The organism is Streptomyces acidiscabies (assembly GCF_020010905.1).
Lineage (GTDB): Bacteria > Actinomycetota > Actinomycetes > Streptomycetales > Streptomycetaceae > Streptomyces > Streptomyces acidiscabies.
This window is the reverse complement of sequence record NZ_JAGJBY010000001.1, coordinates 1,171,809-1,229,150: the sequence shown is the minus strand read 5'-3', so window position 1 is coordinate 1,229,150 and position 57,342 is coordinate 1,171,809. Positions and strand designations below refer to the sequence as shown.

General features: G+C 71.4%; 47 protein-coding genes and 2 pseudogenes (2 of these 49 running past the window's edge). 12 read left to right on the top strand and 37 right to left on the bottom strand.

The genetic code is table 11. From position 1 onward, the window contains the following. Positions 1–296, bottom strand: a pseudogene (locus J8M50_RS05985) (alpha/beta fold hydrolase); its annotated part reaches 478 nt to the left of the window's first position; the annotation flags it as partial. Positions 297–2,066: 1,770 nt separating this feature from the next. After that, positions 2,067–2,759, bottom strand: a complete 693-nt coding sequence (locus tag J8M50_RS05980; RefSeq protein WP_010357798.1) for an iron-dependent transcriptional repressor DtxR — start codon at positions 2,757–2,759, stop codon at positions 2,067–2,069. 269 nt (positions 2,760–3,028) lie between these two features. On the opposite strand from J8M50_RS05980, the gene J8M50_RS05975 reads away from it, so the two are divergent. Continuing rightward, positions 3,029–3,784 (top strand): SIS domain-containing protein, encoded by a 756-nt coding sequence (locus J8M50_RS05975; RefSeq protein ID WP_010357797.1) that lies wholly within the window; start codon positions 3,029–3,031, stop codon positions 3,782–3,784. Positions 3,785–3,792: 8 nt separating this feature from the next. Here J8M50_RS05975 and J8M50_RS05970 read toward each other — a convergent pair whose 3' ends face one another. Both J8M50_RS05970 and J8M50_RS05965 read right to left on the bottom strand, forming a co-directional pair. Further along, a complete protein-coding gene (locus J8M50_RS05970) occupies positions 3,793–5,196 on the bottom strand; it encodes a PAS domain-containing protein (RefSeq protein ID WP_010357796.1) in 1,404 nt (467 codons plus the stop codon). Between the two features lie 42 nt (positions 5,197–5,238). Continuing rightward, complete coding sequence (locus J8M50_RS05965; protein WP_050987357.1) at positions 5,239–5,730, bottom strand: GNAT family N-acetyltransferase; 492 nt, start codon at positions 5,728–5,730, stop codon at positions 5,239–5,241. 603 nt (positions 5,731–6,333) lie between these two features. Between J8M50_RS05965 and J8M50_RS05960 the strand changes: the two genes are divergently transcribed. Then, the gene (locus tag J8M50_RS05960; RefSeq protein WP_010357794.1) at positions 6,334–7,350 is read left to right on the top strand and encodes an isopenicillin N synthase family dioxygenase; all 1,017 of its coding nucleotides are present in this window, start codon (positions 6,334–6,336) and stop codon (positions 7,348–7,350) included. A gap of 27 nt (positions 7,351–7,377) precedes the next feature. Here the strand turns inward: J8M50_RS05960 and J8M50_RS05955 are convergent, their stop codons facing one another. After that, entirely contained in the window at positions 7,378–8,478 is a 1,101-nt protein-coding gene (locus J8M50_RS05955; RefSeq protein ID WP_010357793.1) for a citrate synthase 2, read from the bottom strand. 431 nt (positions 8,479–8,909) lie between these two features. Here J8M50_RS05955 and pdxH point away from each other — a divergent pair, with 431 nt between their 5' ends. After that, positions 8,910–9,596: a pyridoxamine 5'-phosphate oxidase gene (gene pdxH, locus J8M50_RS05950; protein ID WP_010357792.1), complete on the top strand. Its 687-nt coding sequence runs from the start codon at positions 8,910–8,912 to the stop codon at positions 9,594–9,596. Between the two features lie 55 nt (positions 9,597–9,651). Here the strand turns inward: pdxH and J8M50_RS05945 are convergent, their stop codons facing one another. The 10 genes and pseudogenes from J8M50_RS05945 to J8M50_RS05900 all read right to left on the bottom strand — a co-directional run bounded on the left by J8M50_RS05945 (position 9,652) and on the right by J8M50_RS05900 (position 22,363). Further along, entirely contained in the window at positions 9,652–10,182 is a 531-nt protein-coding gene (locus J8M50_RS05945) for a YheV family putative zinc ribbon protein (protein WP_029184374.1), read from the bottom strand. A gap of 49 nt (positions 10,183–10,231) precedes the next feature. After that, positions 10,232–10,957, bottom strand: coding sequence for a TetR/AcrR family transcriptional regulator (locus J8M50_RS05940; protein ID WP_010357790.1), 726 nt, complete (start codon positions 10,955–10,957; stop codon positions 10,232–10,234). After that, a complete protein-coding gene (locus tag J8M50_RS05935; protein WP_010357789.1) occupies positions 10,954–11,688 on the bottom strand; it encodes an enoyl-CoA hydratase family protein in 735 nt (244 codons plus the stop codon). The genes J8M50_RS05940 and J8M50_RS05935 overlap by 4 nt, the downstream gene beginning before the upstream one ends. Then, complete coding sequence (locus J8M50_RS05930) at positions 11,685–13,253, bottom strand: 4-coumarate--CoA ligase family protein (RefSeq protein WP_010357788.1); 1,569 nt, start codon at positions 13,251–13,253, stop codon at positions 11,685–11,687. The genes J8M50_RS05935 and J8M50_RS05930 overlap by 4 nt, the downstream gene beginning before the upstream one ends. Positions 13,254–13,279: 26 nt before the next feature. Then, positions 13,280–14,440: an acyl-CoA dehydrogenase family protein gene (locus J8M50_RS05925; RefSeq protein ID WP_010357787.1), complete on the bottom strand. Its 1,161-nt coding sequence runs from the start codon at positions 14,438–14,440 to the stop codon at positions 13,280–13,282. After that, positions 14,437–16,311, bottom strand: coding sequence for an acetyl/propionyl/methylcrotonyl-CoA carboxylase subunit alpha (locus J8M50_RS05920; protein ID WP_010357786.1), 1,875 nt, complete (start codon positions 16,309–16,311; stop codon positions 14,437–14,439). The genes J8M50_RS05925 and J8M50_RS05920 overlap by 4 nt, the downstream gene beginning before the upstream one ends. Before the next feature lie 7 nt (positions 16,312–16,318). Further along, complete coding sequence (locus J8M50_RS05915) at positions 16,319–17,917, bottom strand: acyl-CoA carboxylase subunit beta (protein WP_010357785.1); 1,599 nt, start codon at positions 17,915–17,917, stop codon at positions 16,319–16,321. Positions 17,918–18,777: 860 nt separating this feature from the next. Beyond that, positions 18,778–20,445 (bottom strand): annotated as a pseudogene (locus tag J8M50_RS05910) (acyclic terpene utilization AtuA family protein); the annotation flags it as partial. Next, the gene (locus J8M50_RS05905) at positions 20,442–21,260 is read right to left on the bottom strand and encodes a TIGR03084 family metal-binding protein (protein ID WP_010351278.1); all 819 of its coding nucleotides are present in this window, start codon (positions 21,258–21,260) and stop codon (positions 20,442–20,444) included. The pseudogene J8M50_RS05910 and the gene J8M50_RS05905, both read right to left, overlap by 4 nt. A 119-nt stretch (positions 21,261–21,379) precedes the next feature. Further along, complete coding sequence (locus J8M50_RS05900) at positions 21,380–22,363, bottom strand: phosphotransferase enzyme family protein (RefSeq protein WP_010351276.1); 984 nt, start codon at positions 22,361–22,363, stop codon at positions 21,380–21,382. Between the two features lie 185 nt (positions 22,364–22,548). Between J8M50_RS05900 and J8M50_RS05895 the strand changes: the two genes are divergently transcribed. Then, on the top strand, positions 22,549–24,237 hold the full coding sequence (locus J8M50_RS05895) for a peptide-N4-asparagine amidase (protein ID WP_100216671.1): 1,689 nt from the start codon (positions 22,549–22,551) through the stop codon (positions 24,235–24,237). Positions 24,238–24,343: 106 nt separating this feature from the next. On the opposite strand, the gene J8M50_RS05890 is transcribed toward J8M50_RS05895, so the two are convergent. From J8M50_RS05890 to J8M50_RS05875, 5 genes are all read right to left on the bottom strand, one after another. Further along, positions 24,344–25,351, bottom strand: coding sequence for an EamA family transporter (locus J8M50_RS05890; RefSeq protein ID WP_029183509.1), 1,008 nt, complete (start codon positions 25,349–25,351; stop codon positions 24,344–24,346). Between the two features lie 112 nt (positions 25,352–25,463). Further along, positions 25,464–27,473: an ABC transporter ATP-binding protein gene (locus J8M50_RS05885; RefSeq protein WP_010351273.1), complete on the bottom strand. Its 2,010-nt coding sequence runs from the start codon at positions 27,471–27,473 to the stop codon at positions 25,464–25,466. A gap of 97 nt (positions 27,474–27,570) precedes the next feature. Beyond that, positions 27,571–27,705, bottom strand: a complete 135-nt coding sequence (locus J8M50_RS49015) for a hypothetical protein (RefSeq protein WP_256725269.1) — start codon at positions 27,703–27,705, stop codon at positions 27,571–27,573. Between the two features lie 189 nt (positions 27,706–27,894). Next, the gene (locus J8M50_RS05880; RefSeq protein WP_010351272.1) at positions 27,895–28,659 is read right to left on the bottom strand and encodes a metallophosphoesterase family protein; all 765 of its coding nucleotides are present in this window, start codon (positions 28,657–28,659) and stop codon (positions 27,895–27,897) included. Next, on the bottom strand, positions 28,656–31,559 hold the full coding sequence (locus J8M50_RS05875) for an FAD-binding and (Fe-S)-binding domain-containing protein (RefSeq protein WP_010351271.1): 2,904 nt from the start codon (positions 31,557–31,559) through the stop codon (positions 28,656–28,658). The genes J8M50_RS05880 and J8M50_RS05875 overlap by 4 nt, the downstream gene beginning before the upstream one ends. A 193-nt stretch (positions 31,560–31,752) precedes the next feature. Here J8M50_RS05875 and serC point away from each other — a divergent pair, with 193 nt between their 5' ends. Next, positions 31,753–32,871 (top strand): phosphoserine transaminase, encoded by a 1,119-nt coding sequence (gene serC / locus J8M50_RS05870; RefSeq protein ID WP_010351270.1) that lies wholly within the window; start codon positions 31,753–31,755, stop codon positions 32,869–32,871. An 87-nt stretch (positions 32,872–32,958) separates the two neighbouring features. On the opposite strand, the gene J8M50_RS05865 is transcribed toward serC, so the two are convergent. The 3 genes from J8M50_RS05865 to J8M50_RS05855 form a co-directional block, all read right to left on the bottom strand. Then, positions 32,959–34,482 carry a cellulase family glycosylhydrolase gene (locus J8M50_RS05865; RefSeq protein ID WP_010351268.1) on the bottom strand — a complete coding sequence of 508 codons (1,524 nt, stop codon included), beginning with the start codon at positions 34,480–34,482 and terminating at the stop codon, positions 32,959–32,961. A gap of 104 nt (positions 34,483–34,586) precedes the next feature. Further along, positions 34,587–35,408, bottom strand: coding sequence for an ABC transporter permease (locus tag J8M50_RS05860; RefSeq protein ID WP_010351267.1), 822 nt, complete (start codon positions 35,406–35,408; stop codon positions 34,587–34,589). After that, positions 35,405–36,376 carry a daunorubicin resistance protein DrrA family ABC transporter ATP-binding protein gene (locus J8M50_RS05855; protein WP_010351266.1) on the bottom strand — a complete coding sequence of 324 codons (972 nt, stop codon included), beginning with the start codon at positions 36,374–36,376 and terminating at the stop codon, positions 35,405–35,407. The genes J8M50_RS05860 and J8M50_RS05855 overlap by 4 nt, the downstream gene beginning before the upstream one ends. 150 nt (positions 36,377–36,526) lie before the next feature. Here J8M50_RS05855 and J8M50_RS05850 point away from each other — a divergent pair, with 150 nt between their 5' ends. Beyond that, positions 36,527–37,315, top strand: a complete 789-nt coding sequence (locus tag J8M50_RS05850; protein WP_010351265.1) for a TetR/AcrR family transcriptional regulator — start codon at positions 36,527–36,529, stop codon at positions 37,313–37,315. A 1-nt stretch (position 37,316) separates the two neighbouring features. On the opposite strand, the gene J8M50_RS05845 is transcribed toward J8M50_RS05850, so the two are convergent. Further along, positions 37,317–38,285, bottom strand: a complete 969-nt coding sequence (locus J8M50_RS05845; RefSeq protein ID WP_010351264.1) for a YncE family protein — start codon at positions 38,283–38,285, stop codon at positions 37,317–37,319. Positions 38,286–38,373: 88 nt separating this feature from the next. Here J8M50_RS05845 and J8M50_RS05840 point away from each other — a divergent pair, with 88 nt between their 5' ends. After that, the gene (locus tag J8M50_RS05840; RefSeq protein ID WP_010351263.1) at positions 38,374–39,051 is read left to right on the top strand and encodes a GDSL-type esterase/lipase family protein; all 678 of its coding nucleotides are present in this window, start codon (positions 38,374–38,376) and stop codon (positions 39,049–39,051) included. 14 nt (positions 39,052–39,065) lie between these two features. Here J8M50_RS05840 and J8M50_RS05835 read toward each other — a convergent pair whose 3' ends face one another. The 5 genes from J8M50_RS05835 to J8M50_RS05815 form a co-directional block, all read right to left on the bottom strand. Then, positions 39,066–39,836, bottom strand: coding sequence for an aminoglycoside adenylyltransferase domain-containing protein (locus tag J8M50_RS05835; protein WP_075661502.1), 771 nt, complete (start codon positions 39,834–39,836; stop codon positions 39,066–39,068). Between the two features lie 128 nt (positions 39,837–39,964). Beyond that, positions 39,965–40,894, bottom strand: a complete 930-nt coding sequence (locus tag J8M50_RS05830) for a nuclear transport factor 2 family protein (RefSeq protein WP_010351261.1) — start codon at positions 40,892–40,894, stop codon at positions 39,965–39,967. A gap of 143 nt (positions 40,895–41,037) precedes the next feature. Then, positions 41,038–41,766, bottom strand: a complete 729-nt coding sequence (locus tag J8M50_RS05825) for a 2OG-Fe(II) oxygenase (RefSeq protein WP_223786169.1) — start codon at positions 41,764–41,766, stop codon at positions 41,038–41,040. Positions 41,767–41,865: 99 nt separating this feature from the next. Beyond that, entirely contained in the window at positions 41,866–42,246 is a 381-nt protein-coding gene (locus tag J8M50_RS05820) for a tail fiber domain-containing protein (protein ID WP_010351259.1), read from the bottom strand. A 2-nt stretch (positions 42,247–42,248) separates the two neighbouring features. Further along, positions 42,249–42,770 (bottom strand): hypothetical protein, encoded by a 522-nt coding sequence (locus tag J8M50_RS05815; RefSeq protein ID WP_010351258.1) that lies wholly within the window; start codon positions 42,768–42,770, stop codon positions 42,249–42,251. A 225-nt stretch (positions 42,771–42,995) separates the two neighbouring features. Here J8M50_RS05815 and J8M50_RS05810 point away from each other — a divergent pair, with 225 nt between their 5' ends. Next, positions 42,996–43,988 carry an aldo/keto reductase gene (locus J8M50_RS05810; protein ID WP_010351257.1) on the top strand — a complete coding sequence of 331 codons (993 nt, stop codon included), beginning with the start codon at positions 42,996–42,998 and terminating at the stop codon, positions 43,986–43,988. Positions 43,989–44,336: 348 nt separating this feature from the next. On the opposite strand, the gene thpR is transcribed toward J8M50_RS05810, so the two are convergent. Further along, positions 44,337–44,906 (bottom strand): RNA 2',3'-cyclic phosphodiesterase, encoded by a 570-nt coding sequence (gene thpR / locus J8M50_RS05805; RefSeq protein WP_010351255.1) that lies wholly within the window; start codon positions 44,904–44,906, stop codon positions 44,337–44,339. Positions 44,907–44,939: 33 nt separating this feature from the next. On the opposite strand from thpR, the gene J8M50_RS05800 reads away from it, so the two are divergent. After that, positions 44,940–45,458: a GNAT family N-acetyltransferase gene (locus J8M50_RS05800; protein WP_029183506.1), complete on the top strand. Its 519-nt coding sequence runs from the start codon at positions 44,940–44,942 to the stop codon at positions 45,456–45,458. Between the two features lie 131 nt (positions 45,459–45,589). Here J8M50_RS05800 and J8M50_RS05795 read toward each other — a convergent pair whose 3' ends face one another. Together J8M50_RS05795 and J8M50_RS05790 are read right to left on the bottom strand one after the other, a co-directional pair. After that, entirely contained in the window at positions 45,590–46,888 is a 1,299-nt protein-coding gene (locus J8M50_RS05795; RefSeq protein WP_010351253.1) for an MFS transporter, read from the bottom strand. Positions 46,889–47,067: 179 nt separating this feature from the next. Beyond that, positions 47,068–47,505: a MarR family winged helix-turn-helix transcriptional regulator gene (locus tag J8M50_RS05790; RefSeq protein WP_010351252.1), complete on the bottom strand. Its 438-nt coding sequence runs from the start codon at positions 47,503–47,505 to the stop codon at positions 47,068–47,070. A 165-nt stretch (positions 47,506–47,670) separates the two neighbouring features. On the opposite strand from J8M50_RS05790, the gene J8M50_RS05785 reads away from it, so the two are divergent. Continuing rightward, positions 47,671–47,853, top strand: coding sequence for a ribbon-helix-helix protein, CopG family (locus J8M50_RS05785; RefSeq protein WP_029183504.1), 183 nt, complete (start codon positions 47,671–47,673; stop codon positions 47,851–47,853). 34 nt (positions 47,854–47,887) lie between these two features. Here the strand turns inward: J8M50_RS05785 and J8M50_RS05780 are convergent, their stop codons facing one another. Continuing rightward, positions 47,888–49,294 carry an NCS2 family permease gene (locus J8M50_RS05780; RefSeq protein ID WP_010351250.1) on the bottom strand — a complete coding sequence of 469 codons (1,407 nt, stop codon included), beginning with the start codon at positions 49,292–49,294 and terminating at the stop codon, positions 47,888–47,890. A 117-nt stretch (positions 49,295–49,411) separates the two neighbouring features. Here J8M50_RS05780 and J8M50_RS05775 point away from each other — a divergent pair, with 117 nt between their 5' ends. Then, on the top strand, positions 49,412–49,696 hold the full coding sequence (locus J8M50_RS05775) for a DUF2530 domain-containing protein (protein WP_010351249.1): 285 nt from the start codon (positions 49,412–49,414) through the stop codon (positions 49,694–49,696). A 158-nt stretch (positions 49,697–49,854) separates the two neighbouring features. Then, on the top strand, positions 49,855–52,236 hold the full coding sequence (locus tag J8M50_RS05770) for a cation-translocating P-type ATPase (protein ID WP_010351248.1): 2,382 nt from the start codon (positions 49,855–49,857) through the stop codon (positions 52,234–52,236). Between the two features lie 101 nt (positions 52,237–52,337). Here the strand turns inward: J8M50_RS05770 and J8M50_RS05765 are convergent, their stop codons facing one another. From J8M50_RS05765 to J8M50_RS05750, 4 genes are all read right to left on the bottom strand, one after another. After that, a complete protein-coding gene (locus J8M50_RS05765; protein WP_010351247.1) occupies positions 52,338–53,123 on the bottom strand; it encodes a hypothetical protein in 786 nt (261 codons plus the stop codon). A gap of 152 nt (positions 53,124–53,275) precedes the next feature. Beyond that, the gene (locus J8M50_RS05760) at positions 53,276–56,512 is read right to left on the bottom strand and encodes a sacsin N-terminal ATP-binding-like domain-containing protein (RefSeq protein WP_010351246.1); all 3,237 of its coding nucleotides are present in this window, start codon (positions 56,510–56,512) and stop codon (positions 53,276–53,278) included. Positions 56,513–56,605: 93 nt separating this feature from the next. Then, on the bottom strand, positions 56,606–56,815 hold the full coding sequence (locus J8M50_RS05755) for a DUF397 domain-containing protein (protein WP_010351245.1): 210 nt from the start codon (positions 56,813–56,815) through the stop codon (positions 56,606–56,608). Continuing rightward, positions 56,812–57,342 carry the 3' portion of a helix-turn-helix domain-containing protein gene (locus tag J8M50_RS05750; RefSeq protein WP_010351244.1) on the bottom strand. The gene runs 327 nt beyond the window's last position, so 531 of the gene's 858 nt are visible here — the last part of the coding sequence; the start codon falls outside the window, past its right edge; its stop codon occupies positions 56,812–56,814. The genes J8M50_RS05755 and J8M50_RS05750 overlap by 4 nt, the downstream gene beginning before the upstream one ends.

The following is a 57,342-nucleotide window of genomic DNA, read 5'->3' as shown; positions in this document are numbered from 1 at the left end:
ATCAGCCCGCGCACGAGATCGGGCCGCTTCGCGGCGAGCTGCCAGCCTGTGAGCGCTCCCATCGCGTGCCCGATGAGTACGGCGGGCCCGAGCCCGAGCTGCTCCAGCGCCGCCTCGGCGTCCTCGACGTACGCCTCACGCGTGTACGCGGCCTGCGGGGGCTTCTCGCTCTGCCCGTGCCCCCGCTGGTCCAACGCCACCGCGCGATGCCGCTCGGAGAGCCAGCGGGCGGTGGACGCCCAGTGGGAGGCGCGGCCCATGAGGCCGTGGAGTAAGAGGACGCCGGGGGCGGAGTCGGTGGCGGGGCTGCCGGGGGTGCGGTCACCGGTCTGGGGCGCGCCGCGCGGATGGGCGTCGCGCGGATGGGCGTCGCGCGGATGGGCGTCGCGCTCAAGGCCGCCGTCCTGGTGTGCGCCGCCCGGATGGGCGCCCCCCTCACGGCCGCCGTCCTGGAGTGCGCCGCCCGGATTCGCCCCGCCCTCACGGCCACGGCCCTCGAAGCCGGCGCCTTCAGGGCCTCGCCCCTCGCGAGCACCGCCCCGGGGCGCGCCGCCCCGATGAGGACCCGTCTCCGGTCCGCCGCCCGCGAAGCCGTCCGCCTCGAAGCCGTCCGCCTCGCGAGAACCACCCGAAAGAGCACCCCGCGTGGAGCCGTCCCCCGAGCGGCCCTCACCCGGCGCACCCGCGCCCGGCGGTGTTCCCCGTCCGTTCCCGGCAGGACCCAGCCCCCGCCCGGCCCCCTCCCGCGCCCCCGGCTGGTCCGGAATCTGCTTGGGCGGGTCACCGAACTCCCAGGCCGCGAGGCGTACCCCGCCGGCCCCGGTCACCTCGATGCGTCGCGCCATCGGTCTGGCACCCCCCTGGCTCCGCTCGGCCCGCCCGCTCCCGCTCGAGCCCACCGGTCCGAGTCAACCGCTTCGTGTCTGCCGTCGTACCACTACCGCCGTGTCCTGCTCCCGCCGCCGGACCGCCCCGCTCCCGCCCACCCGAAGCGCGGCCTCCGCTTTTGCGGCCCCTCACCCGCAGCGTATCGAATGCACATTCGAGAAACCGAGTCTCCGGCGGCAACACCGCTCGTTCGAGTGACAGGGCTCAAGGAATGATCGCCGCTGCCGAGGGGAGATCTTCAGCGGGAGGCGGACCGGCCGGGGAAACCGGTCCGAGGGGAACGACCCTGGGAGCTCGGGGCTCCGGGTCGGTACAGGGGAGGACAGGCCCCGGTGCTTCACGGCACCGGGGCCCTTCTCACGTCTGCGGCACATCTTCCCGCCCCCTCCGGTCATATGCCTCACGCGACAGCCTCGCACGCGCGGCGCCCGAGCGCTGCGATTCGGTACAGGGAATCTTCGGCTTCAGGACTCCCGAAGGGAACCCAACCACCGCGAGCGGCTCAGGAGTTGACCATGCCCCACGATGAAGCCCCGCACGCCCGCGGGTACGCGGCGCTTGCACGGCCCCGACACGGGACGCCGAAGCCGACGCCGGCACCGGGCACTGGGCCCCCGACACCGACCCGGCGCACAATCCCGACCCGGGCCTCGCGCGCGCCCCCTGGCATCGGCAACCGTCCGGCATCCGCCGCCTCGGAACCCAGAACCCGGCACAGCTCATCGCGCGGCACCCACCACCACCCCGAAGCCCGGCCTCGACCGGGCAACCCGGCATCTGCCCTCGCCCCCGGCACGCCGGAGCCGGACACTCGGCGCCCGGCACGGACTCGGCGCACAATCCCGCCCCGAAGCCCCCGCGCGCCCCCGGCATCAGGCACCCGCCCAACACCCGCCACCCCTGAGCCCGGAGCCCAGCGTCGGCCCGGCAACCCGGCACCCGCCCTCGCCCCGGCACGGCTCACCGCCCGCACTCGCCGCCGCCCCGAAGCCCGACCTCAGCCCAGCAGCCCGGCACCCTCCCTCGCCCCCGGTCCCGGCACGGCTCGTCGCACGGCACCCACCACCGCCCCAGAGCCCTCCCCCGGCCCAGCACCCGGCACCCGCCCGAAGCCAGGCGCCGCCCCAGCCCGAGCCCCGTTCCCCCACCAACCCGGAGCCCCGGCGCCCCGCGTCACCTCACCGCTTGGCCACAAACACGTGCGACGCCACGTCCGACTCCAGCTCCGCCGCCTCCCCGCCGCTGCCGACCAGCACCCCGCCCGCCGACTCCGTCACGCTGACGACGGACCCGGGCTGGACGCCCGCGCGCCGGAGCGTGTACATGAGCTGCGCGTCCGTCTGGATGGGCTCGCCGATGCGGCGGACGACGACGGTCTTGCCCTCCGTACCGGGGTCGAGGTCGGCGAGGGAGACCATGCCCTCGTCGAGGAACGGGTCGGCGCCGTCCTTCTCGCCGAGCTCCTCCAGGCCGGGGATGGGGTTGCCGTAGGGCGACTCGGTGGGGTGGCGCAGGAGCTCCAGGACGCGGCGCTCGACGGCCTCGCTCATCACGTGCTCCCACCGGCACGCCTCCGCGTGGACCTGCTCCCACTCCAGCCCGATGACGTCGACCAGGAGGCACTCGGCGAGGCGGTGCTTGCGCATCACGCGCGTGGCGAGACGGCGCCCCTCGTCGGTCAGCTCCAGGTGCCGGTCCGTGGCAACGGAGACGAGACCGTCGCGCTCCATGCGCGCGACCGTCTGGCTCACCGTCGGCCCGCTCTGGTCGAGCCGCTCGGCGATCCGGGCGCGCATGGGGACCACACCTTCCTCCTCCAGCTCGAGGATGGTGCGGAGATACATCTCCGTGGTGTCGATCAGTCCGGACATTCGTGCCCCTCGATTTGCTCTGCCGAAGGCTGGACGGCTCTCGGCGCGTGCGCTGGCCCTGTCCCCAATTCTGCCGGATACCACTGACAACCGTGCCGCGCCGGCGAAACCCCTTCCCGCGAGCCCCCTCCCGGGAGGGCCGCACCGCTTCCCGATCACCAGGCGTCACCCGCACACCACCTCCCGGACACCCCCGTATTGACACCGCACTGGTCCAGACCGCACGGTGATCCGCGGAACGGACGGGCACGGCGCGAAGGAGCTCGACGATGGGTGGCTCAGAGGTCGGTGAGCGGTTCTTCGAGGCCGCCCTCGCACTGCTGGAGCGCGTGCGCGCGGAGGAGGCCGGTGCGGTCGAGGCGGCGGGCGAGCTGCTGGCCGACACCGTCGTGGCGGGAGGCCGCCTGTTCGCCTTCGGCGCGGGCCACTCCTCGCTCGCGGCACAGGACCTCGTCTACCGCGCGGGCGGCCTCGCGGTGATGAACCTGCTGTCGGTGCCGGGCCTGGTCGGCGTGGACGTACGGCCCGCGACGCTCGGCTCCGCGCTGGAGCGCGTGGACGGCCTCGCCCAAGTCGTCCTGGAGACCTCGCCCCTGCGCGCGGACGACGCGCTGATCATCGTGTCCCTGTCGGGCCGCAACCCGCTCCCCGTGGAGATGGCCCTCCACGCGCGCGCACGCGGAGTGAAGGTCATCGGCGTCACGTCGCTCGCGTACGCGCGCGAGACGTCCTCCCGCCACTCCTCGGGCACGTTCCTCAAGGACCACTGCGACCTGGTCCTCGACTCCAAGATCCCGGTCGGCGACGCCACACTGACCCTCACCGACGTCCCCGCCCCCTTCGCCCCCGCCTCCACGGTCGTCACCTCGGCCCTCCTCCAGGCGGTGGCGGCAACGACGTCCGCCGCCCTGGCCGCACGCGGCGTGGAACCACCCCTCCTGCGCTCGGGGAACGTAGACGGCGGCCACGAGTGGAACGCGCGCGTGCTGGAGAAGTACGGCGACCGGATCTTCCACGGCAACTGACGCCGGTCCTACCCCCGCTCCTGCCCCGTCACCCCGGCCAGATCCAGCGCCGCCGCGATCCGTACGGCGACGTCCTCCGCATACGTCGTGTCGGCGCGCTCGAACGCCGTACGCCCGCGCCCGCGCAGGAACGTGACCGCGCCCAGCGTGCGCCCCCGGCTGCGCAGGACCGTGGACAGGGCGTGGACGGTGTCCTCGGGCCACTGGCGGGTGCGCGCCCAGACGCGGGCCTGGTCAGCGGGGATGCCGGCGGCTCCGGCGCGGACGGTGCCCCCGCGGGCGACGCACTGGAGCGCCGGGTGGCCCTCCGGGTAGCCGACGGGGAGCCCGGGGTGGGTGCTCAGGACGCTCGGCCCGGGGCCGCCGGCGGGGGTGGAGGCGACGCGCACGAGCCGTACGGGCGTGACGAGGTCGGCGTCCGCGCGCGGGGTGCCGTGGAGGCGGTCCAGGAAGACGTGGTCGGCGAACCCGGCGAGCGCGAAGTCGAGGTGGACGGTCGCGGCCTCGGCGGCGTCCTCGCACTCGGCCGCCGCGCGCGCGGCACGGTGCAGCTGGTTGGCGCGGAAGCGCAGCAGGGACGCCTCCTGCTCGCCCTGCTTGGCCTCCGTGACGTCTTGGAAGAGCCAGCCGACGCCCAGCGGCACGGGCTCCTCCGCGAGCGGCGAGGAGAGCCGTACGAAGCCGCTGCGCCAGCAGCGCCGCTTCTCGCCGTCGGGGGTGCGCACGCCGATCCACATCTCGGCGGGCGCGGGCGGGGCGCCCTCGGCGAGGACGTGCGTGAGGGCGCTCTCCAGCTCCTGGACGCCGTACGTGAGCAGCTCGCCCAGCGGACGGCCCAGGACAGCCGTACGGCCTGTGCCAAGCGCCTGCGCGGCGTGCGGGTTGACGACGGCGGGGCGCAGGTCGGCGTCGATCAGGACGACGCCCCAGGAGGCGTCCTCGAACAGGGCCTCGCTGAGCGCGATGGACCGCTCCAGGTCGATCTGCGCGTGCACCTCGCTGAAGGCGCAGTACAGCCCGGCGGGCTTGCCGTCGGGCCCGCGCACGGCGGACGACTGGGTGCGGACGAGGACCCGGCCGCCGTCCTTGGTGAGGAGCGCGAACTCGTGCACCTGGCGCCCGGCCGCGTGCATGGCGGCCATCAGCCGGCCCTCGACCTCCTCGGCGTCGGCGCTGCGCACCGCCCAGCCCGCGAAGCCGTGCCGGCCCACCGCCTCCTCGGCGCTCCACCCGAGGATGCGCTCCGCCTCGCGGTTCCAGTGCGTGACGACCCCGTCGACGTCGAACGCGCACAGCGCCGCGTCCATGCCGTCCAGCAGCGCGGCGAGCAGGTCGGACCCGGACGGCCCGTCCCTGCCGGGCTCGTCGGGGCCCAGCTCGTCGGTGGTCCCCCTACGCCGGGAAGCGCTCACCTGGACCCCCTGCCAGCGTCGGTTCGCTCACTCGCCCTTCATTCAACTGGAACGTGACTCAGCCCACACGGTGTTCCCGGAAGCCGGTCCGAGATTCGGAGTCCTCAGATCGACCCACCAGTCGTCGCCGTCCTCCAGGGTGTACCGCTCGACCTCGTCGAACCCGCGTGCGCGGGCGAACGCCAGTCCATCGGTGTTCACGGCCAGCACACAGGTCTCGACGACCTCGGCACCGAGCCCGCGCGCGTACGCGAGGGCGTGCCGGTACAGCGCCCCGCCGTACCCGCGCCCCCGGAACTCGGGCAGCACGCGCGCGATGACGGTCGCAGTCCGGTCCTCCTCGCGCGGGGGCCGCACGGTCGAGCAGCCGACGAGCACATCCCCCACGTAGGCGTTCTCCAGCCGATACCGCCCCGCACGCTCCTCGACCTCGGCCAGGGACAGCGCCGCAGGCGGCACGACGGTGTTGTGGACGTGCCGCCACTGTTCCAATGGCCGCTCGCCCACGGCGGATTCGATACGAAAGCCGATCACACGAAAAGCCGAACACGCACCTGCGCGCGTGTCAACGCGGGGTGCCGGGCGGCGTCATCGGAAAAGTCGGGCCGGAAAAACCGGTTGAGGTGTCCCGGAGGTGGTTCCTAGGGTGTGGGGCACACGAGAAGGGAGGTGGTTCGGCAGATGTATGGAAACCGGACGCGTGAGGTGACTGCGGGCTAGCGCCCGTCACCCGCAGTGCGGTGCCGGACCCGCGCGTGAGTGTTGCGCGCCGCCGGCCCAGTCCCAATGCAGTCACCCGACCCGCGAGTCGCCGGTACGTCCGGCCGGCTCCTCCACGGAGGAACCCGACTCGCGGGTCGCCTGCGTTTCCGTGCGTTCCGGAGGATTTCCGGGGCGTGATCCACGCCACGTACGAATCTTTCGCCGAGCGGTAACCTGGGGTTCATGCTTCCGCTCGTTCGACGCCGCCACGTGGACTACGTCCGCGTCACGAGCATGGGCTGTCGACGCTCCGTCTGAGCCTCCAGCCCGCATTCCCGGCCGCCCTCCAGGGCCGTCGCCTCCTGCTCACCCGGCACCCGCGCCCGCGCCCCACCCACGGCGGCGGGTCGGCCCCCGTACACCTACGGACGCACCATGACGAACCCGTCGTACCAGCAGCTCCCGATCATCGACCTCTCCGCGGCGGACGCGGGCCCCCGCGCGCGTGCGCGGCTGCACGAGCGCCTGCACAGCGCCGCGCACGACGTCGGCTTCTTCCAGCTCGTGGGCCACGGCGTGCCGGACGGCGAGACGGCCGCCCTGCTGACGGCGATGCGGCGCTTCTTCGCACTGCCGGAGGCCGAGCGCCTCGCCCTCGACAACGTGAACTCGCCGCACTTCCGCGGCTACACGCGCACGGGCGACGAGCGCACCGCCGGCCGCCAGGACTGGCGCGACCAGCTCGACATCGGCGCCGAGCGCCCCGCGCGCGTGCCGGGCCCCGGCGAGGCTCCGTACTGGTGGCTCGAAGGCCCCAACCAGTGGCCCGCCTCGCTGCCCGAACTGCGCACCGCCGCGCTGCGCTGGATCGACCGCCTCAGCGCCGTCTCCGCGAAGCTCCTGCACGAGCTGCTGGCGTCCATAGGCGCCGATCCCGGCTTCTACGACCCCGCGTTCGGCGCGCACGCGCACCCGCACCTGAAGCTCGTCCGCTACCCCGGGAACGCCGGGAACGGCGCCGACCAGGGCGTCGGCGAGCACAAGGACTACGGCTTCCTCACGCTGCTCCTCCAGGACCGGGTGGGCGGCCTCCAGGTCCAGCGCGAGGACGGCCTCTTCCACGACGTGCCGCCCCTGGAGGGCGCCTTCGTCGTCAACCTGGGCGAGCTGCTGGAGGTCGCGACCAACGGCTACCTGCTCGCCACCAACCACCGCGTCGTCTCCCCGCCGACAGCCGTGGAACGTTTCTCCGTGCCGTTCTTCTACAACCCGCGCCTGGACGCGCGCGTGGAGCCGCTGGCGTTCCCGCACGCGGCGTCCGCGCGCGGGGTGACGACGGACCCGGCGAACCCCTTGTTCGCGGAGTACGGGTTCAACGAGCTGAAGGGGAAGCTGAGGGCACATCCGCTGGTGGCGGAGAGGCATCACGCGGGGCTGTTGTCGCCGGCGTAGTGCCCCGCGCGCGTGCTCCGTTCGGCGTCAGCCGGTGAGGCCGTCGTACCCGTCGATCTCGCGCGGGTCCCGGCCCGCCGGACCGATGTACCGCGCCGAGGGCCGCACCAGCCGCCCCGTCCGCTTCTGCTCCAGGATGTGCGCCGACCACCCCGCCGTACGCGCGCACGTGAACATCGACGTGAACATGTGCGCCGGCACCTCCGCGAAGTCGAGGACGATCGCCGCCCAGAACTCGACGTTGGTGGCGAGCACCCGGTCGGGACGGCGCGCGTGCAGCTCGGCGAGGGCGGCCTTCTCCAGGGCCTCGGCGACCTCGAACCGGGGCGCGCCGAGTTCCCGCGCGGTACGCCGCAGCACGCGCGCGCGAGGGTCCTCGGCGCGGTAGACGCGGTGCCCGAAGCCCATCAGCCGCTCACCCCGGTCGAGCGCCTGACGGACGTACCCGTCGGCGTCCCCCGTGCGCTCGATCTCCTCGATCATGCCCAGCACGCGCGAGGGCGCGCCCCCGTGCAGCGGGCCGGACATGGCCCCCACGGCGCCGGAGAGCGCGGCGGCGACGTCCGCGCCGGTGGAGGCGATCACGCGCGCGGTGAACGTCGACGCGTTCATGCCGTGCTCGGCGGCGGACGTCCAGTACGCGTCGACGGCGGCGACGTGCCTCGGATCCGGCTCGCCGCGCCAGCGGATCATGAACCGTTCGACGACGGAGCGCGCCTTGTCGATCTCCCGCTGCGGCACCATCGGCCGCCCCTGCCCGCGCGCGGACTGCGCGACGTACGAGAGGGCCATCACAGCGGCCCGCGCGAGGTCGTCGCGTGCCTGACCCTCGTCGATGTCCAGGAGGGGCTTCAGGCCCCACACAGGGGCCAGCATGGCCAGCGCGGACTGCACGTCGACCCTGATGTCCCCGGAGTGCACCGGGATCGGGAACGGCTCGGCGGCCGGCAGCCCGGGGTCGAACGCGCCGTCGACCAGCAGACCCCAGACGTTCCCGAACGAGACGTGCCCCACCAGGTCCTCGATGTCGACGCCCCGGTACCGCAGGGCGCCGCCCTCCTTGTCCGGTTCGGCGATCTCCGTCTCGAACGCGACGACTCCTTCGAGACCGGGTACGAAGTCGGACATCAGGCGGCTCCTCGATGTGTGGGGCGGGATGTTCTCGGCGGCCGGCGCGCGTGCGCGAGGGCGGTCGTTCCCGCGTGCTGCTCGGTTTCGGGTGCGGGTCGTTCTCGGGTACGGCCGGCGTTCGCGCGCGGTCCGGGTCGGTGTGCGGCGTTGTTCGTGCGCGGGACGCGGGCGCGCGGGGGGCGGTCGTTCACGCATGACCGTGTTCTCGCGTGCTCGGTTCGCGTGCAGCTCGGTTCGGTGCGGCACAGCCGGTTGCGGCTCCTGCTGTGCGGCATCAGCACCATATCCCCGGGTGTCACCTTTGGGGAGGTCGTACGGCACTGAGTGCCACCCAAAGGGTGCCCGGTGGAGCGCCGGAACATGCCTGGGCCGTACGGCGGTCCCGCGCGCCTGCGCGTTCCGGCAGACCACCCCGCGCGCGCCCGCTGATGCGGCAGGATGACCGCGTGAACGATCACGACGCCGCCTCCCCCGATCCCGCCGCGATGCGTACGCAGTACCGGGCGGAGGGTCTTGCCGAGGAGGACCTTGCCGCGACCCCGGTGGAGCAGTTCGCCCGCTGGTTCAAGCAGGCCGCCGCCGAGGCACACCTGTTCGAGCCGAACGCGATGGTCGTCTCCACCGCCGACACCGAGGGGCGGCCCAGCGCGCGCACGGTGCTGCTGAAGCACTTCGACGAGCAGGGGTTCGTCTTCTACACGAACTACGGCTCCCGCAAGGCCCGCGACCTCGCCGGAAACCCGTACGTCTCCCTGCTGTTCCCCTGGCACCCGATGGCCCGCCAGGTCATCGTGCACGGCGTGGCGCGCCGTACCGGGCGCGACGAGACGGCCGCGTACTTCCGCACCCGCCCGCACGGCTCCCAGCTCGGCGCCTGGGCCAGCGCACAGTCCTCAGTCGTCCCGTCCCGCGCGGAACTCGACGCGTCGTACGCCGAACTGACGGCGCGCTATCCCGAGGGGGAGCAGGTCCCGGTGCCCCCGCACTGGGGCGGTTTCCGGGTGGCTCCCCAGTCGGTCGAGTTCTGGCAGGGCCGGGAGAACCGCCTCCACGACCGGCTGCGGTACGTCGAGGAGGCGGACGGGGGGTGGCGGGTGGAGCGGCTGAGCCCCTGAGGCGCCGGGGCCTCGATTTCTTGTACCCGTGCGCCGCTGGGCCTTTGAGGTGCCGTCAGATCTTGCCCCAGAGGTACGCCGTGCGGTGGCCCTCCAGGACGTCGGTTATTCGCGCGCGGAACGCGTCGGAGAAGTCGGGCCAGTTCCAGAACTCCAGCCCCAGGTGCCCGAAGGCGAGCGGCGGGCCGTCCCAGCCCCACTCCGGCACGGGTACGGGGGCGGCGCAGGCGGGGCACTCGACGGTGGCCGCGCCCGTGTCGCGCCAGGTCTGCATGGCGTCGCTGAAGCGGCTCCAGGCATCGTCGAGGGTGGTGGCAGCCGCGCACCGGGGGCAGACGGCCGCCTCCGGCATGTCCGCGCCGCTGTGGAAGCCCCCGCGCCCCACATGCACCGCGAGCCCGCCCGACGGCTCGTGGTCCCCGTCGTCGTCCACGGCCCGCGCCCAACCGGGACCGGCCGCATACCCACTCCCGTCCGCCACCACGATCCCCTCCCCCACGAGCCACCCGACGACGCGCTCCTTGAGCCGGGCCGCCTCCGCCTCGCCCGCCTCAAGGTCCACGATCACCTGGAACCGATCTCCCATGCCCCCACCGTAGAACCCGCCACTGACAACGCCCCCGACCTGCGCCCTCTCACCCCAACTCGGCCTCCACCAGCGCCACCCACTGCCCCACGACCCGCTCCCGCCGGGCCCGGTCGTCGGTGAGGAGGTTGGCCAGGCCGAGGCCCCGGGCCATGTCCAGGAGGCCCTGTACGGTCTCGCGCGCGCCGGGGCGGCTCTCGTCGGCGCCGAGGAGTTCTACGGCGATGCGATGGGTCTCCCGGCCTACGTGGGCCTCCAACTCGGTGACCCGGGGCCGGAGCTGCTCCTCGTTGGAGGCGGCGACCCACAGGTGGAGGGCGGCGCGGAAGAGGGGCCCGGTGTAGAGGTCGACGAGGGCGCCGACGACGGCCGCGCGGTCGGTGGCCCCCTGCGGGAACAGCGCGCGCAGGGCACCGGACCGCTCCTCGGCGACGTACTCGACGGCGGCGGTGAACAGGTCCTCGCGGGTGGGGAAATGATGCTGGGCGGCCCCCCGGGAGACCCCCGCGCGCTCGGCGACGACGGAGACCGTGGACCCCACCCACCCGTACTCGGCGAGACAGGCGACGGCGGCCTCCAGAAGCCGCTGCCGGGTGACGCGGCTACGGTCCTGCTTGGGTACGCGGTCGTTGGGCGGACGGTCGCCGGGGGTGCGGTCGCCGGGCGCACGATCACCAGGCGCGCGGCTGTCCGGAGCGCGGTCCCCAGGCCCACGATCCCCCGGCCCCTCTTCCCCCCGCGCGCGGTCGTCCGGCGCTCGGTCGGCGGCGGTCACAGCACCCATGCGGGATCCCGTCGTTCGAGGAAGGCCGTCATCCCCTCGCGGGCCGCGGGCGAGGCGAACAGCCGCGCGGAGAGCGCCGTCAGCTCCGCGGCGTCCCGGTCGAAGGCTTCGAGAACCTTAGCCGTGAGCAGCCGTTTCGTCTCGGCCAGCCCGTCGGGCGCGGACCGGCGCAGCCCGTCGAGGACGGGCGCGAGGACGGCGTCGACGTCGTCGCCGGCCACGGTCACGAGCCCCGCGCGCACGGCCTCGGCGGCGTCGAACCGCTCGCCGGTGAGGCAGTACCGCGCGAGCGCGCGCGGGTCGGCGCGGGGCAGCAGGGGCAGCGAGATGACGGCGGGCGCGACCCCGATGCGTACCTCGGTGAACGCGAACGTCGATCCGGTGGCCGCCCCGGCGACGTCACAGGCGGCGACGAGCCCGAGGCCGCCCGCGCGCACGTGCCCCGCCACGCGCGCGACGACCGGCTTGCCGAGCCCGACGACCGCGCGCAGCAGCCCGACGAACTCCTCGGGCACGGGCGGGTCCTTGAGGTCGGCGCCCGCGCAGAACGTGCCCCCGCTGTGGGTGAGGACGACGGCCCGTACGGAGGTGTCCCGCGCGCAGTCGGCGAGCGCGTCCGCGAGGGCGGCGACGAGGGCCGCAGAGAGGGCGTTGCGGGTGTCGACGGCGTCAAGGCTGAGGCGTTCGACGCCGCGCTCGTGGCTGCGGCCGATCAGGGTCATGCGCGCTCCCTCAGCTCGCGTCGGAGGATCTTCCCGGAGGCCGCGCGCGGGACGGCGTCGACGAACGTGACCCGGCGTACGCGCTTGTAGGGCGCGACGCGTTCGGCGACGTACATCAGCACCTCCCCCTCGGAGAGGCCGGCGGCGTCCGGCCGGCGCACCACGTGCGCGTGCGGGACCTCGGTGCCGTCGTCGTTGTACGTGCCGATCACGGCGGCGTCGGCTATCCCGGGGTGCGTGAGCAGGAGGGCTTCGAGTTCGGCGGGGGCAACCTGAAAGCCCTTGTACTTGATGAGCTCCTTGACGCGGTCGACGACGTACAGCCAGCCGGCGTCGTCCGCGTACCCGATGTCCCCGGTGTGCAGCCAGCCGTCGGCGTCGATCATCTCGGCGGTGGCGTCCGGGTGCCCGAGGTAGCCCTTCATCACCTGCGGTCCCCGGAAGAGCAGTTCGCCGGCCTCTCCGGGGCCGAGGTCCTTGCCGGGGTCGTCGAGGGAGACGATCCGCATGCGGGTGCCGCCGATGAGCTTGCCGACGGTCCCGGGCGGGGCGGCAGCCATGGCGTCCAGGGGGACGACGTGGGTGCCCGGCGACAGCTCCGTCATGCCGTACGCCTGGCCCACGGGCGGGAGGTTCAGCCTGCGCGCGCAGGCGGCGGCGAGGCCGGCGTCCAGGGGCGCGGCGGCGCTGATGACGTACTTCAGCGACGACAGGTCGTAGCGCTCGACGGCGGGGTGCTCGGCGAGCGCGAGGACGATCGGCGGGGCGACGTACAGGCCGGTGATGCGGTGCCTCTCGACGGCCGCGAGGAACGTCTCCAGGTCGAAGCGGGGCAGGACGACGACGGTGGCGCCCAGGCGCAGGGGGGCGTTCATCAGGGCCGTCAGGCCGTAGATGTGAAAAAACGGGAGTATCGCCAGAATCCGGTCGCCCGGCCCCGACGGCATCACGGGCTCCAGCTGGGCCAGGTTGGTGGCGATCTGGCGGTGGGTCAGCATGACGCCCTTGGGGAGCCCGGTCGTCCCGGAGGAGTACGGGAGGGCCGCGACGTCCTCCACGGGGTCGATGTAGGGGTTCGGTTCGGGGGCCTGGGAGGCGAGCATGCCGATCAGCGAGCGGTGGCCGCGTGCCTCGTCGCAGACGAAGATCTCCTCGACGCCGCCCGCGAGTTCGGCCGCGCGCCGGGCGGTCTCCAGCAGCGGCGAGACGGTGACGATCCAGCGGGCGGCCGAGTCGCGCAGCTGCCGCGCGAACTCCTCGGGCGTGCACTGGGGGTGGACGGTGGTGACCGAGGCGCCCGCGCGCGTGGCGGCGTAGAAGGCGATGGGGAAGGCGACCGTGTTGGGGCTGTGCAGGGCGAGCACGTGCCCCTTGCGCACGCCCGCGTCGGCGAGCCCGGCGGCGACGCGCCGGTGGAAGCGGTCCAGCTGCTCGTAGCTGAGGGTCGTGCCGTCCGTGCCGTCGATCAGCGCGGGCAGGGCGCCGAACTCGGCGGCGCGGCCCAGGACGGCGTCGTGGATGGGCAGGTCCACTGCCGGGACGTCTGCGTACTCGCTGCGGAACACGGTTCCTCCTCGCACAGGGGCGGCGGTCAGTACGACTTGGGCAGGCCCAGGCTCTGGTGGGAGACGTAGTTGAGAATCATCTCCCGGCTCACCGGGGCGATACGGGCCACGCGCGAGACCGTTATCAGTGAGGCGAGGCCGAACTCGCGCGTGAGGCCGTTGCCGCCGAGGGTCTGCACGGCCTGGTCGACGGCCTTCACGCACGCCTCCCCGGCCGCGTACTTCGCCATGTTGGCGGCCTCGCCCGCGCCGGTGTCGTCCCCCGCGTCGTACAGGTGGGCGGCCTTCTGCGTCATCAGGCGGGCGAGTTCGAGGTCGATGTGCGCCTGCGCGAGGGGGTGGGCGATGGCCTGGTGGGCGCCGATGGGGGTGTCCCAGACGGTGCGCTCGCGCGCGTACTCGACGGCCCGCGCGAGCGCGTAGCGGCCCATGCCGATCGCGAAGGCGGCCGTCATGATCCGCTCGGGGTTGAGGCCGGCGAAGAGCTGCGCGAGGCCCGCGTCCTCGTCACCGACGAGGGCTTCGGCGGGGAGCCTGACGTCGTCCAGGGCGAGTTCGAACTGCTTCTCCGCGCCGTGCAGTTCCATGTCGATCTTGCGGCGGGTGAAGCCCGGCGCGTCGCGCGGGACGATGAACAGGCAGGGCTTGAGGCGGCCCGTGCGCGCGTCCTCGGCGCGGCCGACGATGAGGGTGGCGTCAGCCGCGTCCACGCCGGAGACGAAGACCTTGCGGCCGGTGAGGAGCCAGTCGGCGCCGTCGCGGCGGGCCGTGGTGGTGATGCGGTGGCTGTTGGAGCCGGCGTCGGGTTCGGTGATCCCGAAGGCCATCAGGCGGGAGCCGTCCGCGAGCGCGGGGAGCCACGCGCGCTTCTGCGCCTCGGTGCCGAAGCGGGCGATCACCGTGCCGCAGATCGCCGGGGAGACGATCATCATCAGCAGGGGGGAGCCGGCGGCGCCCAGCTCTTCGAGGACCAGGGCGAGTTCGGTGATGCCGCCGCCTCCGCCGCCGTACTCCTCGGGGAGGTTCACCGAGATGTAGCCGAGTTTCGCGGCCTCCTGCCACAGCTCGGTGGGGTGGCGGCCCTCGTCGATGACCTTGGTGAGGTAGTCGCGGCCGTAGCGCCTGCCGAAGGCCGCGACCGCCTCGCGCAGGGCCTTGTGCTCGTCGGATTCGATGACCGGGCTCACTGCCACGCTCCTTCGGTTTCGTCCTGTCGGTCGCCCTCGACCACGGCCAGTAGGGCTCCCACCTCCACCTGCTGTCCTGCCTGTACCTCCAGCGCCGTCAGGGTCCCGGAGACCGGGGCCGTGAGGGCGTGTTGCATCTTCATCGCTTCGAGCCACACGATCGGTTCGCCCGCTTCGACACCCGATCCGGTGACGAGTCCGGGCGCGACCTTGACGACCGTGCCGGGCATCGGCGCGACCAGCGAACCCGGGACCCGCTGGGGTACCGGGTCGGGGAAGCGGGGCAGCGCGGTCAGGGCGGTCCCGTTCACGTGCACGCGGTCGCCGTAGCGCGCGACCTCGAACCGGTGCCGTACGCCGTCGGCTTCGAGAACGACGGTCCCCGCGTCGGCATGGACCACCCGGACGCCGTCCGCGTCGAGGCCCGCGCGGGTGTGCCGGTACGCGACCTCGTGCTCCTGGCCGTCCAGTTCGTACCGCTTGCGCTGGGGCTGCGAGCGGACGTTGCGCCAGCCGCCGAAGCGTGACCGGCCGTGCGCGTCCGCGAGGGCCGCCGCGAGGGGGGCGAGCGGGTCGGCGGGTGCGCGCGTGAGGGCGGTGAGGTGGCGGTCGTAGAAGCCGGTGTCCATGCGCGCGTGCGTGAACTCCTCGTGGCGCAGGGAGCGCAGGAGGAGTTCCCGGTTGGTCGTCGGGCCGTGGACGGTGGCCCGTTCCAGGGCGCCGGCCAGCTTGCGTAGGGCTTCCGCGCGCGTGGGCGCGTGAGCGATCACCTTGGCGAGCAGCGGGTCGTAGTGGACGCCGATCGCGTCGCCGTCGGCGTACCCGGTGTCCAGGCGGACGCCGTCGGGGACGGCGAGGCGGTGCAGGGTGCCGGTCTGCGGGGTCCACTCGCGCGCGGGGTCCTCGGCGTAGAGGCGGGCCTCGATCGCGTGCCCGCGCGCGGGAGGCGGCTCGTCCGCGAGGGCGGCTCCTTCGGCGACGCGGATCTGCTCGGCGACGAGGTCGAGCCCGAACACGGCCTCCGTGACGGGGTGTTCGACCTGGAGGCGGGTGTTCATCTCCAGGAAGTGCGCCGTGCCGTCGGGGGCGAGGAGGAACTCGACGGTCCCGGCACCGGCGTACGACACCGCGCGCGCCGCGCGTACGGCCAGCGTTTCGAGGTTGCGTGCCACCGGCTCGGACAGCCCCGGCGCGGGCGCCTCCTCGATCACCTTCTGGTGGCGCCGCTGGAGCGAGCAGTCGCGCGTACCGAGCGCCCACACCGTGCCGTGCGTGTCGGCGAGGATCTGCACCTCGACGTGGCGCCCGCGCTCGACGTACGGCTCGACGAACACCTCGCCGTCCCCGAAGGCGCTCGCGGCCTCCGCGCGGGCGGCCTCCAGGGCGGGGGCGAGGTCCCGCGCGTGGCGCACGATCCGCATGCCGCGCCCGCCGCCCCCGGCCGCCGCCTTCACCAGGACCGGCAGGTCGGCGTCGGTGACGTCCGTCAGCGGGGCGATCCCCATGAGGGCCTTCGCGCGCGTCTTGGACGCCATCGCCTCGATCGCCTCCGGGGGCGGCCCGATCCACACCAGGCCCGCGTCGAGCACCGCGCGCGCGAAGCCGGCGTTCTCGGACAGGAAGCCGTACCCGGGGTGCACGGCGTCCGCGCCGGACGCGAGGGCCGCCTTCACGATCAGGTCGCCGCGCAGGTACGTCTCGGCGGGGGTCGCCCCGGGCAGCCGTACGGAGCGGTCGGCCACGCGCGCGTGCAGGGCGCCCTCGTCGGGGTCCGAGTGGACGGCGACCGTACGGATGCCCGCCGCGCGGCACGTGCGGAAGATCCGGCAGGCGATCTCGCCCCGGTTGGCGACCAGAACGGTGGAAATCACGGGCACCTCACATCCTGAAGACGCCGAAGCCGCCGCGTGCGCCTTCGTAGGGGGCGGTGTGGATCGCCGACAGGCACAGACCGAGCACCGTGCGCGTGTCGCGCGGGTCGATCACGCCGTCGTCGTACAGCCGCCCGGACAGGAACATCGGCAGGGACTCCGCCTCGATCTGCCGCTCCACCATGGCGCGAAGGCCCTGATCGGCCTCCTCGTCGTACGGGAGGCCCTTGGAGGCGGCGGACTGCCGGGCCACGATCGACAGGACGCCTGCGAGCTGCTGAGGGCCCATCACGGCCGACTTGGCGCTCGGCCAGGCGAACAGGAAACGCGGGTCGTAGGCCCGGCCGCACATCCCGTAGTGGCCGGCGCCGTACGACGCGCCCATGAGGACCGACAGGTGCGGCACCCGGCTGTTGCTCACCGCGTTGATCATCATCGCGCCGTGCTTGATGATGCCGCCCTGTTCGTACTCCCGGCCGACCATGTAGCCGGTGGTGTTGTGCAGGAACAGCAGCGGAATGTCCCGCTGGTTGGCCAGTTGGATGAACTGCGCCGCCTTCTGGGACTCCTGGCTGAACAACACGCCCTGCGCGTTGGCGAGCACCCCTACGGGATAGCCGTGCAGGGTCGCCCAGCCCGTCGTGAGGCTCGTCCCGTACAGCGGCTTGAACTCGTCGAAGTCGGACGCGTCGACGACCCTCGCGATCACCTCGCGCGGGTCGAAGGGAACCTTCAGATCGCCGGGGACGATCCCCAGGAGTTCCTCCTCGTCGTACTTCGGAGGGAGTGCCGGGGGCGGGTCGCCGTACGCCTTGCGGTGGTTGAGGCGGGCCACCACGCGGCGTGCCTGCCTGATCGCGTCCCGCTCGTCGACCGCGAAGTGGTCCGCGAGGCCCGACACGCGCGCGTGCATCTCGGCGCCGCCCAGGGACTCGTCGTCGCTCTCCTCGCCGGTCGCCATCTTCACGAGCGGCGGGCCGCCGAGGAACACCTTCGCGCGCTCCTTGACCATGATCACGTGGTCGGACATCCCGGGGATGTACGCGCCGCCCGCCGTGGAGTTGCCGAAGACGACGGCGACCGTGGGGATGCCCGCCGCCGACAGGCGCGTGAGGTCACGGAAGACCGCGCCCCCGGGGATGAAGATCTCCTTCTGGGACGGCAGATCGGCACCCCCGGACTCCACCAGGCTGATGCAGGGCAGCCGGTTGGCCAGCGCGATGTCGTTCGCCCTGAGGGCCTTCTTGAGACTCCACGGATTGCTCGCGCCCCCGCGCACGGTGGGGTCGTTGGCGGTGATCAGACACTCGACCCCCTCGACGACGCCGATCCCCGTCACGAGCGACGCGCCCACGGGGTACTCGCTCCCCCAGGCCGCGAGCGGCGACAGCTCCAGGAACGGCGTATCGGCGTCGACCAACAGCTCGATCCGCTCGCGCGCGAGCAGCTTCCCGCGCGCGCGGTGCCGCTCGACGTACTTCGGCCCTCCCCCCGCGAGCGCCTTCGCCTGCTCGACCGCCAGCTCGTCGAGCTTCGCGAGCATGGCCTCACGGTTCGCCAGGTAGTCGGGGCCGTGCGCATCCAGGGCGGTCGTCAGGACGGTCACGGGGTGGCCTCCACGGGGGTGAGCGGCTCCGTTCCGGCGCCCGAGGGGACGTGCGGTGCCGAGGCGGGTTCCGGGGGCGGAGTTTCCGTCCCGGCGGGGCGCGAGGGGCCTGCGGAGCCCGAGGGCGACGGTGGGCGTCCAGACGACGCCTCCTGCGGGGCCTGGGGGCCGTCAGAGGCCACGCAGAGGGCCCGGGAAGCCCCTCGGAGGAGCGGCGGCGCACCGCTTGCGGCGACAGCGGGGCATACGGGGCCGGGCGGAGCTGCGGCGGGGGCGGACGCTTCCGGAGACACCTGTGCGCGCTCCGGGACGGCAACGGGAACCAGCACATCCCGGGTGCCGGCTGCGGGTGCGCGCGGGCGCTCGGAAACGGCCTGCTCGCTCAGGCCGACCGCTGCGCGGGGAGAGCCTCCCGGGGCGGCTGTCTCACGCGCGGGTGCAGCGGTGACCGCCGCCGGGAGAGGCCCAGGAACGGCGGGAGCAGCCTGGCGCGTCGTACGCGCGGGCCCCTCGCTGCCGGGGCCGGCCGGGGCCGCGGTCCGCGCGAGCACGGGGTCACCCGCAGCACCCGCCCCTGAAGCCCGAGCAGTGCACGCGGGCGCGAGGTCACCGGCATCGACCGCTCCCGCCCCGCGCGCGGGCGCCCGGGCGCCCGGGCGGGCGGCCACCACCCCACGTCCGGGCGTGAACCCGCCAGGAACGCCCGTCGCCGTCCCGCCCCCGGGCGCAGGACCGGCAGGAACGGTCACCGCCGCCGCGCCGCTGGACGCAGGACCGGCATGTAGGACCGCCACCGCCCCACCCCCGCACGCGAGTCCCTCGCCCGTCGCCCCCGCGCGCGGGACGCCCTCCGCCACCCCCTCCGGAACGTCCACATACCGCGCCCGCAGCCACTCCCCCAACGCCTTGGCCTGAGGATCGAAGCGGTGCTGGGACGCGACGCCCGCGCCGAGGATGCCCTCGACCACGAAGTTCACGGCGCGGAGGCCGGGCAGGACGTGCCGGGTGACGGGGAGCGCGCGGGTCTCGGGGAGCAGCTCTCGGAAGCGGTCGACCGTCAGCTCGTGGGCGAGCCAGCGCCATGCCTCGTCGGTGCGCACCCACACCCCGACATTCGCGTCACCGCCCTTGTCACCGCTGCGCGCCCCGGCGATCGTCCCCAGGGGTACCCGTACTAGTACCTGAGAGGGAGGCAGCGGATCGGGGAGCGGCGGCTCCGGTACCGGTTCGAGCGCGGTGGTACGGGTGGGTGGGGGTACGGCGATCCGCCGCCCGTCGTCGAGGACGGCCCGGTGCTCGACGTCCCCCTGAGGCAGGTACGCCGCCTCGAACACCCCGTACGGCGCCCCCCGCCCGGGCGGCGCGAGGACATGGAACCCGGGGTAGCTCCCGAGAGCCAGCTCGACGGCGGCGCCGGACAGGGCGCGTCCGACGGTCTCCTCCTGCTGGTCCCGTACGACCAGCCGCAGTACGGCGCTGGCCTCCTCCTCGGTCCCGGCGTCGGCCCGGTCGCTGCGGACGAGGTCCCAACGCACCTCGGCGGGACGGGACTTGCCGAAGGCGTACGTCTCCATCTGCTCCCGCACGAGCGCGGCCTTGGCCTCGATGTCGAGCCCGGTGAGGACGAAGGCGACCTCGTTGCGGAAGCCCCCGATCCGGCTCAGCCCGACCTTGAGGTCCGGCGGCGGCGCCTCCCCCCGCACCCCGGTGACCCTGACCCGGTCGGGCCCGTCACTCTCCAGTACTACGGAGTCGAGGCGGGCGGTCACATCGGGCCCGGCGTACCGGGCGCCGCCCGTCTCGTACAGGAGTTGAGCGGTGACCGTACCGACGTCCACCAGACCCCCCGTACCGGGGTGCTTGGTGATCACGCAGCTGCCGTCGGCGTGGAGTTCGGCGACCGGGAAGCCGGGGCGGCGTACGTCGGCCTCCTGGAAAAAGGCGTAGTTGCCGCCGGTGGCCTGCGTCCCGCACTCCAGGATGTGCCCGGCGACGACCGCGCCCGCGAGCCGGTCGTACTCCCCCGGCCCCCACCCGAAGTGCGCGGCGGCGGGCCCGGTGACGAGCGCCGCGTCGGTCACCCGCCCGGTCACCACGATGTCGGCGCCCTCCCGCAGGCACGCGGCGATCCCGGACCCGCCGAGGTAGGCGTGCGCGGCGAGCGCGTCCGGGAACCGCCCGCGCAGATCGTCCCCCTCGACGTGCGCGACCCGCGCCGGAACCCCGAGCCGCCGCGCCAACTCCCGTACCGCATCGGCGAGTCCGGCCGGATTGAGCCCGCCGGCGTTGGTGACGATCCGCACCCCGCGTTCGTGCGCGAGGCCGAGGCAGTCCTCCAGTTGCCGCAGAAAGGTGCGCGCGAACCCGGCGCCGGGGTCCTTGAGTTGGTCCCTGCCGAGGATGAGCATCGTCAGTTCGGCGAGGAAGTCCCCGGTGAGGACGTCGAGTTCGCCTCCGGTCAGCATCTCGTGGACGGCGTCCAGACGGTCGCCGTAGAACCCTGAGAAGTTGCCTATCCGGAGGGTCACCCGGCCTCCCCCGCAAGCCGTTCGGCGGTCTCCGACTTCGGCGGGCGGCCCCCTCCGGGCGGCCCGGCGAACACCTGGGCGACCCCCAACCACTGCTCGGCCTCCGGCCCTTCGGCGTTCAGCGCAAGGTCGTCGCGGTGGGCGCGCTGGGTGACGAGGAGGCAGAAGTCGAGCGCGGGACCGGTGACCCGCTGGTCGGCGTCCTCGGGCCCGTACGTCCACAAGTCGCCGGAAGGGGAGGCGAGTTCGACACGGAAGTCCTCGAACGGCGCCGCGAGCCCGTGCACACCGAACGCGAAGTCCCGTGTCCTGACGCCGAGTCGGGCGATGTGGCGAAGCCGGTCCGTGGGGACCGGTGTGACGCCGAGCGCGTCCGCGACGTCCAGGCCGTGCGCCCAGGTCTCCATCAGGCGGGCGGTGGCCATGGACGCGGTGGACATCGGCGGGCCGTACCAGGGGAACCGCCCGCGCTCGGGCGCCGTCCGCAACACCCGCTCCAGCGCCTCGCGTTCGGCCCGCCAGCCCCCGAGCAAGCGCTCGGGTGGGCGTTGCGCGCCGTCCCGCGCCCCGTTGTCCACGAAGTCGCCGGGCGCCACGAGCGCCTTCTCGACCTCGCGCGAGAACGCGTCCTGGTCGGTCATCGCCAGCCGGGCGGAGCGGTCCGTCCAGGCGAGGTGCGCGATCTGGTGGGCGATGGTCCAACCGGTCGCGGGCGTCGGGAGTTTCCACTGCTCGGGGCTCAACTCGGCTACCAGTCGGTCGAGTTCCTCGCTCTCGGCACGCAGGTCGTCGATGACGGGGGTGGGGTCGGCCATGGGGCGAGCATGGCAGCGGGGGTGAAAACAATCAAGCGTGCTTGCATGAATTTGATCGCGGCGGCGGCCAAGGGGTGTCAGTGGCAGAGCCGTTCAACGCCCCCAGGCTGCAAAGCCGTTCAGCTCACTGCCGCAGCCGCCTCGGCCAGTACGTCCACGGCGTCCAGGCGCGGGATCACCCGCATGAAGTGGACCGCCTGTTCCGCACCGAACGCCCGCTGCTCCTCGGTGACCGTCGGATCGACCGCACAGTCGGCCTGAACTCGCACGTAGTTCAAGGCAGTTGCGAGGAGCATGGAGAACGACCGCGTCCCCCGGATCACGCCCGGCCCACCGGCGGCGCGGTACGCCCGGACGATCCGCCGAGCCCTCTCGGGGTCCGGCTCGTTCGCGCCCGACCAGATGAACAGGGCGCGCGCCAGCTCCTGTTCGGCGGAGATCGGACCGGCGTTGTCCCAGTCGAGCAGGACGGGTCCGGCGGGTCCCACCAGGACGTTCTGCGGCTGGAAGTCGAGGTGCGACATCACCAGTTCGGCGTCCCCCGCAGGTATCACCCAGGCGGACAGCTCAGGTACTACGCCCTTGACGAAGCGGTCCAGTTCGTCGGCCCAGGCGAGCCCCGCGCGCCGTACCTTCTCGCCGAGTTCCCGCCACTCGGCGTCGTCGGGGCAGCGCTCGTACCAGTCGTTCACCGGCCCCTCGGCGCCCGCCCCCGCGCGGTGGACGATTCCGGCCGTGCGCCCGAACCAGTCCAGGATCGCGGGATCGGAGGGGTCGGCCGCACTCCCCTCCACCCAGTCGTAGAGCTTGACCGCCGAGGTCCCCAGGCGGGTGACGTGGGCGCCGTCGCGGTTGGTGTGCAGGCGGGGCGCCGAGATGCCCAGCTCCTCCGCCGCGTCCCGGAGCTCGGCCTCCCTGCGGACCTGGTCCTCGTCGCACCCGAACAGCATCTCCTTCACCGCCCAGGACGATCCGGCGCCGGTCAGCCGCCAGACCTGCCCGAGGGCGCCCCGGGTCACCGGGGTGATGTTCCAGGGACCGGGGCCGAGGGAGTAGGCGTCGGCGATGGCTGCGGCTTCTACTGACCTGGTGGGTGCGGACATGAGCGCCGACTGTAGTTCCCGTAGTACCCGCGGGGTACGGGATTTTCGCGGCCGGAGAGCGGGTGCGGTCGGGGACGGGCAGGTCACGGTCGTATTGCCGCTCGGTCGGGTTACCTCCCAGGGTTGGTCAACACCTCTCCAACCCCTCTTGGCCGGGCGTGGGGCGTGGCAGTTCACTGCGCGGCATGAGAGTCATACGAGCCACCAGGACCAGAGCCCCGGGTCCCTCGGGCCCCGCGATCCGTCCGGGCCGGGCGTTCACCGTGCTGGCCGCCGCCGTCGCCGCGTTCGGTCTGTCCCTGGGCAGCGCCTCCGCCGCCGGCACGCCGGTCGCCACGAGCGCGGTGCCGGCCGCCGCCACCACGCCGACCGCCACTGTGCCGCCCGAGTTCGGGACCGACTACCACGACCCGGTCACCGCCGCCCCGCCGATCAAGACCCCGCACACCAAGTCGTGCTCGGTGACCGTCGCGCAGGCGCAGTTCAAGGACTTCACCCCCTACACCGGCACCTACACTCCGCCCAACGGCTGTGGTGTGCCCGGCAGTTGGTCCAAAGCCGTGCTGCGCCTCGACGGGAACGTGAAGGGCAGGCAGTTCGACCGGCTCGGCTACCTGGACATCGGCGGCGTGCAGATGCTCCGCACCTCGACGCCCGAGCCCTCGCAGGACGGCATCGACTGGTCCGTCGAGAAGGACGTCACCCAGTACGCGAAGACCCTCAGCACCCCGCAGCCCGTCGACATGCTCATTGGCAACGTTGTCGACGACACCTACACGGGCATCCTGAACGTCAAGGTCACTCTCACGTTCTACCCGGCTACCTCTAAAGTCCGGGTCTCCGCGCCCGACCGCGTCATACCCCTGAGCGACGCCAACAGCGTGACGACGGACGCCTCGCTCACCGTGCCGCGCAACTCCGAGCGGATCCTCGCGGAGGTGTACGCCACCGGATCGGGCGGCGGCTGCGAGGAGTTCTGGTACTCGGCGGTCACCCCTTCGGCGTCGTACTCCTGCAAGGGCGGGGACGACGGGCCGTACCGCGAGGTGCGGATCAGCGTCGACGGGAAGGTCGCCGGGATCGCCTCGCCGTACCCGAACGTGTGGACCGGCGGCTGGTCCCCGTACCTCTGGTCGGTGATCCCCTCGCCTCACTCCTTCGACGTACGACCGCTGGTGTACGACCTGACGCCGTTCGCGGGAGTCCTGAACGACGGGAAGGCGCACAAGGTCGACGTGTCGGTGATCGGGGTGCCGGCCGGGCAGACCGGGTGGAGCGCGCCGACGAACGTCCTCGTCTGGCAGGACCACCACAAGGCGGTCGTGACCGGGGCCGTCACGTCGTACCGGCAGAGTGGTCCTCAGGTCGTCCATCACTACACCGACGGCTCGCTGCGCCACCTGGCGACCGACGGCACGGACCGGCTCAAGGTCACCGGGTACCTCGACACCTCGCACGGCCGGGTCACGACGACGGTCGAGCGGACCCTCACGACCGCGATCGACCACCGGTGGACGCCCGACGAGAACACCGACGACCAGACCGGCGAGTGGACCGACCACCAGGCCGTCACCACCGGCGGGCACGTCTCCCGCACCGACCGCGCCTACACCCTCGACGGCCGCGCGACCATCGACAGCGGCAACCGGCTGCGCGTGATCATGTCCGTCGGCGACCGCTCGGCCGTCGGCGCCACCCGCGTCGACGACGAGTACCGGGGGGACGCGACCTTCACGCTCGGTGTCCCCCGGGACCAGCGGCACGCCGTAGCCACCACGAGTGAGCGGTACCGGGTCCGGGGTCCCGGGGTCCGCTACGACCACACGCTCGCGACGGAGCAAGGGGTCCTGACGAAGGACGTACAGGGCTACTGAGGTAGGGGCTACCTGAGAGGGACGGGTACGGGGTCCCGGCCTCTCCCCGCTGGTCGTCCCGCTCCGGTACTAACCGGGTACACCCGCAGAGGGACGACCGGCCGCCTCAGCCGGTGGAGGCCCCGGAGACGCCGGAGGCGCCGGGCGCGTCCGGCAGCTTCGCCCTCCCCCTCCCCACCTGCGTACGTACCGCCCCCATACTCGCGGCGATGACGAGCGCGATCGCCAGCGCCTGGAGCGAGGTCAGGGCCTGGTCGAGGATGAGGAATCCGGCCCCCGAGGCGATGGCCGGTTCGAGGCTCATGAGGATCGCGAAGGTGGAGGCGGGGAGGCGGCGCAGGGCGAGGAGTTCGAGGGTGTAGGGCAGGACCGAGGAGAGGATCGCGACGGCCGCGCCGAGGCCCACGGTCGTCGGGTCCAGCAGCTTCGTACCCGCCTCCGCGATCCCCAGCGGCAGGAAGAGGAGGGCGCCGACGCCCATCGCGAGCGCGAGTCCGTCGGCCTGCGGGAAGCGGCGGCCCGTGCGGGCGCTGAAGACGATGTACGTCGCCCACGCGACGCCCGCCGAGAGCGCGAACGCGACGCCGGCCGGGTCGAGGCTGTCGAAGCTCCCGCCGCCGAGCAGGAAGACGCCGGCGAGGGCGAGGGCCGCCCAGATCGCGTTCACCGCGCGGCGGGAGGCCAGGACCGAGAGGGCCAGCGGGCCGAGGACCTCCAGGGTGACGGCCGGGCCGAGGGGGATGCGGGCGACGGCCTGGTAGAAGAGGCCGTTCATCGTGGCCATCGTGGCGCCGAAGACGATCACCGTGCCCCAGTCCGCGCGCGAGTGGCCGCGCAGGCGGGGGCGGCAGATCACGAGCAGTACCACCGAGGCGACCACCAGCCGCAGCGTCACCACGCCGAGCGCGCCCGCCCTCGGCATCAGCAGTACGGACAGGGCGCCCCCGAACTGCACCGACACGCCGCCGGCCAGCACCAGGCCGATGGGCCCGAGGGGACTCGTACCCCTGACCCGTCCCCCGCCAGGGGTACCGCCCGGAGTACCGCCCTCGCCCCGGAGGGTTCCGGGTACGCCGCCAGTAGGGGTCGTGATCGTCGGTTCAGGGGTGGTCACTGGCGGTCCCGGTGCTCGGTGAGTTCATCGTGATGCACTTTCGAGTCCACGGTAATGGACTCGGTCAGGCGTGTGAACCGATTTTGCCGCTGTCTCGGACCGTGAGATGCCCTCAGTACCCCTGCGGTATGTCGTACGTCTGGGGGACGGGGGGTACGTGACCGTAGTAGGGGTGGTACGGGTCGTACCCGGCGTAGGGGTTGGGCTCGGGGGCCGGTGCTGGAGCCGGTACGTCATACCCGTAGTACTCCGCCCCGGCCTCCGGGAACACCGGCATCCGCAGCTCCCCCGTGTCCATCACGGCGTTGTTCTGCGAGCGGTGCAGCCGGGAGTACGCCCCGCCGCGCGCGAGCAGTTCCTCGTGCCGCCCGGTCTCGACGACCCGCCCCCGGTCGACGACGAGGATGCGGTCGGCGTCCGGCGCGAGGTTGAGGTCGTGGGTGATCATCAGGGTCGTCCGCCCGGCCATCAGCCGCCGCAGCGGCCTGACCACCCGGCGTGCGGACATCGCGTCGAGCCCGGTCGTCGGCTCGTCGAGGACCAGCACCGGGGAGTCGCGCAGGATCGCGCGGGCGATGGCGAGCCGCTGGAGCTGACCGCCGGACAGGCGCGCGGTGCCGGGGTCGATCCGCGTGTCGTACCCGTCGGGGAGGCGTACGACGAAGTCGTGGGCGTCGGCCGCGCGTGCCGCCGCCTCGATCGCCTCGTCGCTGGCGCCGGGCCGGCCGCAGGCGATGTTGGCGCGGACGGTGTCGTGCAGGACCAGCGTCTCCTGGGGGAGGAGGGTGACGTACTCCCGCAGCCGGGCGAGGGGGAAGTCCCGCAGAGGTATGCCGTCGAGGCGTACCTCTCCGGTATCGGGGTCGTAGAACCTGAGGAGGAGCTTCGAGACCGTGGACTTCCCGGCGCCGCTCGGGCCGGTGACGATCACCAGCTCGCCGGGACTGACGTCGAAGGAGAGTCCCCGGAGGGCGTCGCGGTCCGCGCCGGGGTAGCGGAAGGCGACGTCGCGGACCGTGATCGCGCCGTCCGGGCGGCCGGTGTCGGCGGCGTGCCGGGGGTCGATGACCGAGGGCCGGACGTCGAGGATCTCGATCAGCCGCTCAGCGCCGGCGGTGGCCGCCGTGATCGTGAGCCCGAGCTGGGCGAGTCCGCGCACGGGCGGGTAGAGGTAGCCCAAGAAGGCGGCGAACGCGAGGAGTTGGCCGAGCGTCATGCGTCCGGTGGAGATCTCCCAGGCGCCGACGCCGATCACCGCGAGCACGCACACGGTCTCGATGACCTGGACGAGCTGTTCGTACGCCTCGTTCAGCCGGGTCGCGCGCACGGAGGCGCGGAACCACGCCGTCGCCTCCTCGTGCAACCGCCGCCGCTCGGCGTCGCGGCGGCCGTACGCCTGGGTGAGGACGATGTTGCCGAGGGACTCCTCGACGACGGAGGTGATCGCGCCGTCCGCGACCCGGCCCGCGCGGGAGACGTCCTTGATGGAGCCGGAGAAGCGACGGGCCGCGAGCCAGAACAGGGGCGCCAGGACGAAGGTCGCGGCGGCGAGGTCCCAGCGCAGCCAGAACGCGGCGGCGGCGTAGAAGAGGGCGCTGAACCCGGCCGAGGCGGCTCCCACGAGGCCGGACACGACGAGCGTCTCGATCGCCTCGACGTCGCTGGTCAGCCGGGACAACAGGTCGCCCTGGCGGTGGACTTGGAAGAAGTGCGGGGGCAACTGCTGTACGTGGTCGAAGACATGCTCGCGCAGTCTCATCACGAAGCGTTCGGTGGCCCAGGCGGCGAGGGAGTTGCCGGCGTACGCGACGACCGCGCCGACGACCGCGACACCGAGCCACTTCGCGGCCGGGGTCCAGAAGGCGCTCAGGGAGCCCTGGTTGAGGGCGTTGTCGGTCAACTCACCGAAAAGCAGGACGGCTTCGGTCTCGGCGAGGGCGGCGAGGATCGTGCAGACCCAGACGAGCAGCAGCCACTTCCGCAGGCCCCGGGTCAGCGGCCAGAAACGGCGGAACGCGGCCCGGGGCGGAATGGTCGGGGTGTCGTACTCGTATTCATCTGAGTCCGAATCTGAGTCTGAATCAGAATCGAGATCATCGATCTCCGTATTCTTGTCGGCCATGCGACACACCCTTTCCCGGCCGTCGGCTCCCCCTGGTCAAAAGAATCGAGAAAGGGCCGGTGGCGCACCACCGGCCCTTTCTCTTTTCACCGCGGGATCAGTTGCCCTGACCGGGGATGGGCTTGGGGGCCGGCGGAACCGGGCGCTTGCCCTTGGGCTTCGGCTTCGGCGGGGGCGGGAGCTGCTTCGATTTGGGCTTCGGGGGCAGCGGGGCAAGCTTCTTGAAGCTCATTCCGACTCCTAAGGGGGGATTGCGCTGAACTTTCGATTTCGTCGAATTCCACGTCCGGAACCCGATACCGAGAAACCTACACGCCCCTCTTGTTCACGGGCGGCAAAGTTGGCAAAGAGGCGCTGTGAATACCTTGGAGAAAGCTGGGCATTCCATCAGTGCCGCCCAGCTCATTCACAGAATTGCCGGTCAGCCGCGTCCGTCACGCGGCCCGAACGTCTCCATGGCCAGCGTGTCCGTGACCCGCGCGTGCAGATAGGTGTCCGCCCACTCGGCGATCCCCGGGTACCCGCACTCCGCGACCAGCCGCGCCACGGCTCCCGGCACGTCGTACGGCGTGACCCGCAGGTCCACCCCCGGCCCGAGCAGGCACCAGTGCGCGCCGGAACGGCCGTACGGCATCCCGACGCTGCCGGGGTTGACGACCAACTTGCCCTCGGCGAGGCGGAGATACGGCATGTGGGTGTGCCCGCAGACGACGGTGCGTACGGCGGGGTCGAGCCCGGCGAGGACCTCGCTCCAGCGAGCGGGGCGGGAGTCGACGAGGACGACTTCCTCGTCGTCGCGGGGAGTTGCGTGGCAGAACAGGGTCGTGCCCAGTCCGGCGACGGTGAGCGTCAGGGTCGCCGGGAGGGCGGCGAGGAAGTCGACGTGCTCCTCGGTCAGCGCCCGCGCGGCGAACGGGCCGATGGGGTCCGGGATGTCGTCGCGCAGGCCGCGCCGGTACTCGACCAGTTCCCGGTCCGCGTTGCCGGAGACCCACAGCACGCGGTCGCCCTGCTCCCTCAACAGGTCGATGACCTCGGCGGGTTGGGGTCCGGCCGCGATGTCGCCGGTGAGGACGATCCGGTCGGCGGCGGCGACGTCCGGTTCGGCCAGCACCGCTTCGAGGGCGGGCAGGACGCCGTGGATGTCGGACAGAACCGCGACCGACTCGGCTTCCTCGTACGTCACTTGGTGTCCCTCTCTCCGTCCAGCGCCTCGGCGAGCACCTCCGCGAGGTGTCTGCCCCGCACCCCGGCCAGCTGCTCCAGCTGGGTCCGGCAGGAGAAGCCGTCGGCGAGGACGACCGCGTCCTGCGGCGCGTCCCGTACGGACGGCAGCAGTTGCTCCTCGGCGCAGGCGGACGACACCTCGAAGTGCCCTTTCTCGAAGCCGAAGTTACCGGCGAGGCCGCAGCATCCGCCGCTCAATTCCCCGCTGAGACCGGCGGCTTCCCTCAGCCGCCGGTCGGCCGCGTCGCCGAGCACCGCGTGCTGGTGGCAGTGGGTCTGCCCGACCACCGGCCGGTCCAGCCGGGGCGGCGCCCAGTCCGGGGCGTACTTCTCCAGCGCCTCCGCGAAGGTGAGCACCCGGGCGGCGAACCGCGCGGCGCGCGGGTCGTCGGGGAGGAGTTCGGGGAGGTCGGTGCGGAGCGCGGCGGCGCAGCTGGGTTCGAGGACGACGAAGGGCGGGAGCGGCAAGTCATCGTCCTCGTCGGTGAGTTCGTCCATCGGCATCAGGTACGGATCCAGCAGATCCAGCGTCTCACGCAGCACCTGCCGGGCCTGTTCCAACTGGCCGGTGGACACGTAGGTGAGCCCGCAGCACACCTTCCTCCTGCGGGCCGGCCACGGCGTCGCCGTGCCCTCCCACCGCACGGTCGGCGGCAGCAGCACCGTCATCCCGGCCGCCTCCAGCACGCGAACTGCCGCTTTGCCAACCGTCGGTGACAGATGTTCAGTAAAGGTGTCCGGCCACAGGACGATCATCTGTCCGTCCCGCAGCCACTTGGCCCGGTCCCGCTTCAGCACCGTCCTGAACCGCCGCATCCACCACCGGCTGAACGTCTCCGCGGCCACCCGCGGAATCCCCCGCTCGGGAGCGACCCCGCCGATCCGCTTCCCCAGCGCGGCCAACGGCCGTACGGAAGCAAGGGAGTTGACGAGCGGCGCGGTCCGGGTCCGGGCGATCCACCGCAGCCACTGCGGCAGCCGCCCCATGCTGTAGTGGGCGGCCGGACGCCGTCGCCCCTCGTAGTGGTGGTGCAGGAACTCGGCCTTGTAGGTGGCCATGTCGACGCCGACGGGGCAGTCCGAGCGGCACCCCTTGCAGGAGAGGCAGAGGTCGAGCGCGTCCCGGACCTCGGTCGACTGCCAGCCGTCGGTGACGAGTTCACCCGCGAGCATCTCGTGCAGGAGCCTCGCGCGTCCCCGGGTGGAGTGGGCCTCCTCGCCGGTCGCGCGGAACGACGGGCACATGACGGCGGGGCCGGACGCCGTCGTCGTACGGCACTTGGCGACGCCCACGCAGCGCCGTACGGCGGCGGAGAAGTCGCCGCCGTCGGCGGGGTAGCCGAAGACGACGGGCACGGGCTCGCGGGGCAGCGGTGCGAAGCGGAGGTTGGTGTCGAGGGGTGCGGGGCGGACCAGCATGCCGGGGTTGAGGAGGTCGTCGGGGTCCCAGAGCGCCTTGACGCGTTCGAAGAGGGCCACCATCTCCACCCCGTACATCCTGGGGAGTAGTTCGGCGCGTGCCTGGCCGTCGCCGTGCTCCCCGGAGAGGGACCCGCCATGGGCGGTGACGAGGTCGGCGAGTTCCTCCGAGAAGCGGCGGAAGCGGGCGATGCCGGGGGCGGTGAGGAGGTCGAAGTCGATGCGGACGTGGATGCAGCCGTCGCCGAAGTGGCCGTAGGGGGTACCCCGCAGCCCGTGCGCGGCGAGGAGGCCGCGGAAGTCGCGCAGGTAGGCGCCGAGGCGGGCCGGGGGTACGGCGCAGTCCTCCCAGCCGGGCCACGCCTCCCGGCCGTCCGGCGTCCTCGTCGCCGTACCGCTCGCGTCCTCCCGGATGCGCCACAGGGCGCGCTGTCCGGCGGGGTCGGTGACGACCAGCGCGTCGACGGCGTCGGCCGCACGGACGATCGCCTCACCCCGTACCCGCGCCTCGTCCGGACTCTCGCCGCCGGTCTCGACAAACAGCCACGCGCCGCCGCGCGGCAGCCCGTAGCTCTCAGGTACGAGGTCGGCCGCCATACCTTCGACCGTCAAGGGCCCGTACGGCAGCAGCCCGGCCGCCGCCTCCGCCGCGTCGCCCTCGTCCCTGTACCCCAGGACGGCGAGGGCCCGCGCGCGGGGTGCCTCGACGAGGCGGACGGTAGCCCGGGTGAGGACCGCGAGGGTGCCCTCGGAGCCGCAGTACGCGCGGGCCGTGTCGGCGCCCTTCTCCGGGAGCAGGGCGTCCAGGGCGTACCCGGAGATGCGCCGGGGGAGTTCGGGGAAGCCGGTGCGCAGGCGGGCCAGTTCGGTGTCGACCAGCCGGCGTAGTCCTTCGGGGCTACCCGCCCAGTCCCTCCCCAGGGTGAGGCGGGCGCCGCGCGCGGTCACGACGTCCAGGGTCCGGACGTTGTCGGCGGTCGTCCCCCACGCGACCGAGTGGGAGCCGCACGAGTTGTTGCCGATCATGCCGCCGAGGGTGCAGCGGCTGTGCGTGGCGGGGTCGGGGCCGAAGCGCAGGCCGTGCGGGGCGGCGGCGTCCTGGAGGCGGTCGAGGACCAGTCCTGGCTGGACCACGGCGGTACGGGTGGCGGGGTCCAGGTCGAGGACGCGGTTCATGTGCCGGGTGAAGTCGAGTACGACGCCGGTGCCGGTGGCCTGTCCGGCGATGGAGGTACCCCCACCCCTGGGTACTACGGGTACTCCGTGCTCCCGGCAGATCTCCAGGGCGGCGACCACATCGGCGTCGTCCTGGGGAGCTACGACCCCGAGGGGGACCCGCCGGTAGTTCGAGGCGTCCATGGTCACGACGGCACGGGAGGTGGTGTCGAAGCCGACGTCGCCTCGCAGGGCCGTACGCAGATCCGCTTCCAGGTTCGGCATGGGTACAGGAAATCAGGCGGGACAACCGAGGGCACCGGGACGGACGTTCAAGATCCTTCAAGGGGCGTCCCGGATCCATCCGTCCCGTAGTACCTCGGAGGGACCGGTACTACCCCCTGGCGGATGTCCACACGACGTCTCACCGGACGGACCACGTTTCGCTCACGTTTGCCGTAACGGCTACCCTCCCCACGTGGCTGAGATCCGGATTCCCTCTGACATCAAGCCCGCGGACGGTCGTTTCGGCGCGGGTCCCTCCAAGGTGCGGATCGAGGCGCTGGACGCCCTCGCCGCCACCGGCACCTCCCTCTTGGGTACGTCACACCGGCAGGCCCCGGTGAAGAACCTGGTCGGCGAGGTCCGCGAGGGCATCTCCGCACTGTTCTCCCTACCTGAGGGCTACGAGGTCGTCCTCGGCAACGGCGGCTCGACCGCGTTCTGGGACGTCGCGACCCACGGGCTGATCGAGAACAAGTCGCAGCACCTCACCTTCGGCGAGTTCAGCTCGAAGTTCGCCAAGGCGGCGGGGCTCGCCCCCTGGCTGGCCGAGCCCACGGTGATCTCCTCCGACCCGGGCACCCACCCGGAGGCGCAGGCCGAGGCGGGCGTGGACGTGTACGCGTTCACCCACAACGAGACGTCGACGGGTGTCGCGGCGCCGGTCAAGCGCGTCGCGGGCGCCGACGAGGGCGCGTTGGTGCTGGTCGACGCCACCTCCGGCGCGGGCGGCCTCCCGGTCGACATCGCCGAGACGGACGTCTACTACTTCGCCCCGCAGAAGTCCTTCGCCTCCGACGGCGGCCTGTGGATCGGCGTGTTCTCCCCGGCCGCGATCGAGCGCGCCGAGCGCGTCCACGCCTCCGGCCGGCACGTCCCGGAGTTCTTCAGCCTCCCCACGGCGATCGACAACTCCCGCAAGAACCAGACGTACAACACCCCGGCGCTCTCCACCCTGTTCCTGCTGAACGAGCAGCTCAAGTGGATCAACGGCCAGGGCGGCCTCTCCTTCTCCACCTCCAGGACGAAGGACTCCTCCACCCGCCTCTACACCTGGGCCGAGGAGTCGAAGCACGCGACGCCGTTCGTCACCGACCCGGCGAAGCGCTCGCAGGTCATCGGCACGATCGACTTCGCGGAGGACATCGACGCCGCCGCGATCGCCAAGGTCCTGCGCGCCAACGGCATCGTCGACACCGAGCCCTACCGCAAGCTCGGCCGCAACCAGCTGCGCGTCGCCATGTTCCCGGCTATCGACCCGGCGGACGTCGAGGCCCTCACGAAGTGCATCGACCACGTGATCGAGAACCTCTGACTCCCTTGCCGCACGGCGTAGTTGTCCGCCGTGCACCCGTACGACGCTGAAGGGCGCCCGGTGAACTCCGGGCGCCCTTCGCGCAGTTCAGGTCGCCGTGCAGGTCAGGCTCGGCGCACTGCCCCCGCCGGGCGCGGCACCGAACCCGAAGGTGGCCGAACTCCCCGCGGACAGCGCCCCGTTGTGGGCCGCGTTGACGGCGGTCACCGACGCCCCGCTCTGGGTGTACGACGCGTTCCACATGGTGGAGATCTGCTGGGAGCCGGGGAAGCTCCAGGCGACCTTCCACGACGAGATGGCCGTCGTCCCCGAATTCACCACTTTCACCTCGCCGTTGAAGCCGCCGCCCCAGTCGCTGGTGACGGCGTAGGTCGCGGTGCAGGCGGCGCTCCCGCCACCACCTCCGCCGCCTCCGCCACCGCCACTGCCACTACCGACCGGTGGGAAGGCCGGCGCCTTGATGCTCGCGAGGTAGCCGTCCTTCACCGTGTCGACGGTCTGCCAGTCGTCCTTCAGAATCCCGCCGGTGTCACCGGAGTTGGGGTTCCACGACCAGAACGTCCAGTGGAAGGAGTCGGCGCCGTTCGCCGACGTCGAGCGCAGGTAACTCACCAGCGCCGCCAGCCACTTCTGGTCCACGGACGCCTGGAGCGTCGTACCGAACTCGCCCACCCACACCGGGGCGATGTTCTGCTTGAAGATGTAGCCCCAGTACTTGTCCCAGATCCCCGGCATGTTGTTCGGGAAGGTGGGGTCGCTGAACCAGCTCTGCTGGGCGACGCTGGTGGCGTAGTCGTGCGCCGAGTACACCAGCCGGTTGGGGACGGAGAGTTGGACCGGATACTGCGCGACGCCCATCAGGTTGCCGCCCCACCAGCCGGAGACTCCGTTGACGGTCTGGATGCCCTCGACGAAGATCAGTAGGTCGGGGTTGACCGACAGGACGGCGTTCCCGGCGCGCTGGGCGGCCAGCCGCCAGTCGGTCGCCGTGTCCCCGCAGCCCCAACAGGCGGGATCGTGCGGCTCGTTGTGGAGGTCGATGCCGACGACGGCCGGGTTCCCGGCGTAACGGGACGCCAGGGACTTCAAGTTGGCGATCCACGTCGGCTCGGGGACGGCCGCGGTGTACCAGAGGGCGGACTGTCCGCCCGAGTCCGGACGGTGCCGGTCGAGGATGACGCGCAGGCCGTCCCGGCCGGCGTACGACACGAGCTTGTCCAGTACGCCAAGGGAGTTGAGGCCCTGGAGGTCGGCGTTCTTGCCGCTGGAGAAGTCGATGCTGTTGGGGACGGTCGAGGACTTGAAGATGTCGTCGCTGTACGGGATGCGGATCGTGTTGTAGCCCAGCGACTTCATCTGGTCGATCATGCTCTTGTAGTCGCGCGACCACAGGCCGTGGACCACGTAGTTGCCGGTCTCGAAGCCGAACCAGTTGATCCCGGCGACCCGGACGGGCTGTCCGGCCGAGTCGAGGATCTGACGGCCGCTGGTGTGCCAGTACCCGGCTCCCGGCGCCTCGGCGGCCCTCGCCGGTTGCGCGACTGCCAGGCCCAGAGGCAGCAGCAGCGCGGCGACCACCGCGCACAGTGCTCTTCGCACGTTGCGGAACATGTCCCTTGTTCCTCTCGGGGGTGCGGATCCGGAACATGGGAGCGCTCCCACTTCCGCACCTCCCAGAGAAGACCGGTCCCATCACCCCGTCAAGGACTACGACATCACTTCCCGAGCTTCCTGAACCTCCCCACCGCCAGCGGCAGAAAGAGCGCACCCAGGATCAACGGCCAGACGAGGGCCATCAGTTGAGCGTTCTGCTCGACCCAGGTGTCCCCCGCTCCCGCCGGTGCCCCGAAGAGTTCCCTGGTCGCCCCGGCCGTCGCCGAGATCGGATTCCACGCGGCCACGAACCCGAGCCAGTCCGGCATGAGTTGGGGCGCGACGAAGACGCTGGAGAGCATCGTCAGCGGGAAGGCCACGGCGAACAGCCCGCCCGCCGCCTCGGGGTTGGGGACGACGAAGCCGAGCCACACCCCCAGCCAGATCAGCGCCAGCCGCAGCCACAGCAGCAGCCCGAAGGCGCCGACGAATCCCCAACTCCCCTCCGGACGCCACCCGATGGCCAGCGCCGTGAGCATCATGATGGCCAACTCGGCGCAGGCGACGAGGAGATCGGTCACCCCACGCCCCGCGACGACCGCCGAGGACGCCATCGGCATGGAGCGGAACCGGTCGACGACCCCCTTCTGCGCGTCGTACACGACGACCGTCGCCGTGTTGATGAACCCGAAGGCCATCGTCATGACGAACATCCCCGGCATCAGGAAGTCCTTGTAGTCCCCGCCGCCCGGCACGTTCATCGCGCTGCCGAAGACGTAGCCGTAGAGCAGGACGGAGAGGATCGGGAAGCCCAGTTGCCAGAGGATGTTGACCGGTTGGCGCCGGTAGTGGGTGAGTCCCCGCCGGACGAGGTTCCAGCAGTCGGCCAACGCCCAGTAGGCGCGGCCGTGTTCGCGGACCGGGGTCAGGTCGAGGGTGCTCACGCGGCGGCCTCCTTCGCGGTCGGGCCGGTCTCGGTGCGGTGGCCGGTCAGGCGCAGGAACACATCGTCGAGGCTGGGCCTGCGCAGGCCGATGTCCTCGACCCGCACGCCCTCGTCCTGGAGGGTGCGGGCCACCGCGGTCAGTGCGGAGACCCGGTCGGTGACGGTGGCGTGGACCCTCAACTCGCCTTCGTCTGCCTCGGGTTCGGCGTCCGCGACGCGGGCCATCACCTTCACCGTCCGCTGGATGTCGGCGCGTTCGGCGAGCACGACCTCGATCCGGTCGCCGCCGATCATGTCCTTGAGGCCGTCGGGGGTGTCGTCGGCGATGGACCGGCCCCGGTCGAGCACGGTGACGCGGGAGGCCAGCCGGTCCGCCTCCTCCAGGTACTGCGTGGTGAGCAGGACCGTCGTACCGTCCGCTACCAACGCCCGTACGGATTCCCAGACTTCGCCCCGGGCCCGGGGGTCGAGGCCGGTCGTCGGCTCGTCGAGGAAGAGGACCGCGGGGGCGAGGATCATCGACGCGGCGAGGTCGAGCCGGCGCCGCATGCCGCCGCTGTAGCCGTCGACGCCCCGGTCGGCGGCCTCGGTCAGGCCGAAGCGGTCCAGGAGTTCGGCGGCGCGCTGCCGGGCCCGCCTGCCGCCGAGGTGGAAGAGGCGACCGAACATCTCCAGGTTCTGCCTGCCGGTGAGGACCTCGTCGACCGCCGCGTACTGGCCCGTGAGCCCGATCCGCGCGCGCACCTCGCGCGCCCTGTGGACCACGTCGAGCCCGGCGACCTCCGCGGTGCCGCCGTCGGGGCGGCGCAGGGTGGCCAGGATGCGGACGGCGGTGGTCTTGCCGGCTCCGTTCGGGCCGAGCAGCCCGTGGACCGTGCCTGCGCGGACGGTCAGGTCGAAGCCGTCGAGGGCGGGTTTTCCGGCGTAGCTCTTGCGTAATGCCTCGGCGCGGACGGCGTACTCCATGGGGTCCCCTAACTCCGTGGTCGTAGCTCTGAGGTAGTGGCTCTCGGGCGGTAGCTCTCGGGTCCTGCCCCCCACCTGATAACCGAGTACACCGTACCCGATTTCGCGTACGCCGTACTCGGTTTTTCGGCCCGGAACTAGACTGCCCCCATGACGAGCAGCCAGGACCAGGCCCAGCACTGCCGGGACCAGATCACGCGCACGCTCGAACTCCTCTGGGAGGGCGCCCGCCGCCCCGCGCGCGGTCCGAGGCCGACGCTCACCCTGGACCGGATCGTCGAGGCCGCCGTCGAGATCGCCGACCGGGAGGGCCTGGACGCGGTGTCGATGCGCCGGGTCGCGGCCGAACTCGGCACGGGAGCGATGTCGCTCTACCGCTACGTCCCCGGCAAGTCGGAGCTGGTCGAGCTGATGCTGGACCGGGTGAACCGGGTCGCGCAGGACCCCGGCGACCTCGGCGACCTCGGCGACGGCTCCTGGCGGGAGGCTCTGGAGGTCATGGCCCATTCCATGCTCGGCCTCTACCACCGTCACCCCTGGGTACTACCCGCCAGCCGCTCCCGCCCCCTGCTCGGGCCGAGCGCGATGGACGGCATGGAGAAGGTGCTCGCGCGGATCCGGCCGATGGGGCTCACCGACACCGAGCTGGTGTCGGCGATCATGGCGGTCGAGGGGTACGTCGTCGGCGCGGCGCGTACCCAGGTGTACTACCAGGAGGCCGAGCGCGCCTCGGGTATGACGACGTCCGAGTTCTACGAGGCGCAGTCCCCGTACCTCTCCAGGGTGATGGAGTCGGGACGGTTCCCGGTGCTCGCCTCTCTCGACGCCGGCACCTGGACCTCCTCCTTCGATCACTTCGGCTTCGGGCTCCAGCGCATCCTTGACGGCCTCGAAGCGCTCGTCGCCCGGCGCGGTGCCGAGGAGCGCGCCGGGGAGTGACTCAGCTGCGGCGCAGCAGTCGCCGTAGCCCGAACACCGCCGCGCAGACGACGGCGATGGCGATCGCGCCCTTGGTGACCCCGCCGCCGGAGTCGCCGTCGCTCGGGGAACCGGAGCCGGAGGCGGTCGAACTCCCCTTGGAGGGCGAGGACTTGTCGGCGCCGGGGGCGTCCCGGGCGACCACGCCGCTCTCCGTGCCCTCGCTGCCGTACAGCAGCTTCTTGCCGTCGGCGGAGTAGGTGACGGACTCGCCCTGGCGCTGGAGGGGGACGTCGAGGCGGCCGGTCTTCTTGATCCTGCCGCCGTTCCAGTCGTAGGTGATACCTCCGAAGTACCCGCGTACTACCAGCTGCCGGCCGTCCGGGGAGAACGCGGCGTCGGTGGCCCAGAGGTCCACCGGAGCTATGGGCTTGAAGATGTTGTCGCCGGACGCGGTGAGGCGGGCGGGGCCCTCGTACAGGTGGCCGCCGTCCTCCTTCTTGTCGATGATGTACACCCGGCCGGTCTTGGGGTGGACCATCATCGACTCGGCGTCGCGCCCGCCGTCCGCGTACTTGACGATGTACTGGGTCGCCCTGACCGTCTGGTCCTTGAGTACTACCGGTTCAGGGAGCCGGTAGATCCACAGGTAGGGCCAGCGGCCGTTGAAGTTGTCGCCGATGTCGCCCACGTAGATCTGGTTGTCGGGGCCGATGGAGATCGCCTCGACGTCGCGCGGGGTGCCGACGCCGCGCAGCGTGACCGTGGCGACCGTCTTGCCCGTGGCGCTGTCGACGGCGTAGATCTGCGGGCCGTAACCGCTGTCGTTGTGCGTCCAGTAGACGCCCGGGTGCCGGCGCGAGGCGGCGAGGCCGCTGGACTCCTTGATCCGCGGGTCCTTGATGGTGAACCCGCCGTCGTCGGCGGACGCGGGTACGGCGAGGGCCCCCACGAGCAGGAACCCGGCGAGGACGGCGAACGGTCGGCGCATGTCCCCAGCCTGCCACCCCGCGCGGCGCGACACGCGAGGTGTCGGGACTCACACCCCGGCCGGGGCGGCGATCGTCCATCATGAGCGGATGCTCAGGTTCATGCCCGTCGGTGACTCCATGACGATCGGCAGCGCGGGCGACCACACGTGGCGGTACCGGCTCTGGCGGCATCTGTGTGCCACGTACGGCGGCCCGTTCACGCTGGTCGGGCCGCGCGAGACGTTGTACGACCAGGGAGCTAACTCTCCGGTCTCATACACGTACGCCGAACCCGACTTCCCGCGCGGGCACCTCGCCGGGTGGGGTGAGGGGTGGCAGCATATGGTTCCGCTGATCGGTGACGCGGTGCGCGCCGGACGCGCGGATGTGCTGCTCGTCTCCCTCGGCCTCATCGACCTGGGTTTCTATACGAACGCGGAGCAAACGGCGGAAAACGCACGGGAGTTCATCGCCGCGGCCCGCGCCGCGCGCCCCCGCGTCCGTGCCGTCGTCCTTCCCGTCATCCCCAACGTCCGCGCCACCGCGGACCCCGCGTTCGCCGAACAGGTCGACCTCTTCAACGAACTCCTCGCGAAGGCGGTCGCCGACCTCGACGAGCCGGGGTCGCCGCTGCTCCTCGCGTCCATCCCTCCCAGGTACGACATCGATACGGATACGTACGACGGGACGCATCCCAACGCGAGCGGCGAGCACAAGCTGGCGGAGGCGTTCGCGGAGGCGATGTATCAGGGGTGGGGGATGGGCGGACCCTACGAGGAGGGGTAGTCCCCGGGTAGTACCTACGGGGGACCGAACCCTGCGATGACCTCGACCATCGCCTCGGCGCATCCCCTCGCTCCGTCCCCCGGTTCCTGGCCCTCCCCCAGGTACGCCGCCCGAGCCCGCGCCAGCACGGCCCGGTGCTCCCCCGCCAACCTCGCCTCCGCCCACCGGGCCGCCTCGTCCTTGGCGCCTACGACCCCCGTACCGAGGGTCATCCAGATACGGGCGAGGGTCAGCAGGACGTTCCGGGTGTCGTGCTCCAGGTCGGCCATGAGGTCCGGGACGCCCGCGGTGATCCCGCGCAGAAGATCGGCGTGCGGGACGGGGTCGAGGAGGGCGGCCGGAGGAGGGCCGCCGAGAAGAGGCGCGTCCCCCTGAAGAACCATGGTCAGCACGGGCGCCAGATCAGCACTGACCTCCGGCACGGGCAGCCCCCCGGCCTCGAACTCCCCCCGCAGCCAGTCCCCGTAGAGAAAATCGCAGACGGGCGGAAACCGCCAGGGCCGCACCTCCCCCTGCACGACGACGGTCAACTCGACGTACCGATACCCATGTTGCCCGGACAGAGCCAACAACTCATCGACGAGCACACGCCTCTGACGTGCACTCAAAGACCGCCACACCACCCCGAGCACATCGATGTCACTGCGCGGCCGAAGCCCACCCAACACAGCCGACCCATGCAGATAAACCCCGAGCAACTCCCCCTCCCCGACGACCTCACGCAACAACTCCGCTTCCCTGCACCCCAGCACGATGCCGCTCCGCCACTCTCCGGTCGTCCCCATGACGGCACGGTAGGCGGCGTCGAGGTGGTGGCCGCAAGCACATTTGCACGACGCCGACCTGACCGGCACCGCCATCGACCTGGCCCTCAGGGACTCCGGTACTACCCCCGGAGTCCCCAGCGCCCGTCCTAGAACATCGTGTTGTCGTTCGCCGAAGTCTCCGGCACGTCCTGGATGACGTCCCAGTGCTCGACGATCTTCCCGCCCCGCACCCGGAACAGGTCCACGATCGCCTGACCCCGCTGACCGGGCGCCGGGATGTAGTGGCTGTGGACGGCGACGAGGTCGCCCTCGGCGATGACCCGCTTGGGCTCGACCTTCAACTGGGGGAACTGGGCGAAGTACGCGCCGAGCCCGGCCTTGGCGCCGGCGGCACCGTTGGGGATGTTCGGGTTGTGCTGCTGGTAGTCGGTGCTCCAGTACCGGTCGATCGCGCCGACATCCTTCCGCACGATCAACTGGTCGAACGCCTTCACCACGAGCTTCTTGTTGTACGACGTCAGCCACGCCGGCCCGGGCTGCTGGGTACGAGGCCAACTCACCGTGGAGAACATGTCGTTGCCGTTGGCGGTCGTGTCGGACACGTTCTGCCCGGTGTCCCAGTGCTCGGCGATCTTCCCGCCCTGGAACCGGAAGATGTCGAAGACGGCGCTCCCCGAACTCCCGGGCGTGAGAACGACGTTGGAGTGGACGATGACCAACTCACCTTCGGAGATGACCCTCTTGACGTCGTACTTCGCGTCGGGGAACTGCTGGTGGACGGACGTGCCGAGGTTCTTCAGCGTCGCGGCACCGTCGGGCGCGAACGGGTTGTGCTGGATGTAGTCGGCGCGGACGTACCGGTCGACGACGGCCCCGTCACCCCGCTCGAAGACCCCCTTGAGGACCCGGACGGCGACGTCCTTCTGGTACGCGAGACGCAGCGGCGAGTCGACGGACACGTGACCGGGCCGGTCGTACGGCACCGCGACGGCGGGAACGGTGGCGGCGGTGACCGTCAGAGCACCGGCCGCGAGGACCGCGGCGAGTATCCGACGGGCGGACGTGGTGGGGGACACGGTGTTTCCTTCCAGAGGCATGGCTCTCAGGTAGGGGTCAGCTTGAACTTTCAACCTCACCCCTCGACCCTGATCCTAACCACAGGGAAGCGCTAACTTCTAGATAGCACTCGCAGGTATTCGCGCCCCGTGGACGATGTGCCTCACGGGCTCGCGTCATTCCCGCGGTTCGAGGGGTCGGGGCTGCACAGCCAGCCGTTGATGGCGAAACGGCTGTCCGCGTGCTGCTTGCTCGGGCAGCTGACCGGCCGTACCTCATGCCAGGCAGTGGGGAGGAAGAACACGATGCTGTCGTGCTCGGGCTCCCAGTCCCGCCAGGTGCGCTCCTGCCATCTCCCGGCTGTCTCGGTGTGCAGTGGCATGGCCGCGTCGAACACACGCAGCTCGCCTCCGTCGAAAGGCCGGGGCGTGCGATGCAGGTAGTACACGAAGGTGAGCAGACGTCGGGTGGCGAACTCGACGCTGGTGTCCTGGTGCGGCCGGTAGAAGTCGCCGTCGTTGTGCGCGTTGAGGCTGTAGCTGGGTTCGGTGTGCCGGCAGGAGACTTGGAGCGTGTGCTCGACCGCCTCCAGCACCTCGTCGATGGCCGCCATCAGCTCAGGCGCGGCGAAGTCGTGGCGCGAGCGGGACCGGCGGAAGTCGGGGACCACCTCTTGGTCGCGGATCATGGAGGGCTTCAAGGTGTCGTCGGCGGAGGCGATGGCGCGCTCCAGTAAGGCGCCGGCCGTCTGCTCACCCAGGAACTGGGTGATGCGACAGACCGTCACCGGAAGCCGCCAGACCGCGTCCGTACACACCGGTGACCGCAGATCCATCGCCTGGGATGGCCCCGTCAGGGTGTCGTTTCGTACCAATGCGTCCTGCTTTGTCATGGTGTCTTGCCTTCTGAGGGAAGAGATGGCGACCGTGGGCCGCGCTCGGCGACCGGCCTTCCCCGGCCGAGCGCCGGAGCAACAGGCCGTCCGGCGTCGTCACACGGCCCCGGAGGTGTTCACGCCCGCGGCTTCTCGCAGACGATCCACTTCAGCCGTGAGCTCTTCCACGCGGCGGTTCAGTGCCTGGATGCACACCAGGGCGACGCCGAGGCCGTCGACGACGGGGATGGTGGTGTCGTCCTGGTTGAAGCCGAAGGCGGCGTGCCAGTCCTGAGCCATCGGCCCCAGGTGACGTACGCCTTCGGGCTCCCAGAGGTAGCGCCAGGTACTGACGGGCAGCGCGGCCACGGTCTCCAGGACCGCGTAGCCGTTGACCGGGCCGACCGGCGCCGTACCGCTGCTCTCCCGCGCCTCACCTCGAAGCCGTGCCGGGGTACCGCGGTCAGCCGCCCGGGAGCGCCGACGGAAGATCCGCACGGCTACCGGCTCCAGTCGACCGGGACCACGTCCTGCTTGAGCGCACGGTCGCTGCAGACGGAGCATGGGGCGCCCGGGACACCGGGGCCCTGGTCAGTGCCGATCGTGATCGCTCCGTGGGCCCCGGCCGGGGCGTGAACGCCGTCGCCGACCATTGCGGCTTCGTAGCCGCCCAGCAGTTCCTGGAGGGTTCCAGGGCCCAGGTTCTCCGGAGCGGCGATCGCGGCGATGCCGTCGTAGTCCGTGTAGGCCGTCCCCAGCGTCCTGCCGCCCATGGTGGCGAACACGATCTTCGCGCCGCGAATGGGCTCCCCGGTCACCGCGTCGGACGCCATCGCGTTGATGTTCTCCAATTGCATCTGGGTGACATTCAGGCTGGCCTGGCTGGCCGTGAGCCTGGTCGGCTTCAGGCTGGGGCATTCCGCCCCGCCGCACGACGGCGTCGCCGTGGGGGCGGCGGACGCGGGGGCACCACTTCCCACTCCCAGCGCCGCCATAGCCACGGCCATTGCCGAGACAGCCATACGCCCCGAAGACCTCACGTCCCACTCCCATGTGTCAGCGACGGATGCCGTCCCATCCGGACGGCACGCAGACTGTAAGGGCGCCCGCCCGGCGATACTGCATGAAGATCGGAGATGCCTTCTATCGAGTGAACTGACGACCGGGGGCGCTGACTTGGGCGGTCAAGATTCCTACTCCTGAAGTCGCTTGCGTCGAGTCCACTCCAAGTCGTTGGCTTGAGGACCATGAAGTACACACAGCTCGGACGCACGGGACTCAAGGTCAGCCGACTGGTACTCGGCACGATGAACTTCGGTCCGCAGACAGACGAGGCCGACAGCCACGCGATCATGGACGCGGCGCTGGACGCCGGCATCAACTTCTTCGACACGGCGAACGTCTACGGCTGGGGCGAGAACAAGGGCCACACCGAGGAGATCATCGGCAACTGGTTCGCGGCCGGTGGCGCCGCCCGCCGCGACAAGGTCGTCCTCGCGACCAAGGTGTACGGCAACATGGCCGCCGACGGCGACGCCTGGCCCAACCATGACAAGCTCTCCGCGGTGAACATCCGCCGCGCGGTCGACGCGTCGCTCAAGCGGCTCCAGACCGACTACATCGACCTCTACCAGTTCCACCACATCGACCGCCTGACCCCCTTCGAGGAGATCTGGCAGGCCGTCGACGTCCTGATCCAGCAGGGCAAGATCCTGTACGCCGGTTCCTCCAACTTCCCCGGCTACAAGATCGCCCAGGCCAACGAGGCCGCCGCGCGCCGCGGTTCGTACGGGCTGGTCAGCGAGCAGTGCCTCTACAACCTGTACGAGCGGCGCGCCGAGATGGAGGTCATACCTGCGGCGGAGGAGTACGGGGTGGGCGTGATCCCCTGGTCCCCGCTGCACGGCGGGCTCCTCGGCGGCATCCTCAAGAAGGAGGTCCAGGGCGGCCGTCGCGCCTCGGGCCGCGCCGCCGACTCGATCGCCGACGCGAGTGTCCGGGCCAAGATCCAGGCGTACGAGGATCTCCTCGACAAGCACGGGGTCGACCCCGGCGAGACCGCCCTGGCCTGGCTCCTCACGCGTCCCGGCGTGACCGGCCCGATCGTCGGCCCGCGTACGGCCGGACAGCTGGAGTCGGCGATCCGCGCGGTGGAGCTGGAGCTGAGCGAGGAGTTGCTGGCCGGGTTGGACGAGGTGTTCCCGGGCCCGGGCCCGTCGCCGGAGGCGTTCGCCTGGTAGGGGGCAGTACCTGAGAGCTACCCCTCCGGTACCCCGTACCCGAGGGGGACGCCTCCCGTAGGGGGTACCTGAGACCTACCTCCCACGTACCCCGTACCTGAGAGGTACGCCTCCGGTACCCCGTACCTGGGAGCTACCCCGCACGTACCCCGTACCCGAGAGGTACGCCCTCGGTACCCCATACCCGGGAGCTACCTCTCGGGTACCCCCTACCTGGGAGGTAGCCCGCAGGTACCCCCACCCAAGCCCTACCTCCCCACAGCCGCCGCCACCGCCACCACCGCGAACATCAACACAAGCGCACCGGCCATGATCCGGTTCCGGGTCTTAGGATCCACACCACCGAGCCTAACCGGCCCCGCCGAGCCCCCACCGACCGACCACCTCATAGCGCGGTCTCTCCCCCGTAACCCCCGACCTCGGCAGCTCACTCCGCACCAGCGCCAGCTCCCCGACTCGCCACCCCCGCCCGGAGAACCGGTCCAGCGCCTCGACGTACGCCTCCGCGGCCACCCCCTCCCGGCTCCGCGCCAGCGTCAGATGCGGCTTGTACCGCCGGTGCTCCATCTCCACCCCGGCCTTGAGCCCCGCCGCCTCCGCCCGGTCCGCGAGCAGCCGCAGTGCCGCGACCTCCCCCGCCGCCCCGGCCCACACCACCCGCCCCTGCCCGAACTGCCCGCCCCCGCGCACGGCGAGTTCGAAGGGCTCGGTGCGGCCGGCCGCGCGCTCCAGCCGGGCCGACAGTTCCGGTACGACGTCGTCGTCCACGTCCCCGTAGAACGCGAGGGTGAAGTGCCACCCCTCCCGCCCGGTCCAGCGCAGTGCGTCCGCGTCGGGGAGCGTGCGCAACTCACCCACCACGGCGTCGAGTTCGGCACGAACCCGCTCCGGCGGCAGGACGGCGGCGAAGAGTCTCATACCGGGATTGTGCCGCCCGGCATGATGGTCGGCATGGAGATCGCGATCAGAGAAGGCACCCCGGGTGACATACCCGTCATCCTCACCATGCTCGACAGCGCCGTGGAGTGGCTGGCGGCGCAGGGCCGTACCGGACAGTGGGGGTCGAAGCCGCTCTCGGAGAACCCGAAGACGGTGGAGTCGGTGACCCGGTACATGGACGAGGGCGTGACGTACATCGCGGAGGCGGACGGCGTCCCCGCCGCGACCCTCACCCTCACCGACGCCCCCGGCGCCTACCTCGCCCACCTCCCCTCCCCCGGCGAACCCGAGCGCTACATCCACTGGCTCGCCTCGGACCGCCGCTACAAAGGTCATGGCATCGGCAGCGCCCTCCTCGCCCACGCCGCCCGCACGACCCGCGCGGCCGGCGTCTCCCTCCTGCGCGTCGACTGCTACGCGGGCGACGACCGAGGACTGGTCGCCTACTACGAGGCCAACGGCTTCACCCCGACCCACGCGTTCACCGTGAACGACAGCTGGCCGGGACAACTCCTGGAACGCCGCGTCTGACCCCGTACCCCTCCAGAGCTACCCCTCCAGAGCCACGCCCCGTACCCCTCCCCAGACGTACGGATACGGCGCGCCCCGGACCCACCCGAGCCCAGACCGCGCCGTACCCCCACCCCCGTACCACCCCAGAGTTACGCCACCCGAGCCAACCCCACCTCGGCCCCGGCCGCCTCTTCCCCCGCCGAACCCCGTGGAACGAACCGCACCCGCGGATGCCCCCCGTACCACCCGACCGACAACCGGAACCCCCCGACACGTGTCAGCACAAGCCCGATCGCGACAGCGGCCAGCAACGAGATCGCGCCCCCGACGGCGAGCCCGGCCCGCACCCCGTACGCGTCGGTGATCCACCCGGCGATCGGCGCGCCCACCGGCGAGCCGCCGAGGAAGACCATCATGTAGAGGGCCATGACGCGCCCGCGCATGGCGGGATCGGTGGACAGCTGGATCCCCGTGTTCGCCGTGACGTTGACGGTCATGCCGAACATCCCGATCGGCACCATGAACAGCGCGAACAGCCACAGCGAGGGCGCGAACGCGGCGGCCAGCTCGACCGCGCCGAAGGCGACCGCCGCCCCGATCAGCACCCGCATCCGCGAGGTCCCCCGCCGCGCGGCGAGCAGCGCGCCCGCGAGCGATCCGACGGCCATCAGCGTGTTGAAGAGGCTGTAGGACCCGGCGCCCGCGTGGAAGACGTCGTCGGCGAAGGCGGAGAGGTAGACGGGGAAGTTGAACCCGAACGTGCCGATGAACCCGACCAGCGCGATGGTCCAGATCAGGTCGGGCCGCCCGGCGACGTAGTGCAGCCCTTCGCGCAACTGCCCCTTGCCGCGCGGCGCGCGCTCGACGGCGTGCAGCTCGCGCCCGCGCATGAGCAGCAGCCCGGCGATCGGGGCGACGAACGACAGCCCGTTGAAGAGGAACGCCCAGCCGGTGCCGACCCCGGTGATCATCAGACCGGCGACGGCGGGTCCGACGAGCCGCGCGGACTGGAAGTTCGCGGAGTTCAGGCTGACCGCGTTCTGCAGCTGGTCCGGGCCGACCATCTCGGAGACGAAGGACTGGCGCGCCGGGTTGTCGACGACGGTCGCGAGTCCTGCGGCGAAGGCGGCGACGTAGACGTGCCACACCTGGACGTGTCCGGAGAGGGTCAGGGCGGCGAGCGCGACGCCGGTGGCGCCCATCGCCGTCTGTGTGATCAGCAGCGTCGGGCGCTTGGGGAAGCGGTCGACGAGGACACCGCCGTACAGCCCGAACAGCAGCATCGGCAGGAACTGGAGCGCGGTGGTGACGCCGACGGCGGTCGCGGAGCCGGTGAGGCTGAGGACGAGCCAGTCCTGGGCGATGCGCTGCATCCAGGTGCCGATGTTGGAGACGACCTGGCCGAGGAAGAAGAGGCGGTAGTTGCGGACCTTCAGCGAGCTGAACATCGAGGACCTGCGGGCCGGTTCCACGGGGTCCGCGGTCGGCTCCGGTCCCTCGGAAGTACTACGGGTATCACGGGTACTACGGGTATCCCCCGGGGGTCCCTCCGGGGTCGTACGGATCGGTGCGGGTGCGGAGTCTGCTCCGGGTCCCGAACTCAAAGGGGTCGCCTCCTTGTGTCTGCCTACAGTTGCGCGAGCTTCTCCAGCACGGGGGCGGCGGCCTTCAGCTTCGCCCACTCGTCGTCGTCGAGCTCTTCCGCCAGACCGGCCAGGAACGCGTTCCGCTTGCGGCGGCTCTGCTCCAGCATGGATTCGGCCTGTTCGGTCTGGCTGACCACTTTCTGGCGCCGGTCCTCGGGGTGCGGCTCAAGGCTGACCAGCCCCTTGGCCTCCAGGAGCGCCACGATGCGGGTCATGGAGGGCGGCTGGACGTGCTCCTTGCGCGCCAGCTCGCCGGGGGTGGCGCTGCCACAGCGGAACAGCGTCCCGAGCACCGACATCTCGGTCGGGCTCAGCGACTCGTCCACCCGCTGGTGTTTCAGCCTGCGGGAGAGCCGCATCACGGCTGATCTGAGGTCGTTCACGGCGGCGGCATCGTCGTCGTGGGTGAGGTCCGGCATGTTTCTTAGCCTAAGTCATTACCCTGGCTAAATACCAGCCGGAACGCGCCGGTCCGCCCGTGATACCCACCACTGGGCGCTCTCACAGCACTTTTTCACTCATACGGGTGACAGGGCCCCAGAAGCCCTCCCATCACCCCGAACCGTCCGGCGACCCTCGTACCCATGGGGACCACAGTGCTCAGCCTGCGAATAGACCACGAACTGCTCGAACGGCTCCGGCAGCACGCGGCCAAAAGAGGAATGAGCGTCCAGGACTATGTCGTCCGGACGCTCGTTCGCGATGACTTCGACGAGCGGTTCCAGGCCGCCGTCGAGGAGACGGAGAAGTTCTACGGGCTCACCTGAGGGCGCTACCCCTCAGGTAGTCCCCGGGTACCTCTCAGGTGAGACCCAGCGCCGGCATCAGGTAGTAGAACGCGAACACCGCCGACACCACGTACATGGCCACCGGCACCTCCCGCCCCCGCCCCGCGGCCAGGCGCAGGACGGCGAAGGCGATGAAGCCCATGCCGATGCCGTTGGTGATGGAGTAGGTGAACGGCATCATCACCATCGTGATGAAGGCCGGGATCGCGATGGTGTGGTCGGCCCAGTCGATCTCCTTGACCGAGCCCGCCAGGATCAGGAACCCGACCGCGAGCAGCGCCGGGGTCGCGGCCTGCGACGGGACCATGGTCGCGACCGGCGTGAGGAACAGTGCGACGGCGAAGAGCGCGCCGGTGACGATGTTCGCGAAGCCGGTCCGCGCGCCCTCGCCGACCCCGGCGGTGGACTCGACGAAGCAGGTGGTGGCCGAGGAGGAGGACGCCCCACCGGCGGCGACGGCGATGCCGTCCACGAACAGGACCTTGTTGATCCCCGGCATCTGACCGGACGCGTCGGTCAGCTTCGCCTCGTCCGAGACACCCATGATCGTGCCCATGGCGTCGAAGAAGCAGGACAGCAGGACGGTGAAGACGAACAGGATCCCGGTCAGCACACCGACCTCGCTGAACCCACCGAACAGGCTGACCTTCCCGATCAGCCCGAAGTCGGGGGTGGCTACGGGGTTACCGGGCCACTTCGGGGTCGTCAGACCCCAGGACTGCACGTGTACGACCGCCTCGATGATCATCGCGAGTACGGTCATGGCGACGATGGAGATGAGGATCGCGCCCGGCACCTTGCGGACGATGAGGGCGAGGGTGAGCAGCGCGCCGAGCACGAAGACCAGGACCGGCCACCCAGTGAGGTGACCGCCGGTGCCGAGCTGGAGCGGCACGGTCGTATGGGCGACGTCGGGGATACGGGTGATGAACCCGGAGTCGACGAGCCCGATCAGCATGATGAACAGGCCGATACCGATCGAGATCGCCTTGCGCAGCCCGAACGGCACCGCGTTCATGACCCGCTCGCGCAGCCCGGTCGCGACCAGCAGCATGACGATCAGACCGGCGAGGACGACCATCCCCATCGCGTCCGGCCAGGACATCCGCGGCGCGAGCTGGAGCGCGACGACGGAGTTGACGCCGAGGCCTGCGGCGAGCGCGATCGGCACGTTGCCGATGACGCCCATCAGCAGTGTCGTGAAAGCGGCGGTGAGACAGGTCGCGGTGACGAGCTGGCCGTTGTCCAGCTGGTGTCCGTACATGTCCTTCGCGCTTCCGAGAATGATCGGATTGAGCACGATGATGTACGCCATCGCGAAGAAAGTGGCGAAACCACCTCGAACCTCCCGGGACAGCGTGCTGCCGCGTTCGGAGATCCTGAAGTAGCGGTCGAGTGCGCCGAGGGCCGGGGTAGGCATCGTTTGGTGGTTCCTACGAAGAGAAGCGGTCACGTGTAATCGGTTTCAGTATGAACATATGGCGATGGAAACAACCATCTCCGCGCGTAGATGTGATCGCCTCGTAAGCTAAGGCCCATGGCGAAGTGGACACCCCTGCACGAGGCGCCGGAGCCCCTGGAGGGCCCCGTGGTCGCGACCATCACCGGCGGCACGATCCTGTGGTTCGTCCTCTTCCTCGGACAGCTCCCGTTCTACGGGTGGTACGACGACCACGGCCACCTCTGGTGGCTGTGGACCTGCCTCGCGGGCACCGGTCTCGGCCTGTTCGGCATCTGGTTCGTCCGGCGCAGGGACGCGGCGATCAAGCGGGACGCGGCGCTGAAGGAGTCGGCGGAGGCATCGGCGGTGGCTCCCGAGTAGTACGGGTACGACGGGGTCGTCCCCGCAGTACCCCCATAGGCGTAGTACCCCCGTAGGTGACACCCCCTACAACCAGGGCACTACACGCCTCCTACCCGAGTCGGATCTTCGGCACCTTCAGCGGGTGAACGGGGCGATCGGCACGTACCGTCGTGGGCATGGCCCACACCGATGCGGCTGACGCCGTACCAGCCGCCCCGGCGCTCCCGGCGTCCGGACTGACCACCGCCGAGGTCGCGGAGCGCGTCGCGCGCGGCGAGGTCAACGACGTCCCGGTCCGCAGCAGTCGTACGTTCGGGGAGATCGTCCGGGCGAACGTCTTCACCCGGTTCAACGCGATCATCGGCGTGCTGTGGGTGATCACGCTGGTCGTGGCGCCGATCCAGGACGGGCTGTTCGGGTTCGTGATCCTCGCGAACACCGGGATCGGCATCATCCAGGAGTGGCGGGCCAAGCAGACCCTGGACTCCCTCGCGGTGATCGGCGAGGCGCGGCCGACGGTACGGCGGGACGGTAGGGCCGTCGAGGTCGGCACCTCGGAGATCGTGCTGGACGACCTGATAGAGATCGGCCCCGGCGACAAGATCGTCGTGGACGGCGCCTGCGTCGAGGCCGACGGCCTGGAGATCGACGAGTCGCTGCTGACCGGCGAGGCGGACCCGGTCGTCAAACGCCCCGGCGACCAGGTGATGTCGGGGAGTTTCGTGGTCGCGGGCGGCGGCGCGTTCCGCGCGACGAAGGTGGGCCGCGAGGCGTACGCCGCTCAACTCGCCGAGGAGGCCTCGCGGTTCACGCTGGTCCACTCCGAACTGCGCACCGGTATCTCGACGATCCTCAAGTACGTGACGTGGATGATGGTTCCGGCCGCGATCGGCCTCGTCATCACCCAACTCGTCGTCAAGGAGAACGACTTCAAGGACTCCGTCGCCCGGACGATCGGCGGCATCGTCCCGATGGTCCCGGAGGGCCTGGTCCTGCTCACCTCGGTCGCCTTCGCGATCGGCGTCATCCGGCTGGGCCGACAGCAGTGCCTCGTCCAGGAGTTGCCCGCGATCGAGGGGCTCGCCCGCGTCGACACGGTCTGCCTCGACAAGACCGGCACCCTCACCGAGGGCGGCATGGACGTCACCGAACTGCGCGTCCTGGACGGCCACGACGAGTCGTACGTACGCCAAGTCCTGGGCGCCCTCGGCGAGTCGGACCCGCGCCCCAACGCCTCGCTGCAAGCCGTGATCGACGCCTACCCCGACGCGGAGGACTGGCGCTGCACCGAGTCGCTGCCCTTCTCCTCGGCCCGCAAGTACAGCGGCGCGAGCTTCGGTCAGGCCGACGGGGAGTCGAGCACCTGGCTGCTGGGGGCGCCGGACGTGCTGCTGAGCGCGAGCGCCCCCGCCCTCGCGGAGACCGAGCGGCTCAACGAACAGGGCCTGCGCGTCCTGCTGTTGGCGCGTACGGCCCGTGATCTGGGCGATCCCGAGGTCGCCGTGGGCGTCGAACCGGCCGCGCTCGTCGTGCTGGAGCAGCGGTTGCGGCCCGACGCGGCGGAGACCCTGCGGTACTTCGCCGACCAGAACGTCCGGGCGAAGGTCATCTCCGGGGACAACGCGGTGTCCGTCGGCGCGGTCGCCGGGAAGCTGGGCCTGTCGGGGAAGGCCGTGGACGCGCGCCAACTCCCTTCCGATCAGGAAGAGATGGCCAAGGCGCTCGACGAGGGCACGGTGTTCGGGCGGGTCACTCCGCAGCAGAAGCGGGAGATGGTCGCCGCGCTCCAGTCCCGGGGGCACACCGTCGCGATGACCGGTGACGGCGTGAACGACGTCCTCGCGCTCAAGGACGCGGACATCGGCGTCTCGATGGGTTCCGGGTCCGAGGCGACGCGGGCCGTCGCGCAGATCGTGCTCCTCAACAACAGCTTCGCGACGCTGCCTTCGGTCGTCGCCGAGGGGCGCCGGGTCATCGGGAACATCACCCGCGTGGCGACGCTGTTCCTCGTCAAGACCGTGTACTCGGTGCTGCTCGCGCTGCTGGTGGTGTGCTGGCAGGTCGAATATCCCTTCCTGCCACGGCACTTGACCCTGCTGTCCACGCTGACCATCGGAATTCCCGCGTTCTTCCTCGCCCTTGCTCCCAACAAGGAGCGGGCGCGGCCCCACTTCGTGCGGCGCGTGATGCGGTACTCGATCCCCGGCGGGGTGATCGCGGCGGTGGCCACCTTCACGTCGTATCTGATCGCCCGTCACTACTACACGGGGGCCGATGCGTTGGACGCCGAGACCAGTGCGGCGACGCTGACGCTGTTCCTGGTGTCGATGTGGGTGCTGGCGATCGTGGCGCGGCCGTACACGTGGTGGCGGGTGCTGCTCGTCGCGACGATGGGGCTGTCGTTCCTCGTCGTGCTCGCCGTGCCGTGGTTGCAGCACTTCTTCGCGCTGAAGCTGGTGGGGACGACGATGCCGTGGATCGCGGTGGGGATCGCGGTGGCGGCGTCGGCGGTGCTGGAGGTCGCGTGGCGGTGGGTGGACCGGCGGTTCGCGGACTAGGCCCTGGGTTCCGATGGTCGAGAAGAGCGCGGCACCTGTTTCCGGGTGCCGCGCTCTTGTGTGTCTCAGGAGGCGTAACTCTTCAGGGGTAGTACCCGAGGTCAGCGGACGTCGACGTAGTCGGCCGCCGAGGCGACCGCGCCCGTCGTCGACGTAGCTACGAAGTTGTACCGGTAGTACCCGTCGGCCGTCGCCTTGACCGTGGTGCTCAGCGCACCCTTGGCCGTGGTCTTGACGGACTTGACGGTCGTCCAGGTCGTGGCGCCGGCCTTCTTGTACTGGAGCTGGACCGTCTGCGCGCCGTAACCGGCGTACTTGTTGGTCTCCCAGTTGGCGCGGGTGAGCGAGCCCTTGACCGTGATGGTCTTGCCCTTCTTCACCGGCTCCGGGGTGGCGTCGGTGGTGAGCTTGGCCTTGCGCAGGAGCTTGGTGGAGCCGAGGTTCTCCTGCCAGGCCAGGACCTTCTTGGCGTCGATGGCGACGCCGCCGACCTTCCAGGCGCCGGTCTCGGAGTTGGAGAGGTCGCCGTCGGTGACGTTGAAGACGAGGGCGGCCGTGCAGTTCAGGACCGTCGCGGAGGGGGCCTTGCAGGTGCCGGGGTTCTCGCTGACGAAGAGGTCCGACGGCTTGGCCAGCGTCCCGCGGTAGATCGCCGGGCCGGTCTGGAGCGACTTCGCGCTCAGGCTCGCCGGCTTGGTCACGGTGTACGTGACGGCGAAGGAGGCTCGGCCGGAGGCGCCGATCACGAGGTTCTTCGCGATCTTGACGTTCGAGAAGGTCACCTTGGAACCGGCGGCCGGGGCGGCCTGCGCGGTCGGAACGGCGAGGGCCGAGAGAGCCACGGTGCCCAGGACGACGGCAGCGGTGGCGGTGGCGCGTATGCGCATGTGCGTTCCCCAGTGGGATGAATGTTCAGGGAGTCTGTTGACTCACGCGTGAGACCCGTAGCCCTTGGGAACAGTTGTACGGATGTAAGGGCATTTGGTGAAACCTTTGCCCTGAACAGTCCGGTCCCTCTCAAGGACTACGGGTCCACCCCTCAGTCGAACCAGCGGTCCCGCGCCAACTCCCCCGTCCTGGACGGGTCCTCCAGCAGCGCCGCCACCTCGAACCGCCGGGGCCACTGCCCCGCCGCCCACGCGAGCCCGGCGGCGACACCTTCGAGGGTCGACGCGTGCAGCACGCCGCCGTCGGTGAGCCGCCAGTCGATCTCGACGCCGTCGACGATCAACTCGTCGTGCTCCACGTACGACTTGGGGGTACGGGAGCCGAGGAGCAGGGCGACGGAGTCGGGTACGTCGTGCTCGGCGCCCTCGGAGTCGACCTCGCCGGTGACGGACTCGCTGAGGCGGCGCACCTGGAAGAGTTCCGCCAACTCGGCGGCCCTGGTGGGGCGTACGGGCAGCAAGGGGGTGCCGTCGGTGAAGGGGAGGAGGTCCGGGGAGTCCACGACGACGGCGTCGGCCGCGTCCACGACGTCCACCGAGCCGTCGACCACGGCCCTCAAGTCGTCCGGGAGCGTGACCTGTTCGGGGTCGAGTTCGGCCAAGGCTCCGTAGAGGCCGTGGAGTTGGGACGGGGTGACCTCGCGGTCCGGGTCGGCGAGCCGCTCCAGGAGTTCGGCGCCGCCGCCGGGCTCTTCGAGGAGCGCGGACACGGACGTGCGAACTCCCAGGGCGCGCAGGACCTGTTCGTCGTCGAAGCCGGTCGCGTCGGCCTCGTCGTACAGTCCGCGCAGCAGCGGGTCGCCGCCCGCCGCGAGCAGGCCTGCCGGGCGGCGGCCGTCGAGGACCGGGTGACCCCTCAACCACCAGGCGGTGTACGGCCGTACGACCTCGTGGGTGCCGTCGGGCAGCAGGATGCGCAGCGGCTGGACCAGGGCGTCGCGCAGCGGCGGCTGTGCCAACAGGGCCAGCGCCTGGGGCCACTTGTCGTCGTCCACGAGGTCCAGGTCGCGGACGGCGACGAGTTCCGTCGCGACCGGGGGGACCGGCGAGTCGGGGAAGCGGTCCAGGACGTCCTCGGCCCAGACGTCGACGGCGTCCAGCAGGCCCGCGTCGTCGGGTTCGGCGAAGTCGCCCTCGCGGGGCTCCAGTTCGTCGGGGTCGAGGACGACGTCGGTGGCGCGGACGAGGGCGAAGTTCGCGAGCACGCCGCAGGCGGTGAGGGGCTGTTCGCCCCACTTGTCGGCCAACTCGTGGTCGACCTCGGCAAGTTCGCCCTCGCGGATGACGGAGGCGAACGGGCTGCCGGGCAGGACGAGTTCACCGGCGGGCACGAGTTCGCCGTCCTCGTCGGGCAGGGCGAGGGCGCCGAGCCAGGGTTCGTCGCCGGGTTCGAGGCCCGCCTCGCGGACGAGGGCGAGCACGGTGTCCGCCAACTCCTCGGCGTCCGGGGCGTCTTCGTCCCACGCGCCGCCGTCGTCGTCCAGGGAGGCGGCGACAGCCGCGCGGACCTGGGGAGTCGTCAGGATCGCCCGGGGTGTCGCCGGGAGCGCGCCGAGCTTCTCCAGCAGGGGGTGCGCGGCGTCCTCGTGCGCGACCTTGAGGCCGAGGCGGGCGAGGATCTCCGGGTCGGTGCCGGTCGCCGTGTCGGGGAGGGGAAGCAGGATCTGGCGGGGGCCGATGGTGGTGCGACCGTCGGCAAGGGGGACGGGCAGGCCCGAGAGGCGTTCCGGGTCGGTGCCCGCGAGGCTGTCGTACAGCCGGTACCACCACTCCGGGTCCTTCTCCAGCCCGGCGAGCCGGTCGACGACGTCCGCGAGGGGGACCCGGGTGACGCCGAGGGTGCGCAGCTCGACGCGGCGCTCCAGGCCTGCGGGGAGGAGGGTGGGGAGGACTTCGGCGAGGACCTGGACGGTGTCGGCGCCCGCGCCCTCGACGACCTCGGCGTCTCGGGGGCGGAGGGCTTCGGGGAGGAGTACTTCGGGGGTAGCTCCCAGGTCGTCCCCCGGGAGGGGTAGTACCTCGGAGCCATCCGCGCCCGTAGCGCTTCCGGCGTACAGGTCCCCGGCGACGCCGAAGGCCGGGCCCGCTGTCTCGCCGGGCCGGTCGCCCTGTCGCGCGGCGGGCGGCAGGAACGCGGTGCGCGGCAGCCGCTCCAGCACGGCCTGACGGAGCGCGCCGTCCAGTTCGCCCTTGCCGAGCGGGCCCGGGACCAGGTCGATGATGCCGGTGTCCACGGGGCGCCAGCCCGCGAGGAGTTCGGCGTACGTGTCGGCCGCGCGCTGGACCAGGAAGTCGGTCAGGGGGCCGGGGGCGGCGTGGCGGCGGGTGGTGTCGAGGGGGAACGAGGCGATGAGGAGGGCGGGGACGCCGAGGGGCTCGTCGCTGGGGGTGGGGGCGTGCAGGACGGGGGCCGTCCGGGGTCGTACCGGTAGTCCTCTGGTATCGACCGGGACCGCCCATGTCAACGACCAGTGCGGGCGCAGGCGTTCCTCCACCGGGCGGTCGGCGAGGAGGTCCGGCGCGGTCTCGCCGTGCGCGGAGAGGGTGCGCCAGGTCGTCGTACCGTCGCGGGAGTCCTCTACGACCGTGAGGTGACCGTCGGTGCGGCGCCACAGGGTGCGGGCGTCGTCCCCGACCTCGACGACGACCTCCTCCAGCCCCGCGAGGGTCAGCAGCAGGCTGTCGTCCACGGCGTCGAGCAGGCGCTCGGCGAGGTCGGCCGCCGCCGTGTCCCGCAGGGGGAGGATGACGGCCGTGTCGTACGTGTCGGGGGCGGTGCCCTCGGCGGCGTACGGCAGGCGTAGTACGGGTACGTGGCCGTCGCGGCGGCGTACCTCGTCGCCCAGGCCGGGGCTGTGGCGGGCCGTGTCGGCGGCGAGTTCGCGGGCCTCGGCGAGGGACCAGCGCACGCCGCCGTGCCGTCCGACGACCGCCGGCTCGTCGGTGACGGACAGGACCGCCGCGAAGCCGACGCCGAAGCGGCCGATGGACGGGGTGTCGCGTTTCGCCGATGCCCTGAGGGTCGAGAGCGACTCGACTCCGGCGGCGTCCAGGGGGGCGCCGGTGTTGGCGGCGACGAGTACGCCCTCCCTGAGAGTGAGCCGGAGTCGTCCCGGTACGCCTGCGCGGGCGGCGGCGTCGGCGGCGTTCTGGGCGAGCTCGACGATCAGCCGATCGCGGTAACCCCCGAGTACGAGGTCCTCCTCGGCGTTCGCGTCCTCCCGGAAGCGGGCGGGACTGGTCGCCCAGGCGTCCAGGACCCCGCGCCGCAGCCGGGCGGTGCCGAAGGGGTCGGCGCCCTCGGTCGCGGGCCGCACGAAGTTACTCACGTTCACTCTCCTCATCGGCGTGAGGAGACCGTACCGCTCAGGTCTTACAGGGGCGTACTTCGGTATTACGGGGTGTGAGGGGGCGTACGGCGTTCACCGGGAGGCGTAGGCGAGGAAGCCGGTCCAAGTGGCGGGAGTCACAGCGAGGCGGGGGCTGGAGTCGCGGTACTTGGTGTCGCGGATGTGGATGGTGCTGGGAGTGTTGGCGACCTCGACGCAGGAGTCGCCCTCGCTGCCGCTGCTGTAGCTGCTCTTGAACCATGCCGGTCGGACGGCTTCGCCGAGTGCGGGGTGGTGGCTCATGTCTCTCCCAACAGTTGCTCGATGAACACCCGGGATTCCTTCACCGAATGGGCCTCGCCGCGGATGGCGCCGTAGCTCATTTCGAGGATCATCAGGCTTTTCGGGTCGTCCACGGGGCGGCCGTCGCCGTCTTCCTGGCGGCCGATCGCCGAGCCGTCCGCGAACTTGAGGATCTGGATGCGGCCTCCGTTGCCGGGGTGGTTCCAGCGGGCGGTGGGCAGTACTTGGATCTCCACGTTGCGCAACTGACCTACGTCCAGGATGTGTTCGAGCTGGCCGCGCCAGACCCGTACGCCTCCGACCGGCCGCCTCAGCGCCATCTCCTCGATGACGAAGCTGAGTTCGGGTGCCGGTGAGCGGCTGAAGATCCGCTGCCTTGCCATGCGTCCGGCCACCTCCTTCTCCAGCCGGTCGTCCGGGAGCAGGGGGCGCCCCGTCTCCATCAGCGCCCTCGCGAACTCCTCGGTCTGGAGCAGGCCGTGGACATGCCTGCTGCCGTACGACAGGAGTTGGACGGCCTTCATCTC

Excerpts from the sequence above, each read along its gene's own strand:
- J8M50_RS05980 (WP_010357798.1), bottom strand. The coding sequence starts at position 2,759 with ATGTCCGGACTGATCGACACCACGGAGATGTATCTCCGCACCATCCTC.
- J8M50_RS05765 (WP_010351247.1), bottom strand. The coding sequence starts at position 53,123 with ATGCGCATACGCGCCACCGCCACCGCTGCCGTCGTCCTGGGCACCGTG.
- J8M50_RS05840 (WP_010351263.1), top strand. The coding sequence starts at position 38,374 with ATGCTCAGGTTCATGCCCGTCGGTGACTCCATGACGATCGGCAGCGCG.
- J8M50_RS05895 (WP_100216671.1), top strand. The coding sequence starts at position 22,549 with ATGAGAGTCATACGAGCCACCAGGACCAGAGCCCCGGGTCCCTCGGGC.
- pdxH (WP_010357792.1), top strand. The coding sequence starts at position 8,910 with ATGCGGCAGGATGACCGCGTGAACGATCACGACGCCGCCTCCCCCGAT.
- J8M50_RS05865 (WP_010351268.1), bottom strand. The coding sequence starts at position 34,482 with ATGTTCCGCAACGTGCGAAGAGCACTGTGCGCGGTGGTCGCCGCGCTG.
- J8M50_RS05945 (WP_029184374.1), bottom strand. The coding sequence starts at position 10,182 with ATGGGAGATCGGTTCCAGGTGATCGTGGACCTTGAGGCGGGCGAGGCG.
- J8M50_RS05790 (WP_010351252.1), bottom strand. The coding sequence starts at position 47,505 with ATGCCGGACCTCACCCACGACGACGATGCCGCCGCCGTGAACGACCTC.
- J8M50_RS05900 (WP_010351276.1), bottom strand. The coding sequence starts at position 22,363 with ATGTCCGCACCCACCAGGTCAGTAGAAGCCGCAGCCATCGCCGACGCC.
- J8M50_RS05850 (WP_010351265.1), top strand. The coding sequence starts at position 36,527 with ATGACGAGCAGCCAGGACCAGGCCCAGCACTGCCGGGACCAGATCACG.
- J8M50_RS05775 (WP_010351249.1), top strand. The coding sequence starts at position 49,412 with ATGGCGAAGTGGACACCCCTGCACGAGGCGCCGGAGCCCCTGGAGGGC.
- J8M50_RS05785 (WP_029183504.1), top strand. The coding sequence starts at position 47,671 with ATGGGGACCACAGTGCTCAGCCTGCGAATAGACCACGAACTGCTCGAA.
- J8M50_RS05845 (WP_010351264.1), bottom strand. The coding sequence starts at position 38,285 with ATGCGCCGACCGTTCGCCGTCCTCGCCGGGTTCCTGCTCGTGGGGGCC.
- J8M50_RS05770 (WP_010351248.1), top strand. The coding sequence starts at position 49,855 with ATGGCCCACACCGATGCGGCTGACGCCGTACCAGCCGCCCCGGCGCTC.
- J8M50_RS05835 (WP_075661502.1), bottom strand. The coding sequence starts at position 39,836 with ATGGGGACGACCGGAGAGTGGCGGAGCGGCATCGTGCTGGGGTGCAGG.
- J8M50_RS05795 (WP_010351253.1), bottom strand. The coding sequence starts at position 46,888 with ATGTTCAGCTCGCTGAAGGTCCGCAACTACCGCCTCTTCTTCCTCGGC.
- J8M50_RS05975 (WP_010357797.1), top strand. The coding sequence starts at position 3,029 with ATGGGTGGCTCAGAGGTCGGTGAGCGGTTCTTCGAGGCCGCCCTCGCA.
- J8M50_RS05905 (WP_010351278.1), bottom strand. The coding sequence starts at position 21,260 with ATGGCCGACCCCACCCCCGTCATCGACGACCTGCGTGCCGAGAGCGAG.
- J8M50_RS05875 (WP_010351271.1), bottom strand. The coding sequence starts at position 31,559 with ATGCCGAACCTGGAAGCGGATCTGCGTACGGCCCTGCGAGGCGACGTC.
- J8M50_RS49015 (WP_256725269.1), bottom strand. The coding sequence starts at position 27,705 with ATGAGCTTCAAGAAGCTTGCCCCGCTGCCCCCGAAGCCCAAATCGAAG.
- J8M50_RS05825 (WP_223786169.1), bottom strand. The coding sequence starts at position 41,766 with ATGACAAAGCAGGACGCATTGGTACGAAACGACACCCTGACGGGGCCA.
- J8M50_RS05815 (WP_010351258.1), bottom strand. The coding sequence starts at position 42,770 with ATGGCTGTCTCGGCAATGGCCGTGGCTATGGCGGCGCTGGGAGTGGGA.
- thpR (WP_010351255.1), bottom strand. The coding sequence starts at position 44,906 with ATGAGACTCTTCGCCGCCGTCCTGCCGCCGGAGCGGGTTCGTGCCGAA.
- J8M50_RS05935 (WP_010357789.1), bottom strand. The coding sequence starts at position 11,688 with ATGACCCTGATCGGCCGCAGCCACGAGCGCGGCGTCGAACGCCTCAGC.
- J8M50_RS05955 (WP_010357793.1), bottom strand. The coding sequence starts at position 8,478 with ATGTCCGACTTCGTACCCGGTCTCGAAGGAGTCGTCGCGTTCGAGACG.
- J8M50_RS05755 (WP_010351245.1), bottom strand. The coding sequence starts at position 56,815 with ATGAGCCACCACCCCGCACTCGGCGAAGCCGTCCGACCGGCATGGTTC.
- J8M50_RS05810 (WP_010351257.1), top strand. The coding sequence starts at position 42,996 with ATGAAGTACACACAGCTCGGACGCACGGGACTCAAGGTCAGCCGACTG.
- J8M50_RS05960 (WP_010357794.1), top strand. The coding sequence starts at position 6,334 with ATGACGAACCCGTCGTACCAGCAGCTCCCGATCATCGACCTCTCCGCG.
- J8M50_RS05780 (WP_010351250.1), bottom strand. The coding sequence starts at position 49,294 with ATGCCTACCCCGGCCCTCGGCGCACTCGACCGCTACTTCAGGATCTCC.
- J8M50_RS05885 (WP_010351273.1), bottom strand. The coding sequence starts at position 27,473 with ATGGCCGACAAGAATACGGAGATCGATGATCTCGATTCTGATTCAGAC.
- J8M50_RS05855 (WP_010351266.1), bottom strand. The coding sequence starts at position 36,376 with ATGGAGTACGCCGTCCGCGCCGAGGCATTACGCAAGAGCTACGCCGGA.
- J8M50_RS05800 (WP_029183506.1), top strand. The coding sequence starts at position 44,940 with ATGGAGATCGCGATCAGAGAAGGCACCCCGGGTGACATACCCGTCATC.